Genomic DNA, 57,671 nt, shown 5'->3' with positions numbered 1-57,671 from the left:
GGGCCGGGTGCGGCACGAGTGCGGTGCCGAGCCGATGCCGGCCGCGTTCCTCTTCCTGCTGGAGCGCCTCAACGTGATCGAGCCGGAGGAGACCGGCGATGGCGACAGAACATGAGCACCCGCCGGCGGACGGCCCGGGACACCGCGCCGCACACCCGCCGGCCCACACCGAGTACCGCATAGCCCATCTGGAGGAGCGGCTCGCCCGGAGCGATCTGGCCGAGCTCGGGATGCGGATCGAGGCGCGCGGCGACGCGGTGCACATCACCGGCACGGCGTCCACCGTGGCCGATCGTGAGGTGATCCTGCGTCTGGCGGCGGAGGAGCTGCCGGGTGTGCCCGTGCGGGCGGACATCACGCTGGCCGACGTCACCGCGCCGGACCGTCCCGAGGAGCTGTCGTGATCCGGGTCGCGGCCGTCGGGGACATCCATCTGGGGCCGGACAGCCGAGGTCTGCTCCGCCCGGCGTTCGACACCCTGCCCGACCACGCCGACCTGCTGCTGCTCGCCGGGGACCTGACCCGGCACGGCACACCGGAGGAGGCGCGGGTCGTCGCCGACGAGCTGGCGGGGCTGCCGGTGCCGGTGGTCGCCGTCCTCGGCAACCACGACCACCACGCCGAGCGGCCCGAGGACGTGACGGCCGTGCTGCGGGACGCGGGGGTGACCGTGCTGGAGGGCGAGGGGACCGTCGTCCGGGTCGACGGGGTACGGGTCGGGGTGGCCGGCACGAAGGGGTTCGGCGGCGGCTTCGCCGGGCGGAGCGGCAGCGAGTTCGGCGAACCCGAGATGAAGGCGTTCGTCCGTCACACTCGGGGGCTCGCGGACGGACTGCGCCGGGCGCTGGACGAGTTGGCCGAGGACGGCTGCGTGGTCCGGATCGCGCTCACCCACTTCTCCCCCGTACCGGACACGCTCGTCGGTGAGCCGCTGGAGATCTATCCCTTCCTGGGCAGTTATCTGCTGGCCGAGGCGATGGACGAGTCCGGCGCCGATCTCGCCGTTCACGGCCACGCCCATCTGGGCACCGAGCACGGCATCACCAGCGGTGGGGTGCGGGTGCGCAATGTCGCCCAGCCGGTGATCCGGCGTGCCTTCGCCGTCTACCGGCTGCCGGTGGACGGGGACCGAGGCGCGGGCACGGGCGCGGGCTTGGAGGGGTCGTAGCGCCGGTTGCCCCGGCCGGGGGACGGCGGGCACGGCCTGCCGCGCGGCACCCGGGCGCGGTCCGGCGGCGTGGTTACCGTCCGTCGACATGTGCGCGGACGACCCGACGGGAGGCCCCGGATGCCCTGGCGGTGGCGAGGCGCGGTCGCGGCGGGTGCCGTCCTGCTGCTGACGACCGGCTGCGGATCGGTCGAGGAGCGGCGGATGGGAGCCCGGGACGCGGCCCTCGACTTCGAGCGGGCGCTGGGCGCGGAGGACGGGGCCGCCGTGTGCGCGGTGCTGGCGCCGGGCGTCCGGGACGAGGTCGAACAGTCCTCGGGGACACCGTGCGAGGAGGCCGTCCTGGAGGAGGACGTTCCGTTCGTCGCGGCGGCGGACGACGAGGTCGGGGGCGTCGATGTCGCCGGACGCCGGGCCCGGGTGGAGTTCCCGGCCGACACCTTGTTCCTGTCGCGTTTCTCCGACGGCTGGAAGGTGGTCGCGGCCGGGTGCACCCCGCGTCCGGAGCGGCCCTACCGGTGTCTGCTGAAGGGCGGGTGAGAACGTCGTGCGCGTGATGTTCGTCCTGTGCCTGCTGGTGATCGCGGGCGGTCTGGCCTACTGCGTCACACTGGGGGTGCTGCACCGATGACCGGGTCCGTACGGCGGTTCGCGCGGGACAACGGTCTGGGGCTCGTCTTCCTGACGCTGTTCGTCCTCGCCCTGGTCGGTCAGGCGATCGCCGGTCACGCCGACTTCGACAACCAGCTCGCGGCGGAGGACCTCCAGCGGGTCTCGCTCGGCGAGTACGTGACCTCGTCGGACTTCGCGGTCGACGTGACGGAGAACTGGCAGTCCGAGTACCTGCAGTTCTTCCTGTACGTCTTCCTGACGGTCTGGCTGGTGCAGCGCGGATCGCCCGAGTCGAAGCACCCGGACGTCAGCGGGGTGGAATCGGACGAGGATCAGCGGGTGGGCCCGCACGCCCGCCCGGACTCACCCCGCTGGGCGGCGGCCGGCGGCCTGCGGCTCAAGGTGTACGCGAGTTCGCTGGGCTGTGTCATGGGGACCGTGTTCGTGCTGTCGTGGCTGGCGCAGTCGATCACGGGCGTGGCGGCGTACAACGAGGAACAGCTGCGGCAGCTCCAGGCTCCCGACAGCTGGTCCACGTATGTCGCCTCGGCCGACTTCTGGAACCGTACGCTGCAGAACTGGCAGTCCGAGTTCCTCGCCATCGCCTCCATGGCGATCCTCTCGATCTATCTGCGCCAGCGCGGTTCCCCGGAGTCCAAACCGGTCGGGGCCGCCCACACGAGCACCGGCGTCGAGGGCTGACCCGCCGGGGACGGCACGGTCACCGGGCCGCCGCCACCGCTGTCTCCGCCCCGGGTTCGTGGGCCTTCGCCCTCTCGAACTGGGTCCGGTACAGCTCCGCGTACCGTCCGTCCGCCGCGAGCAGTTCCTCGTGCCGGCCGCGTTCCACGATCCGGCCCGCCTCGACGACGAGGATCTGGTCGGCGGTCCGTACGGTCGACAGGCGGTGGGCGATGACCACGGCGGTCCTGCCCTCCAGCGCCTCCGCGAGGGCCTCCTGGACGGCGGCCTCCGAGGTGTTGTCGAGGTGGGCGGTGGCCTCGTCGAGGATGACGACGCGCTGGCGGGCCAGGAGCAGCCGGGCGATCGTCATGCGCTGGCGTTCGCCGCCGGAGAGCCGGTAGCCGCGTTCGCCGACGACGGTGTCGAGCTCGTCGGGCAGGGCGCGTACGAGGTCGTCGAGGCGGGCCCGGCGCAGGACGTCCCACAGGTCGTCGTCGCCGGCGTCGGGGCGGGCGAGGAGCAGGTTGGCGCGGACGGTGTCGTGGAAGAGGTGGCCGTCCTGGGTGACCATGCCGAGGGTGCCGCGCAGCGAGGCCGCGCTGAGGTCGCGTACGTCGACGCCGCCGATCCGGACCGTGCCCGCGTCCGCGTCGTAGAGCCGGGGCAGCAGTTGGGCGACGGTGGACTTGCCGGCGCCCGAGGAGCCGACGAGGGCGACGGTCTGGCCGGGTTCGGCACGGAAGGAGACGCCGTGCAGGACCTCGGTGCCGCCCCGGGTGTCGAGGGAGGCCACCTCCTCCAGTGAGGCGAGGGAGACCTTGTCGGCGGACGGGTAGCCGAAGCGGACGTCGTCGAACTCGACGGCCACCGGGCCCTCGGGGACCTCGCGGGCGTCGGGCTTCTCCTCGATGAGCGGCTTGAGGTCCAGTACCTCGAAGACGCGCTCGAAGCTCACCAGGGCGCTCATGACCTCGACGCGCGCCCCGGCCAGCGCCGTCAGCGGCGCGTACAGCCGGGTCAGCAGCAACGCCAGGGACACGATCGCGCCGGCTTCCAGGGTGCCGCGCAGCGCGAACCAGCCGCCGAGGCCGTACACCAGGGCGAGCGCGAGGGCCGAGACGAGGGTGAGGGCGGTGATGAACGCCGACTGCGCCATCGCGGTACGGATGCCGATGTCCCGTACCCGGCGGGCCCGTTCGGCGAACTCGGCGGACTCGTCGTCGGGCCGGCCGAAGAGCTTGACGAGGGTGGCGCCGGGCGCGGAGAAGCGCTCGGTCATCCGAGTCCCCATGGCCGCGTTGAGATCGGCCGCCTCCCGCTGAAGCCGGGCCATGCGCCGGCCCATGCGCCGGGCGGGGACCACGAAGACGGGCAGCAGGACGAGGGAGAGCAGGGTGATCTGCCAGGAGAGGGTGAGCATCACGGCGAGGGTCAGCAGCAGCGTGACCAGGTTGCCGACGACTCCGGACAGGGTGTTGCTGAAGGCGCGTTGGGCGCCGATGACGTCGTTGTTGAGACGACTGACGAGCGCTCCCGTACGAGTACGTGTGAAGAACGCGACCGGCATGCGCTGCACATGATCGAAGACGGCGGTTCGCAGATCGAGGATGAGCCCCTCGCCGAGCGTCGCCGAGAGGCGTCGCGCCACGAGGCCGAGCGCCGCCTCGGCGACGGCGATGACGGCGATGAGCACGGCAAGGCGGACGACGAGGTTCTCGTCCCCGTCCGAGACGATCACGTCCACGACGTTCCCCGCGAGCACGGGCGTCGCCACGGCGAGCAGCGCGGTCACGACGCTGAGGCCGACGAACCACGCGATACGGCGACGATGTGGACGGGCGAAGGCGCCGATACGCCGTAGCGTGGTCCGGGCGAGGGGGCGGCTGTGCTGCTGGGCGGTCATCATGCCCTGCAGCTGGGTCCAGGCGGTGGTCTCCATACTCATGCGGACGACGCTAGGACCTCGACCAAACTTGAGGTCAAGCGCTTTTCGGCGCACGCCGGAGCGCGATGGAAGTCCGCCACCGGTCAACGGCCGTCCCCGTGCCCGCAACCCGCTGTTGGCCGGGTGCGGAGAGCCTCTTCCGGTGTGACAGCGACACAGCTTCCCCGACCACTCACCAGGCGCGTTCCGGTACGGCGGATCCTCTGTCTGCTCCCCCTCGCGCTGGTCCTGGTGGTGGCCGTGCGACACCGTTCCGTGCTCGTCGAGGGCTTCACCCATCTGGCCACCGCGCGGTGGCCGTGGCTGGTCGCGGCGGTCGGTGTGACGTGTCTGACCTGGGTCGCGGCGGCTGTGACCCGGCAGGGGGCGCTCGTCGAGCGGCTGCCCGTGCGGCGGTTGCTGGCCACCCAGTTCGCGGCGGGCGCGGCGAATCATCTGCTGCCGACGGGGCTGGGCGCGAGTGCGGTGAACCTGCGGTTCATGATGGTGTGCGGGGTGTCGGCGGCCAGTGCGTCGGCGGCGCTCGCGCTGTATCTGTTGGCTGAGTCCGTCGCACGGGTCGGTCTGCTGCTGGCCCTGCTGATGGCGTTCCCCCGGGCGCTGCGTCTCGGCCCGCTCCTGCCCGTCGGCACCTCGACTCCCCTGCTCGTCACGGCCGTCGTCGTGGGGTGCGGCGCCGTGGCCGTGGTGTTCCTGATACGACGGCTGCGTGCGGCCGTGTTCGGTTTCGTACGCACCGCGCTGGGCGAGGCCCGAGCGGTGCACGCGCGCCCGGCGCGGGTGCTGGCGCTGTGGGGTGGCTCGCTGGCGTTCCCGGCGCTCCAAGCGGGTGTCCTGGTCACCGTGGGGCTGGCGTTGGGGCTCGACATCCCCGTGACGCACATGGCGCTCGCCTATCTCGCCGCCACGGTGGCGGTCGCCCTCGTCCCGACGCCGGGCGGCCTCGGGTCGGTCGAGGCCGCGCTCGTGGTCGCCCTGGTGGCGGCCGGTGGCCCGGCGGCCGTGGCGACCGCGGTGGTGCTGGCGTTCCGCGTGATCACGGTCTGGCTGCCGTTGCTGCCGGGGGCGTTGACGCTCGGTGCGCTGGTCCGGCTGAAGGTGATCTGAGGAGGCCGGCGTACCGCCGAGCACATCCGGACATTCCCCCGGGCGCGGAGCCTGTCGTCGGCCGATCCGCGCAGGTGCGGTGCCGATCAGGCGTGCGGATACGGCAGGATGAGCGGTCGCGCCGGGCGTCGTACACGCGTCCGGGCAGGCGAGTACACGCACTCCGGATTCGAGCAGGTGGCAAGGTGACGACACATCACATACGGCCCTCGGGACACGACATACGGTTCCCCGGCCGCTCCCCGCGTCCCTCGGGAGGCGAGCGATGACCCGGACCCTCACCCTCGACGACTGCCTCGTGGCCGGAATCATCCTGGTCGCGGGGCTGTTGGCCGCGTTCCTGCTGCGGCTGCTGCTGCGCTGGCTCGGCGGTCACGCGACGAAGACCCGCTGGGGCGGTGACGACGTCATCGTCGACACGCTGCGCTCGCTGGTGCCCTGGGGCGCGTTCGTCGGCGGCGCGGCGGCCTCGGCGGCGGTGCTGCCGCTGACGAAGACCGTGCAGCACAACGTGAACCAGTCCCTGACGGTGCTGTTCATCCTGGTCGCCACGGTCACGTCGGCCCGGGTGATCGCCGGTCTGGTGCGCACGCTCGCCCAGTCCCGGGCCGGGGTCGCGGGCTCGGTGACGATCTTCGTGAACATCACCCGGGTCACGGTCCTGGCGATCGGCTGTCTGGTGATCCTCCAGACCCTCGGCATCCCGATCGCCCCGCTGGTCACCGCCCTCGGCGTCGGCGGTCTCGCGGTGGCCCTGGCCCTCCAGGACACCCTCGCCAACCTCTTCGCGGGCATCCACATCCTCGCGTCCAAGACCGTCCAGCCCGGCGACTACATCAAGCTGAGCAGCGGCGAGGAGGGCTATGTCGTCGACATCAACTGGCGTCAGACGACGATCAAGTCGCTCTCCAACAACCTGGTGATCATCCCCAACGGTCAGCTCGCCGGCACGAACATGACCAACTTCAACCAGCCCGAGCAGGACATGACGCTGCTGGTGCAGGTGGGCGTGGGCTACGACAGCGACCTGGAGCACGTGGAGCGGGTCACCAACGAGGTCATCGCCGAGACGATGAAGGAGGTCGAGGGCGCGGTCCCCGACCACGAGCCGGCCGTCCGCTTCCACACCTTCGGCGACTCGCGCATCGGGATGACCGTGATCCTCGGGGTCGGGGAGTTCAGCGACCAGTACCGGATCAAGCACGAGTTCATCAAGCGCCTGCACAAGCGGTACCGGGCGGAGGGCATCAGCGTGCCGGTACCGCGCCGGGCGATCACGCTCCAGACAGGCGGGGGGAGCGTGGAGATCCCCCACCAGCGCGAGGCTTCGATCGAGGTCACCCCGTAGCTTCGCGCTTCCCGCGCCCCCATGAAATGGCCACAGGCCTTTCAGGGGCGCGGGGAACTGCGCGAGAAGCCCCACCGGACCCGCGGCTGGGGGTCGAAGGGGCGCAGCCCCTGGGGAGGGACGGGTAGGGGCGGCGGGGGCGAGAAGAATCCGTGGCGCGCCCCACACGCACCGACCCCTGTCGAGTCCGCCCCCCGCACGAGATATCTTGATGTCGAGCAATGTTGCAGACGTGGAGCGGAGCACCCGGTGACTGACTCGACCATCATCTACACGCACACAGACGAGGCGCCCGCCCTGGCGACCCACTCGTTCCTGCCCGTGATCAAGGCGTACGCCTCGCAGGCCGGCGTCTCCGTCGAGACCCGCGACATCTCGCTGGCCGGACGCATCATCGCGGTCTTCCCGGAGTACCTGGAGGAGGGCCAGCGCATCCCCGACGCCCTCTCCGAGCTGGGCGAGCTGGCCAAGACGCCCGCGGCGAACATCATCAAGCTGCCGAACATCTCGGCGTCGATCCCCCAGCTGAAGGCCGCCGTCGCGGAGCTGCAGAGCCAGGGCTACGCGCTGCCGGACTACCCGGACGACCCGAAGACGGACGAGGAGCGCGAGATCCGCGCCCGCTACGACAAGATCAAGGGTTCCGCCGTGAACCCGGTCCTGCGTGAGGGCAACTCCGACCGCCGCGCCCCCGCCTCGGTGAAGAACTACGCCAAGACCCACCCGCACCGCATGGGCGCCTGGTCCGCCGACTCCAAGACGAACGTCGCGACCATGGGCGAGAACGACTTCCGCTCCACCGAGAAGTCCGCGGTGATCTCCGAGGCCGGCTCCCTGAAGATCGAGCTGGTCGGCGACGACGGCTCCACCACCGTGCTGCGCGAGTCCGTACCCGTCCTCGCCGGCGAGGTCGTCGACGCCTCCGTGATGCGCGTCGCCGCGCTGCGCGAGTTCCTGACCGCGCAGGTCGCCCGCGCCAAGGCCGAGGGCGTGCTGTTCTCGGTGCACCTCAAGGCCACGATGATGAAGGTCTCCGACCCGATCGTCTTCGGTCACGTGGTGCGCGCCTTCTTCCCGAAGACCTTCGCGAAGTACGGCGAGACGCTGGCCGCGGCCGGTCTCTCCCCGAACGACGGTCTGGGCGGCATCTACAAGGGCCTGGAGGCCCTGCCGGAGGGCGCCGAGATCAAGGCCTCCTTCGACGCCGAGCTGGCCGAGGGCCCGGCGCTGGCGATGGTCGACTCCGACAAGGGCATCACCAACCTGCACGTTCCGTCGGACGTCATCGTCGACGCCTCGATGCCGGCCATGATCCGCACCTCCGGTCACATGTGGGGCCCGGACGGCCAGGAGGCCGACACCCTCGCGGTGCTCCCGGACTCCTCCTACTCCGGTGTCTACCAGGTCGTCGTCGACGACTGCCGCGCCAACGGCGCCTACGACCCCTCGACCATGGGCTCCGTCCCGAACGTCGGCCTCATGGCGCAGAAGGCCGAGGAGTACGGCTCCCACGACAAGACCTTCGAGATCCCGACCACCGGCACGGTCCGCCTCGTCGACCAGGCCGGCAACGTGGTGATCGAGCAGACGGTCTCCGCCGGCGACATCTTCCGCGCCTGCCAGACCAAGGACGACCCGATCCGCGACTGGGTCAAGCTGGCCGTCACCCGCGCCCGCGCCACCGGCGACCCGGCCGTGTTCTGGCTGGACGAGACCCGCGCCCACGACGCCAACCTGATCGCCAAGGTCAACGCCTACCTGCCGGAGCACGACACGGAGGGCCTGGACATCCGTATCCTCGCCCCGGTCGAGGCCACCAAGCTGTCGGTGGAGCGCATCCGCCGCGGTGAGAACACCATCTCGGTGACCGGCAACGTGCTGCGTGACTACCTCACCGACCTCTTCCCGATCCTGGAGCTGGGCACCAGCGCCAAGATGCTGTCGGTCGTCCCGCTGATGGCGGGCGGCGGCCTCTTCGAGACGGGCGCCGGCGGCTCCGCCCCGAAGCACGTCCAGCAGCTGGTCAAGGAGGACTACCTGCGCTGGGACTCCCTCGGTGAGTTCTTCGCCCTGGTGCCGTCCCTGGAGCAGTACGCGACGGCCACCGGCAACAACAAGGCCAAGGTCCTCGCCGACACCCTGGACCGCGCCACGGCGACCTTCCTCAACGAGGACAAGTCCCCCTCGCGTCGCGTCGGCGGCATCGACAACCGCGGCAGCCACTTCTACCTGTCCCTGTACTGGGCCCAGGAGCTGGCCGCCCAGACCGAGGACGCCGACCTCGCCAAGGCCTTCGCGCCCCTCGCCGAGACCCTCACGGCGAACGAGCAGAAGATCGTGGACGAGCTGATCGCCGTCCAGGGCAAGCCGGCCGACATCGGCGGCTACTACCAGCCCGACCCGGCCAAGGCCGCCGCGGTCATGCGCCCGTCGGCCACCTGGAACGAGGCGCTGGCGAACTTCGCCTGAGCCCTCGCATCCGCATGACGCCGACCCCGGCCGGGACCACTCCCGGCCGGGGTCGGCCGCTTTCCCCCGCCATCCGCTCAGTCGGTGCCGAGCGCCGTGCGCAGGGTGGCGACCGCCTGCCCGATGGCGGCCTCGGCGGCCTGTGTCCCGCGCAGGGCGTCGAGCATCACGAAGTCGTGGATGATGCCCTGGTAGCGCACGGCGGTGACCGGCACCCCGGCCTCGCGCAGCTTGTCCGCGTACGCCTCGCCCTCGTCGCGCAGGACGTCGGCCTCGGCGGTGATCACGAGGGCCGGCGGGAGCCCCTTGAGCTGCTCGGTGGTGGCGCGCAGCGGTGAGGCGGTGATCTCGGCGCGGTCCTTCTCGCTGGTCGTGTACTGGTCCCAGAACCACCGCATGGCGTCGCGCCGCAGGAAGTAGCCCTCGGCGAACCGGAGGTAGGAGCCCGTGTCGAACGCGGCGTCGGTCACCGGGTAGAACAACACCTGCTGGACCAGCGGGACATCGCCCCGCTCCTTGGCCATCAGGGTCAGCGCGGCGGTCATGTTGCCGCCGACGGAGTCACCGGCCACGGCGATCCGGCCTGCGTCCAGGTCACGGTCGGCGCCCTCGGCGACGATCCAGCGGGCCACCGCGTAGTTCTGCTCGACGGCCACCGGGTAGCGGGCCTCGGGCGAGAGGTCGTACTCGGGGAAGACCACGGCGGCCCGCGCCCCCACGGCCAGCTCGCGCACCAGCCGGTCGTGGGTGTGGGCGTTGCCGAAGACCCAGCCCGCACCGTGGATGTAGAGGATCACCGGCAGCACGCCCCGGGCGCCCGCCGGGCGGACGACACGCGCCCTGACCTCGCCGGTGGGCCCGCCCGGCACGGTCACCCACTCCTCGTCCACGGCCGGCCTGTCGATGTCGCCCGACTGCACCTCGTCGACGACCTTGCGGCCCTCGACGGGACCGAGGTCGAAGAGGTACGGCGGGTTCGCGGTCGCCTCCGCGAAGGCCGCGGCGGCGGGTTCGAGGACGGGACGGCGGGGGGTGGTCTCGGTCATGACGGACTCCTCGAAACGGGTGCCGCGGGCGGGGGTCGGTCGGCGTTGTTCGCCGGTCGGCGGCACACCACGACAGTAGCGCGCAATTAAGTCGTGCACAACTAATATGAGCACGATTACTTCTTGCTCGATCATTTAGGGCCCGACATAATGGAGGGGTCCGCAGGTAGGGTGGGAGATCGTCATGCAGGGCACGGGACGGAGGAGCGACACCGTGAGCACAGCCGGCGAGATCGTGACCGCTGCCGGGGCGGAACCGGCACCGGGGCACACCCTGCTCCTGGACGACCAGCTCTGCTTCGCCCTGTACGCCGCCTCGCGCGCGGTCACCGCCCGCTACCGACCGCTGCTCGACGAGCTGGGCCTGACCTATCCGCAGTACCTCGTCATGCTGGCGCTCTGGGAGCAGGACTCGATCTCCGTGCGCGACCTGGGCGCGGCGCTACAGCTGGAGTCCAGCACCCTCTCCCCGCTCCTGAAGCGCCTGGAGGCCGGCGGCCTGCTGCGCCGCGAGCGCCGCACGGACGACGAGCGCTCCGTCGCCATCCGCCTCACCGACGCCGGCGCCCGGCTGGAGGAGCGGGCCCGGACCGTCCCCGTGGACATCGGCGAGGCCATGGGGCTGTCCCCCGAACAGCACACCATGACCAAGCAGTTGCTGCGGCTGCTCACGTCCAACGTCACCCGGACGTGACCGGGCGCGGGTTCCCGCGCCTCAGTTCGCGGCGTCGAGCCTGACCCGCTGCTCGGGCGTCAGCTCCAGCTCCAGCGCGCCCAGGTTCTCCTCCAATTGCGCCACCGACGACACCCCGGTCAACGGAACGATCGGGAACCGGCCTCCCAACTGCCAGGCGAGCACGACCTGGTTGACGGTCGCGCCGGTCTCCCGCGCCACCTCGCCGAGCACCTTCGTCCGGGCGGGGGTGCCCGGGTGGTCGTAGTCCGCCGGCAGGGTCTCCGGCCGTACGTAACCGCCCTTGAGCAGCGGCGAGTAGGCGACCAGGGTGAGGCCGGGTTCGGCCTCCAGATAGCTCAGCAGTTCGGCGGTGGCCGCGCCGAGGGTGCCGTCCGGCCAGAGGTCGCCCGGGACGTCGGTCCGCGGCCGCAGATAGCTGTGGTGGTACTGGAGCACCTCGTAGCCGGGCAGGCCGGCCGCGGCGGCGAGGGCCCGCGCCCGTTCCACCCGCCACACGGCGTGGTTGCTCACGCCGAGCAGCCCGACCGTGCCCTCCGCGACGAGGGCCGCGAACCCCTCGACGGTCTCCCGCGCCGACACCGTACGGTCCTCGATGTGCGCGTAGAGCAGGTCGAGCCGCTCCACGCCGAGCCGTTCCCGGCTGCGCTGCGCCGACTCCCGGATCACCTCGGCCGACAGACCCTCGGCGTTGTCGACATAGCCGGTGCCGGGCGCCAGGGGCCGGGCGCCGAGCTTGGTGGCGATGACGATCTCGTCGCCGACGCCCCGGCTGCGCCGCCACCGGCCGAGCAGTTCCTCGCTCTGCCCGCCCTGCCCGCCGTCGATCCAGAAGGCGTAGTTGTCGGAGGTGTCGATGAAGTTCCCGCCCGCCTCGACAAAGCGGTCGAGTATCGCGAACGACGTCTTCTCGTCCGTCCGCGAGCCGAACAGCATCGCGCCCAACGCGAGCACACTGACCTCGCGACGGGTCCCGGGGTCGCTTCCGATCGTGCGGTACCTCATGCCGTTGCCTCCCGTTCCGCCCGGCTCTCGGGCTCGCACAGGAGTCTGCGACTTGAAGCGCACGCGAAGTCAACGCCCTTCGCGGCCACTATTCTTCAGCCGTGACCTCGACCGAACCGACGCACCGTCCCGAGCTGCGGCTTCCCGACATGCCGCTGCACGATCCGTTCGTGGTCGCCGACGAGGGGACCCGCACGTACCACCTCTACACGTCCAACGACTCGAGCGTCTCGGGCGTGGACGGCACCGGCACGATGGTCTACCGCAGCACCGACCTGCTGCACTGGAGCCACCCCGTGGTGGTCTTCCGGACGGCCGACCAGGAGGGGATCTGGGCGACCGAGGGCGCGTGGGCGCCGGAGGTGCACGCCTGGGACGGCCGGTACTACCTGTTCACCACGCTGCACGACGAGAAGAAGCCGCTGAAGGTGCCGCCGGCCAACCGCTGGGGCACGCCCTTCTCGCTGCCGAACCACATGCGCGGCACCGTCACGGCCGTCTCCGACTCCCTGACGGGCCCCTTCACCGTCGTGGACCCCACGCGCCCCACCCCGCCCGAGGACCTGATGACCCTCGACGGCACGCTCTACGTCGACCCGTCCGGGCAGCCCTGGATGGTGTACGCGCACGAGTGGCTGCAGACCGTCGACGGCACCATGGAGGCGATCCGGCTGGCGCCGGACCTGACCCGGACCATCGGGGATCCGGTCTTCCTCTTCAAGGCCTCCGACGCGTCCTGGCTCACCGAGCAGATCCCGGCCGGAATGCCGCACCAGCTCGCGCCGTACATCACCGACGGCCCCCAGCTGTACCGGGCGCCCGACGACTCGCTGCTGATGCTGTGGTCGACGTACGAGAAGAACGTGGCCGGCGACGACGGCACCATCAGCGGCGGCTACGTCCAGACCTACGCGGTCTCCCGTTCGGGCGACCTCACGGGGCCGTGGGACCAAAGACGGCCGCTGGTGCGGGAGGACAGCGGCCACGGGATGCTGTTCCGCACGTTCGAGGGGCAGTTGATGATGATCGTCCACCGCCCGTTCGAGAACGCCCGGGGCAAGCTCTACGAGATGCGCCTCGTCGGCGGCGAGTTGGAGGTGCTGCGCAGGCGCGCCGATCTCGACGGCGGCGGCTGACCCGGCCCGCGCCGAGCCCCACGCGTGCCCCTTCCCCCGGCGAGGGGCACGCGTGACTCGGCCGCGGGCCGGGTCGGGTGAGGTGGGGCCGGGTGGAATCAGGTGCAGGTCAGGTAGTTGTAGCCGGCGAGCCGCGTGTTGCCGTCGCCGTCGGGGAAGCTGTAGTTGCCGTCCGCGTTGCGGCTGAGGTTGAAGTCGCGCACGATCCCGTCGTAGCGCAAGTTCGCGGTCTGGCCGTCGGCGGTGCTGCCGGAGACGAAGTACAGCCACTTGTCCATGTGCCCGAAGGTCTCCTGGCCGACCGAACCGTCGACGCCGAGGGTGAAGTACCGCTGGAGGGCCTCGGTCGCGGCCTTCGTGTCCGAGCCGAACTTGCCGTCGATGTCCGAGGCGGAGTCCAGGAAGCCGTCCGCCCAGAGGATCTTCTGCCAGAGGCAGGTGGCGTTGGAGTTGGTGTTGGTGCCGGTCGACAGGATGCCCTCGTTGCCCCAGTCGTCGGTGTAGGTGTCGGCCCCGTAGACGTAGGCGAGCCCGCTGTACGTCCCGCTCGCGGCGGCCGGCGTGGTCCCGAGCGCGAGGGTGGCCGCGGCCACGGCGCCGACGGTGCAGGCGGCCAGCTTGAATCGCGTGCGCAAGCTCATGGGAGTCCTCTCTTCGAGCCACCGGACCGGTGCCCGGTGAGCACCGCAGACTCTGGCGACGGGGCACTCGGCCCGGCAAGGAATCCGCAGGTCACGGGAGAGTGGGATGCCGTCCCCCGCGCTGCCTGGGCTTTTCCCCGAGCGCTGGGACGCCGGTGGGACGTCGATGGGCTGTGCACCGAACAAGCACACGGCGAACACAAGATGCGCACGAGGTGGAAATGGTCTAGGGTCCCGAATCCGACCGACCGATTACTAGGGGTAACTTGTGACAGCCACCGTCGATCCGGAGCGATTCGCGGCGTTCCTGCGGTCGTTGAAGGAGCGGTCCGGCCTGAGTTACGAGGCACTCGCCCAGCGCACCGGCAGCAGCAGATCGTCCCTGCACCGCTACTGCTCGGGGTCGTACGTGCCCCCGGACTACGGCCCCGTCCACCGCTTCGCGCTGATCTGCGGAGCCTCCCCGACCGAACTGCGCGAGCTGCACCGGCTCTGGGCCGTGGCCGACATGAGCCGGATGACCGACGAGGGCGCAGGCGGGGGGAAGGGAACCGCGCAAGAGAAGGCAAAGGGGGAAGCGGAGGGGGAAGCAGAAGGGGGAGAGGAAGCGGCAGCGGTGGGGGCAGCGGAGGGGCAGGCTCCGAAAGCCGCTGAGCCCACCACCGCGAGTCCGGACGGCGCGGAACCCGTGCCTACGGCGGTGGCGGCGACGGCGACGGAACCCGTGCCGTCGGCGGCCGGGACCATGGCCGTGGCCGTGGCGGCGGGCAACCCCTGGCGTCGACGGGCGCTGCCCCTCCTCGGCTTGTGTCTTCTGCTTGTGGTGGCCGGCGGGATCTGGATGACGCTGGCGCCCCGTCAGCAGGCCGCGGCCGAGGGCGCGGACGACGGGCGGCTGCTGTTCTCCGCCGCGTGCGCGGAGCCGGTCGGGATGGGGCAGCACGACACCTGTGTGAAGGAGGTGCAGCGACTGCTCGCCAAGGCCGGCGCGGACATCTCCGTGGACAGTTCCTTCGGACCGCAGACCCTGCGCCGCGTCACCGCCTTCCAGGTGCTGCACGGGCTCGATCCGGACGGCGTGGTCGGCAACGAGACGAAGCGGGCGCTCTACGAGCCGAAGGAACGGATACGGAGCTGGTCGCCGGGCAAGGTGCGACAGCGCGTCCGCCAGGTGTTCGCGGAGGATCCCGACCACGCGGTCGCGATCGCCGACTGCCAGTCCTTCCTCGACCCTCTCCACATCCTGCCGAACACCAACGGCACCAGGAACTGGGGTGTCTTCCAGATCTCCGACACCCGGCTGCGCGAACTCGGCGGCACCCCGCGCAAGGCCCTGGAACCGGAGTGGAACATCCAGGCGGCCCACCGTCTGTGGAAGCGCGCGGGGAACTTCGACGACTGGCCGTACTGCGAGCGCGCGTACAGGAAGTCGAAGTCGTCCTGAACGGAGAAAGCCGTACCGGTTCACACCGGTACGGCTTCGACCTGCTGTTCAGCAAGTCGGGACGACAGGATTTGAACCTGCGACCCCTTGACCCCCAGTCAAGTGCGCTACCAAGCTGCGCCACGTCCCGTCGCGCTCGCACGGAATGTCGTGTGAACGCGCAGGTAAACCCTACCCTACGTGCCCCTGACGTCGAGTTCGGGCAGGCGCCGCGGTGTCCCGGCGAGGTCGGCCCGGACACGGGCCCGGATGTGCAGGATCAGGGCGGCCAGGTCGGCGCAGTACACGGACGGGTTGCGGAAGCCGCTGCCGGGGGCGTACCGGTGGGCGAAGAGGCCGCCTCCGCACACGGCGAGCAGGGGGCACCGTCCGCAGGTGGGTCCGAGCCCGTCGGCGCCCGACTGCCGCTGACGGACCAGCGGCTCGTCCAGGACGTCGTCGAAGCTGTGGTGGAACACGTCGAGCCCGGTCTCCGGCGCCCCTTCGTAGGCGACCTTGAGGGAGTCGGACTGCTCGATGGAGCCGTCGGTCTCGATCACGGCCAGTGTCGCCGGGGCCAGGCCGACGGATTCGGTGCGCATCGAGCCCCCGAGGACGCCGGCCATCAGCTCTTCGAAGAGCCGGATGCCGGTCTCCCGTACGGGTGCGTCGTACCAGCGGTCGAACACGCGCCGCAACCAGTCGGCGTAGGGAGTGTCGCCCGTGGGGGCCGTCGCGTCCCGGTCGGCCGACGGCGGGACGGCGGGCATGCGCCGTCGACGATCGGCGAGCCCGGGGGGCGGGGTCTCCCAAGTGCCGTGCGGCAGAAGGAGATCGATGCGCGCGGGGCGCGAGGCGAGGAGGGCCTCGTAGGTCTCGACCGGGTCGTTGGCCAGGTCGATCGTGCACAGCAGACCGGCGTACAGGTGCCGGTACTCGGGAGCGGCCAGCCGAGCGAGTCCCACCAGCACCCGCCCGTGACTCCCCCGGCCCTCCCTCACCCGCCCGCGGCTCCCCCGGCCGCCGGGGAACCGCCGATGCCGGTCGTGGCCGGCGCGCGTGCCGTCGAGGCTGACGCTGACACCGACCCGGTGCCGCCGCAGCACGTCCAGGATGTCGGGGGTGAGCAGCACGCCGTTGGTCTGCAAGGAGAAGCGGACGGGCACCTCGGCCTCCGCCAGTCCCCGCTCGAAGACCCCGAGCAGTTCCCCGAGTCGTCCGGCCCCGAGCAAGAGCGGTTCCCCACCGTGCAGCACGACCCGCACGTCGGGCAGCCGATGAGCCACGGCGTGCTCGGCGATTCGCCGCGCCACCTGCCGGGCGACGGCCAGGTCCATCACCCGGGGTTTGACCTGCCAGCTGGTGTCGGCGGAGTGGTAGACGTAGCAGTAGTCGCAGTCCAGGTTGCAGCGGCTGTGCACCTTGAGGATGAACTGGCGCAGGGACACGGGAGTCGGCTGGACCGGCGGCAAGGTCACTACATCGGCGTTTCGCACTCGAGCGAGGACTCGAACTCGGCCAGGTGCGGGAGTTCCGGATGCGCGGCCTCCCGTGCGAGGCGGCGCAACACGTGACCGAGGGCGCTGCTCTCGGGAACGGTATCGGGACAGTCCTCGGCGGGCCCGATCGGGCCCGCGCTGGAAGAGGCGCGGCCCGCGGACAGCTCCGGCGGGGACAAGAAGGGTGACACCGCACTCCTAGGGGCCATGCTGAGACGGGGGCGTCCGCCCGGTGGGAGACACCTGCGGCGGTGAGCGGAGAATAGCAGCGAAACAAAGGAAAACGGCAAGAATCATCACAAAGTGCCGTAAAGAGAACCTCGCCCCTCCGGTAAGGGCACACACTGCTCTCCGAGCGCGGAATCAGAAAGTGAAGGGTGGCTCGATGTCCGCGTCCAGCCGCACCCCGCTGTCCACCGCCTCGTAGGTCGGGTGGTCCACACCCAGGGTCTGGGCGGCGAGTTGCAGGGCCCCACTGTAGTGCTCCTCCGATTCCTCCGTCACGCCCACCCCCGCGAGATCGACCGACAGGTTGGAACGCAGGGTGATGACGTCGTAGTGATCGGCTCCCAAGGTCTCCAACACCCCGGTGAGCGCCTCACGTTCGAGGGCGATGGCCGCCTCCGTCTCGCCCGTGTCGACCAGACAGTTGGCGTAGTTGATCATCGCGTCCAGGGTGTAGGGGTGCCGTTCGCCGAGGGTGTCCGTCAGTGCCCGGAGAGCGCGTTCCGAGGTGGCGCGGGCGGCTGCGGCGTGACCGCCGAGCCTCAGATAGATCGCCAGGTTGTTCTGGCAGCCCAGCGTGTAGGGGTGCGACTCCCCCAGCGTCTGCCGCTGGCGGGCCAGAATGTGATCGGCGTGGTCACGGGCTCTGTCGACCTCGCCGAGCGCCGCGAGCACATTGGCCAGGTCGGCCCGGGCGGCCAGGGTGTCCGGGTGGTCGGGTCCGCGGTCCTCCGCATACATCAGATGGACGGACGCGACGAGTTCGCGGGCCTCCTCGTAGCGGCCGGACCTGCGCAGCGCCACCGCGTGGTTGCGCTGGGTCGACAGGGTCTGGGCGTGCCGGGGGCCGAGCCGTTCCCACAGCAACTGGCAGGTCTCCTCCAGGAGGACGAGGGCCGCTCGGAGGTCGCCGGTCTCGCGGAGGTCGCGTGCGTAGTTGGAGGCCGCGCTGAGGGTGTAGATGTCCGTGGGGCCCTTGAGGTCCAACCGGTCGCGGTAGACGCGCCGGTGGATCTCCAGGGCCGCACGCCGGTCTCCGCACAGATATTCGGAGACGCCGAGATTGCTCGCGTGCATGGACAGGCGCAGATCGTCGGGGGGCCAGGCCGCCTTGCTCGCCCGGTAGGTGGCGCGGTCCCATTCCCGTGCCTCCGCGTACCGGCCCAGGGCGTTGAGATCGGCGGCCACATTGGCGGCGGCGATGAGCGTACGGCGGCGGTCCGGGCCCACGAGGGCCGCCAGCCGTCGGTGGACGTCGAGATCGTTGCGCCAGGCATCGCGGGAGGCGCCCTGCGAGCGCAGGATGTTGCCGAGTTGGGTGCGCAGACTCAGCACCTGGATGCTGTCCGGGCCCAGTCGCTCGGTCCACTCGGCCAGGACGCGCTCGGCGGTGTCCCGTCCGGGGCCGAGCAGATTGCGGCGCCAGAGACACCGGACCGTGTCGATGATCCACTGCTGCACCGCGGGATCGTCGCTGCGTGCCGCCCGGCTGGGCCACAGATGAGGCAGGAGTTGCGCATAGCGCGCCCAACTCTCCGGGGCGCCCGGGGATTTGGGGTTTCCCGCCGCCAGCACGGCGTGCACCACCGAGCGCAGTTCCAGCCGCCGCTCCAGGGGCATCGAATGACGGATCTCGGCCTGCACGAGGCGGTGGACGACGAGGGTGCCCTCCTCCTGGTCGGCCTGGGCCAGCCCGAAACGGTTGATCTCCTGGAAGACCTCGCTGATGGTCACCTCGTCCCGGGGTTCGTCCTCACCGAGCGTGAGAGCGTCCATCAGGGAACGGGTGTAGAGCAGATCCATCGGTATGGGATCGGCGCCGAAGAAGGAACAGATCTCCAACAGGTCCGCCGCCGCAGGGCTGTTGGCGCGTATCTCCTCCAACGACACCAGCCAGCCGGCCAGTTCCAGCGAGCGTTTCTCCGTGCGTTTGAGCAGCTCCGTCGCATGCGTGCGCAGCAGTCGCAGATACCGGTCGGCGGGCATGGACGTGGCGCTCAGCCACACGGCGGCCTGGTGGACGGCGAGCGGGAGATCGCCGAGTTCGTGGGCGATCTGCTGAGTGCTGTCCGGGTCGAGGCCCGGATTGTGCCGCCCCAGGAGCGTCACGCTCTCGGACCGGCTGAACACCTCGACCGGCAGTACGTTGCCCGCCTCCTCCCAGGTGCGGTCGCGGGAGGTGACGATCACATGGCCGCCCTGCGAGGTCTCGGCGGGCAGCCACTCTGCCGTCTCCGCCGGTGAGCCCGCACTGTCGAAGACGATCAGCCAGTTGCGGTACGGGGTCCCGCCGGCCAGGGCCCTGAGGACGCGTTGGGCGGTGAGCGCGGTGTCCTCGCCCTGCTCGATGCCGAGTCCGGGCGCGAGCCGCGCCAACTCACTGGCGATGACCGTGGGTTCCGCGGCCGGGACCCACCAGACCACGTCGTAGGAGCCACGGAATCGGTACGTGTACTCCAGTGCCGTCTGCGTCTTGCCGACCCCGCCGAGGCCGACGAGGACCTGCGGCGTGCAGTTCTCCGCCGAGGTGAGCCGGTCGCGCACCTCGTGCAGCAAGGCGTTCCGGCCGGTGAAGCCGCCGTTGCGCGGCGGCAGCGACTCGACGGAGGGGTTCGTGCCCGGGTAGCGCGGGGGTTCCGGAGTCAGCAGCGTGGGTGCGCCGCGCGCCGGGGTGGGCGCCGAGGGCGGCGGGCCGACGCTCTGCCGCAGGCGTCGTACGGCGTTCACCGGGGTGAGGTGGGCGATGCTGGGAGCGGCGGCGAGGTCGAAGGGCGGCTCCAGGGCCCGTTCGCCACCATGGATCCGGACGGCGATCAGCTCGGGGGCCAGGGCGCGTTCCCTGCCGGTCAGTGCCCGCCAGAGCGCGGCCGACTGCGGCACCGCCGCGTACTCCTCGGACAGCAGTGCGAGGACTCTGCCCTCCTCCGCCAGGGCGAGCACCACCTCCGGGGCGGTCTCGCCGGGCCGGGTGGCGGTGACGTCGTGCAGTGTGACGCGGAACCCGGCGGATTCCAGATGCCAGGCGGCCCACTCCGCCCAGATCCGGTCCTCGGGCGCGTAACTGACGAAGAGACAGGCGCTGATGGCCCTGCTCTTGTTCATATAGGCGGTGAGCAGCCGCTGTCGCTCCTCATCGGGCAGTGGAACGCCCCGCCGGACCTCGCCGTCGGTGAGCCAGTCCGTGAGCCGTTCACAGGCCTTGAGGACCGTGCCCTCCTGCAAGGGCCGGTCGCCCACGGGCGCGACGATCTCCTCGTACGCGTAGAACGTCTTGTACGGGATCTCCACGTCGCCCCAGTAGCGTTCGACGCTCCCCTCGTCCAGCCACGTCAGATGGCCGCCGAAGACCTCCCGGGCGCGGTCGCGGCTGATCTCCAGTCGCTCCCGCTCCGCGTCCTCGACCCGCATGGGCACCGGCAGCAGCCGGATCGGCCGGCGCGAGCCCCTCGTCACGGCGCGGGCGACGTGCGCGGAGCCGCGCATGTTCTGCACGTTGTAGACGAAGCCGAGGACGAGGGTGTCGGGGAGCAGGACCGTACAGATGCCCGAGCTGTCGGTGACACCGGTGCGGCTGTCGATCAGGACGTAGTCGTAGCGGGCGGCCATCTCCTCGCGCATCTCCAGCAGGAACGATCCGCCGCCGAGTCGTTCGTAGAACGCGTGCCAGTCGAAGGAGGTCACCGAGTCCGAATAGGCGGCGTTCTGCCGCCCTGCGGGCATGAAGTCCAGCCGTCCGCCGCTCGCGAACTTGAGGTCGAGCCCGACGACGTACGGCCTGAGGTCCAGTGTCCTGCGGAACCAGCCGTCGTCCTCCGGGGCCTCCTCACGGCCGGGCAGGAGCACCGCCTGCTGGTAGGCGCGCAGCAGGTCGATGAGCCCGTCGGTGTCGCGCAGTTCGGGGTCGGTGAGCAGGGGGTGGAAGTAGCTGTGCAGGCCCGGGGCCTCCAGGTCCCAGTCGACGGCGAGGACGCGCTTGCCCCGGCTGGCCAGGATCCAGGCCACGTTCGCCAGGGCCATCGTGCGGCCGACGCCGCCCTTGAACGAGTAGAAGGTGACGACCTGACCTCGGCCGTCCGACGCGCTGGAGGTGCTCATCCGGTCTCCTGGGCAGTCGTGGTCGGGCGGGTCGGAGGCGGGTCAGAGGCGGGGCATCGTCGGCGGCGGTGCGCCCGGCGGCAGGCGCCGGACCCGGCCGCTGGCGGCGATGCGGTTCTGGGTCACCGTCACGGCCCGGGCCAGCATCTCGTCGAACTCGTGCTGGTCGACAGGGGCCCAGAACACGGGGTCGTGGGGGTCGTTGCGACGTAGCCAGTTCCGTTGGAAGACGTTCTTGACCGCGTCCCACAGCGCCTCGTTGTCCGTGCCCGACTCCCTGTCGTGCTCGTGGCAGGGCACGAGCACCGCGGTCGTCGGGTGGTGCAGTTCGTCGTAGCGCAGGAGCGCCCCCCGGTACGGTGCCTCGCGTGCCGACCAGGCGTCCACGAGCAGGACACACGCCTGGTTGAGGTTGCGGGCCCGGTTGAGATGGCGGATCAGTTGGGGCCCCACCGCCTCGACGCTGGTGGTGTGTCCGTCGCCGCTGATGACCCGCCTGGCCCGTTCCACCACGGTGGGGGCGCGCGGCGGGCTGTAGGGCGCCCACAACCACGGCGCCTCCCCGTAGTACGTGGTGTGCGAACGGCCCACCGGCAGCCGTTCCTTGGTGCAGGCGGCGACGAATATCCTGACGTGGCCGGTGAGTTCCGGCGCCTCATTGACCGGGAAGCAGCCCTGTACCGTCGACAGGTCGAAGGCCGGGGGCTCGTCGATCGGCAGGTTGAAGGGGTCCGCCGCGCTGCGGACCCGGCGGGCCAACTCCTCGACCACGTGCCGGTACGCGGGTCCGCCGGGGTCCGACTGCATCAGTTGCAGCAGCCCGTGTCTGAGGTAGTCCTCGCCGAGGCCGGGCTCGGTGTACTGGACCGCCCTGACCTCGGCGGGCATCCTGCGCTGCGGCACCGGTTCCCAGAGCACCGGGACCAGCGCGCGCGGCTGCACGGAGGTCATGTCCTGGTAGCGCTTCACCCGTGCGGCGAAGTGGGTCCACTCCTTGCCGCAGTACTCGCTGCGGAAGTACGCCGGCGAGTAGAGCGCGACCATCGCCTTGCACGCACCGACCGCACGGCTCAGCTCCAGCAGCCAGTCGTCGCCGAGCATGATGTTCTCGACGTCACGGAAGGTGGGTTGCCGGGCCGACAACGTGCCCGGGAGGCCGAGGGCGTGCAGCAGGTCGTTGTAGAACCGCCCCACATAGGCCGCCCGGTCGTCCCGCCTGGCGTAACTGAGAAAGAAATACGGCTGATCCAAGGCGCCCCCCAGCGTGCCGCACCGCATCGACGGCATCGTGCTTCTACCCTGCCCCCGCCGTCCTCAGACATATGGGCGACCACCGAGTGAACGCCCGACGACCGGCCCGGGGCGGCGGGCGGCGACCCTGCGGGCGGGTCGCCGCCCGCAGGGCCACGGTCGCCGTTGTCCTCGATCCTTTTCGTGCCGTCGGCCGTCAGGTGACGGGCGGCTCGATGTCCGCGTCGATGGGCTGCCAGCGGGTGACCGCCCGGGTCATCGGGTGGTCACCGCCGAGTTCCCCGCTCTCGCGGGCCCGCCGCTCCGCCTCGTCGTGGAGGCGGGCGGCTTCCTCGTGCAACCGCTCGGCCTCGTCCGAGTCGTCGCGGCGCAGTTCCGCCGCCAGGTTCGAGGCACCCGCGACGGCGAGGTAGTGGTCGGGTCCGAGCACCGCGTTGAGTCCTTCGTGCGCTTCGCGGCCCACCCTGATCGCCTTCGTGTGCTCGCCGTTCTCGGACAGGTCCGTGGCGTGGTTCAGCATGCAGGTGAGGGTGTAGGGGTGGCGCGGCCCGAGGAGTCGGCGGAATCGGTCGAGGGTGCGGGTCGACAGTTCCAGCGCCGCCTCCGGCTCACCGGTCAGCCGCAGCAGTACGGCCAGGTTCGTGGCGCAGGCGAGCGTGAAGACATGGTCCGGGCCGAAGCGGCGCTGGTAACGGTCGAGGGTGTCCTTGGCCAGCTCTCGGCCCCGAACCGATTCCCCCCGGTCGTACAGGTCGGCGCTGAGGTTGGTGGCGACGGCCAGGGTGTCGGGGTGGTCGTGCCCCAGCTGTTTGAGGGCCTGCTCGTAGGTGTCGCTGGTCGCCGAGTACGCCTTCTCGTACTCACCCTGCCTGCGGTAGAGGATCGCGGCGCCGAGGGAGGCCCGGAAGGTGATCAGGTGGTCCGGGCCCAGCGCGCGCCGGCTGCGCTTCAGGGTGTCCTCGATGAGCTTGAGCGCGTCCCGGAACAACCCGGCGGCACGGAGGTCGCGCGCGTAGTTCGTCGCGGAGTTGAGGGTGGAGCGCTGGTCGGGTCCGAAGATCTCCCGGCGCTGTTTGAGGATCTCCCGGTTGGTGTCACGGGCTGCCTGCCGATTGCCGGACAGGAACTCGGACACGGCGAGGTTGTTGGCCGCCTGGAGAGTGCGCTGGTGGCTGTCGCCGAAGATGCGCCGGGTCCGCCGCAGGGTCTCCCGGTCGCTCTCCATGGCGTCGGCGTACCTGCCGACACCGCGCAGGTCGGAGCCGAGGCTCATGGCCGCGCCGAGGGTGTAGGGGTGGTCGCCGCCGAGGATCCGGCTGCCGCGCTCGTAGACGTCACGGGTGACGTCGTACGCCTCGGGCAGGCGGCCCTGGTCACGGAGCGCGTTGCCCAGTTCGGTGCGCAGCCGCAGGACGAGCGCGTCGTCCTCGCCGAAGCGGGGCAGCCAGCTGACGAGGACGCGTTCGGCGGTGCTGTCGGCGGTGTCGGCGTCGCCGCTGCGCCACAGGTACCGGACGGTGTCGCAGATCCACTGCCGCACCGGGAGGTTGTCGCTCTCCTGGGCCTTCGTGGGCCACAGGTGCGGAAGCAGGGTGGCGTAGCGCCGCCAGTTGTCGGACTCGTCGGGGTCCTTGGGGTTGGCCTGGCCCAGCACTGCCTGGGCCCGTTCCCGCATGGCGTTCTGCTCGTCGGTGGTGAGCTGGTCCCGCAGCACACGTTGGATCAGGCGGTGCAGGGTCAGCGTGTCGGTCCGCTGGTCGACCTGGGCGAGTCCGTTGCGGACGATCTCTCCGTAGAGCCTGCTCATCAGCAGGGGGTCGGAGAGGCTGGGGTCGTGGCCTTCGAGCAGTTCGAGTGCCGGGCGGCTGCTGAGCATGTCCCGTGGGATCGGATCCGGTCCGAAGAAGGCACACAGCTGGAGCAGGGCGGCCGCCGCGGGGGTCCGGGTCTTCAGTCGATCGAGTGACCAGCTGGCCGCGGCCGACGTGGGGTAGTCGGGGGCGGACTGGCTGCGCAGGATGTCGGTCATCTGGGTACGGAGCATCTCCACATAGGTGTCCACGGGCATCGCCGACTCCTGGAGCGAGGCGGCGGCGAGGCTCACGGCCAGCGGGAAGTCCCCGAGTTCCTCAGCCACCCGAGCGGCCTCCACGGGCTCGAGTGCCTGGTTGTAGCGGCGCAGCAGTGCGACGCTCTCCTCACGGGTGAAGAGGTCCACCTCGATGCGCGCGGCGCGTTCGGCCCAGGCGGGATTCCGCGAGGTGATGAGGATGTGGTGACCGGGCCCACTGACCGGAACCAGGCCGTCCAGGTCGGCCGGCTTCTCGGCGTTGTCGTACACGAGCAGCCAACGCGCGTGGGGGGTGCCGCGACGCAGCTTGTCCAAGACCTCGTTGCATACGGCCGTCAAGTCCTTGCCACCAAGGGGCACACCGAGATGCCCGGCCAGCGTGTTCAGGTCCTGGCGGATCTGCGTCGGCTCTGCGGCGTTGATCCACCAGACGAGATCGTAGTCCGACTCGAAGCGGTACGCGTACTCCAGCGCGAGCTGCGTCTTGCCCACGCCGCCCAGTCCGTAGAGTGCCTGCGGCAGGACGGCGGTGGTGCCCGAGAGCAGGCTGTCGCGCAGTCGTTCGATGAGTGCCCGGCGGCCGGTGAAGACGGCGTTGCGCTGCGGTCGCCCCCCGATGACCTGCGGCGGAGTGCCGGGAAGGCGGGCCGCGGCAGCCAGTCCGACGGCGGCGGGACGGGACCCCGGCTCGACCGAGCCGGCACGGTCCACGGTGGTCAGCAGACGGGCCACGGCCTCCTCGGCGGTGACACCCGCAAGGCTGACCGCCGAAAGAGGCGCGAATTCCGCCGGTGGTGGTGAATCGTCGACCCGGAGGGGGACCATCATGCCGATCTGTCCGGACGGGTCCCTGCGGCTGGTCCGCTGCCAGATCTCCCGTGCGTGCGGCAGGGCGGTGTACTGCGGGGAGAGCAGCACGACCATGCGTCCCTCGCCGGCGAGCGTGCGGTCGAGGCCCGTGGGCGTGGCGGGGGCGCCCGTGACGTCGTCCGCCTCTATCGGGGCGAGCGTCGCCTCGTAGCCGGCCGCGCGCAGCACGGTGACGGTCCAGTCGGCCCACAGCCGGTCGGTGGCGGCGTAGCTGACGTAGAAGTCCTTGCGCATGATCGGGGAGGTCCGCTCGTACTCCGCGCGCAGGGTCTGGCGGTACGGCTCCGGCATGTTGCTCAACCGGGTCACCCGGTTGTCGGTGAGCCGGGCGGTCAGCCGTTCGAACGCGGCCAGCAGGGTGCCGTCCTGGCGGCGCTCTCCGACGGTCGCGGGGATCTCCTCGTACGCGTAGCTGGGTTTGTACGGGATCTCGACACTGCTCCAGTACTGGTCCTGCTCCTCGGGCGGCACCCAGTCCAAGAAGGGCGCGAAGAGGCTGCGTGCCTGGTAGCGGCCGGCCTCCAGACGGTCGCGGCCGGCGTCCTCGACACGCATGGGGACGGGGACGATGCGGATGTCGCGCTGGGTGTGCGAGACCCGGCGGATCGAGCGGGCGACGTGGGCCGCGCCGTTGACGCCCTGACGGCTGAGGGTGAAGCAGTCCACCACGATGTCCGGCATGACGACCGTGCAGATGCTCGCGGTGTCGCTGAGGCCGGTCCGGCTGTCGATCAGGACGTAGTCGTATCGGGCGGCCATGTCCTCGCGGAGCGCGGTGAGGAAGTCGGCGCCGCCCATGCGGTAGAACGTGCCCCAGTCGAAGGTGCTGACGGTGACCGCGTAGGTGTCGGGGTCCTGCACACCCGCGGGCAGCAGGTCCAGTTTTCCGCCCGGTGGCAGCCGTAGTTCCGTGCCGACGGCATACCGGTCGACACGGGCTCGTTCCCGGTGGTCCGGCTCCTCGGAGAGGCCGCCGCCGTTCGGACGGGCCGGTCCGGCCGGTCCGCCGTCCACACCCGAGCCCACCCTCGGTGCCACCGCGTGCCGGGCGAAGTCGCTGACCATCTCGATCACGCCGGCGCTCTCGGTGAGTTCGGGGTCGGCCAGCAGGGGCTGGAGGTAGGTGTGCAGTCCCGGGGCCTCCAGGTCCCAGTCCACGACGAGTACCCGCAGGCCGTTGCTGGCCAGGATCCAGGCGGTGTTGACCAACGCCATGGTGCGGCCCGTGCCGCCCTTGAAGGAGTAGAAGGTGATGATGGTGCCCTGGCCGCGGTCGTCATGGGTCATCTTCCTGCTCCTTCTCAAAGGGCATCGGTGTGGAGGAGTCGCGCGCGGCGAGCGGGGGCGCCAGCCCGGTACGGCGGCGCGGTGCGGCCACGGTGGTCAGGAGGGGGAGCGAGACGGATGGGACCTGGGACATCTCCAGAGAGTTGATCTTGAGGATTTCGAGGAAGGAGACCAGATGGTTCTGCGCCTTCGCGACCACCGCGTGGAGCGCGCCGTCGAACTGGTCCGAACCGATCCCCGACTGGAGCAGGGGCAGGGGATCTCCCGCCCCCTTCGCCCAGTTGAACGGAAGGGCGCCCCGGACCGCCTCCCAATAGGTTTTGCTCCGAGGTCCGTCACCCGCTTCGTCCGGATCGCACGGAACGATGGCCGCGCTGCCCGGATGATTGCCGCGGTCGTAGGCGCGCAGCGCTCTGCCGAACGGTTCGTCCGCGGCGGCCGAGGCCTCCACCAGGAGGACCGCGACCTGCCCCTGTCCGCGCGCCTCGTCCAGGGTGGCGCCCAGCGCGTCCGAGACGATCTCGGTGCGTACCGTGTAACCACGCTCCTCCAGCAGCAGGCTCGCTCTCTCGGCCAGCGGTTCCGGGGATTCGGCGTGGTAGGGGTTCCAGTCCGTCGGGCTCTCCCCGTGGCACCCCGGGTCGGTGCCCCTGTCGTGGGCCTTCGCCGAGGTCCGGGCGGCGACGAGCAGCAGGGCGTGGCTGCCCGGTTCCGCGCGTTCGGTGGCGGAGGGGAAAGGGCCGGCGGATTCCGGGCCGTTGAGGTCCAGGCCGCTGACGGGCCGTATGCGGAAGTGTTCGGCGGCGACCAGGATCTGACGCGCGATGAGGTTGACGATGCGGCGGTACTCCTCGCCGCCCGGGTCCGCGATCAGAATGCGGCGCAGGCCCCATTGGGCGTAGTTCTCGCCGAAGTCGAGGTTGTCGTACTGGATGTGGGCCGCGCCCGACGGAATGCTCGGCACCGGTTCCCACAGCACGGGGATGAGCGCCTTGGCGTCCACTCCCGTGACTTCTCTGTGGCTGCGCTGCCGGTCCTCGAATGCCTTCCACTCGCGGCCGCAGAAGTCGCTTCGGAAGTAGTCGGGTGTGTACAGGGCGAGCATGGTGCGGCAGTGCCCCAGGGCTTCGCCGAGGGCCGCGTTCCAGTCCTGCCCCACCTGGATCGACTGCACGTCGAGAAACGGGCGATCGAAGGGCACGGCATTGCCCTTGTGTAATCGCCGTAGTTCTTGGCGCAATTCGGCGCACAGGTCGTCGTAAAAGCGCTTGACGAGGACCCTGGGTCCGCGCCTGCGCGCATAGCTCAGGAAGAAATACGGTTCCAAGGAGCCCCCGACGTGCCGCGTTCGCGGGGTCCCTATCGTGGGGTGGATGGATTCTCGCGCCTCGGAAGGTGGCCGACACCGGCGGAAGTGCACGCGGTTCGGTCGCCTCCCACACCTCCTCACCCCCCAACCGGTACCCCTCAGCCATAGCCTTGGTTGAGTCGTGCCGAGACAGTGAACGATACCCCTGTCCGGCCGGACAGGCCCCTTTCCGGCAGGACCCGAATCCATGCTTCCCCCGATGTCCGCGTCCAACTCCCGTTCACTGTGTGCTTGTTCGCGGAATGCTGCACGGCCGTCGCGCGTGCGCCCTGAGTCGCGCTCCGGCTCAGGGGAGGGCTGACGGACGCTCGGGGGGAATGTCCGCGAGCTGTGCCAGCTCGGCGCGGACCCGGGAGCCGACGTGCGTGATGAAGGCGGCGAGGTCGAAGCAGTAGACCGACGGGGTGTCGAAGCCCGTGACGGGGTGGTGTCGGTGCGCGTACAGGCCCCCGCCGCAGATCCGGGCCAGCTCGCAGGCGCGGCAGACGGGGCCGAGGCCGAGGAGGCCGGCCTGTCTGCTGCGCAGGGTCGGCGTCGCCAGCGCGTCGGAGAAGGAGTTCCGGAAGACGTCGAAGCCGGTGGCGGGGGCGCCCTCCGCGACCACCTTCAGCGAGTCGGAGTGCTCCAGCGTCCCGTCGGCTTCGACGACCACTAGGTCCACGGGCGCGAGCCCCAGCGCCTCCGCGTTCACGGCACCGCCCAGAACTCCGGACATGACCTCCTCGAACATCCGCACCCGGGTCTCCTTGCGCGGGGCGTCGAACCAACGATCGAACGCGGAGACGAGCCACGTCGCATACGGTGTCGGCTCGTCCGACGGCGGGAGGAGCGGAGGGCCGGCCGGCGGGGCGTGCCGGTGTTCCAGTCCCGGCGGTGGATGCTCCCAGGTGCCGTGCGGCAGCAGGAAGTCGACACGGGGGGTGTCGAATTCCAGCAGCGCCTCGTACGTCTCGACAGGATCCTTGGCCAGGTCGACGGTGCACAAAAGCCCTCTGAACAGTTCTCTGTTGCGAGGCTGGTTCAGCAGACGCAGCGCGGCGGCGACCCGAGCGTGGCTGGGGCGGCCGTTCACGGACCGGCGGTGCCGGTCGTGCGCCGCGGGCGAACCGTCGAGGCTGACGGCCACGCCCACCCGGTGACGGCGCAGCAGCGCGAGGAAGTCCTCGTCCAGGAGGGTGCCGTTCGACTGCATCGAGCAGCGCACCTCCACCACTCCGGCCAGCCGCTCGGCGATGACGGCGAGCATCTCTGCGAGATGCGCCTTGCCGACGAGCAGCGGTTCTCCCCCGTGAAGAATGATCCGCACCATGGGAAGCCGGTGCTCCCGGGCGTGTTCGGCTATCCGGTCCACGGTCCGCCGCACGATGTCGAGGGACATCGCCGCGGGCCGTCCGCGCCAGCTCTGGTCGGCCGCGAAATACACATAGCAGTAGTCGCAGGCCAGATTGCACAAACTGTGTATCTTCAGCAGGAACTGCCGAAAAGGGACTGCGGGTAAGCCCCCGGACTCGGCCTCCGGCATCATCACAGCGCACTGTCGAAGACGATGTCGGTCGTCCTCGGCACACCGTCCCGTTCCTCGAGGTGGCGGCGCACGGTGTGCCCCAGCACCGTGTCCTTCCGGGCCACTGCCTTCAGCCGACGGGACGGCATCGCGGAGATGTCGACCAGTCGTGTGCTGTCGTGGCTGTTCCGAGGCGCGTCCATGCCTTGCTGCCTCCCTGAGAGCCGCTGGGTGCGGAGAAGTGCCCCGCCCGGATGTATTCCCTGTCCATGCTCTGTCAGTGCTCTTCGCACGTCCACAAGACAGTTCGTGTCAACCGGCCCCCGCATACGGCGGCAGCGGGACGGGATGAGCCTCCTTCTTTGCCATCCTGGCCGAATTACCGTGCATGGCCGCCGTGTTTTCCACCGCGGGTGACACCGAATGGCTCTCCGCAACCGGAAAGTGGAATGCGGCCCCTCGTTGGTTCGAAATGTGGACAGATATCGCGCGGACGGCGATGCCCCGGGCGGGCATGGAGCGCCCGGTTCGGGGTGCAGTCCTCGCGGTCGAGTTCGGACGTGACGAGGGCGGGGCAGCGGAGTCCTCGCCATAGCCGCCGTCGACGGTGCCGAGGTGGGTGGTGTGGCTGGTTCACGGGGTCCAGCGCCTCGTGCAGGACGGCACCCGCGCCGTCCGGTACCGGGAACACGGCGCCCGCTCGTCGTGGGTCGCGTCGTGCGTTCCTGTCGTACGACCGCGTCGGTGGTCGTGCCGGGTCACGCGGGAGGCGTCAGGTCCACACCGGTGGTCGGGCGCCGGTGTGTGCCGCTCTCAGGATTTCCAGGGCGTCCGCCGTGGTGATCGGGCGCGGGTTGGCGTACGCCTGTGCTGTCACCTGGGCCGCCGCCGTCGCCAAGTCGGCTTCGTTCAGGCCGAGTTCCGCCAGGGAGCGGGGGGCTCCGAGGCGGCCCGAGAGGTCCCACAGGGCCCGGGCGGCGTCGTCGGTGGTGAGTGCTCGGGCGAGCGCCGCCATGGCCTCGGGCGCGGCCGGGGCGTTGTAGGCGAGGGCGTACGGGAGGACGACCGTGTGGGTCTCGGCGTGCGGGAGGCCGAAGGCGCCGCCCAGGACGTGGCACAGCTTGTGGTGCAGGCCCATCGTGGTCGCGCCGAGCGCGGTGCCGCAGAGCCAGGCGCCGTAGAGGGCGCGGCCGCGCGCCTCCAGGTCCCCGGGGTCGGCCACCACATCGGGGAGCGCGTCGGCCATCGCCCGGGCGCCCTCCTGCGCCGTGAGCGACACCAGCGGCGAGGCGTCCGGCGCGTACAGTGCCTCGGCGGCGTGGGCGACGGCGTTGATGCCGCTGGTCACGGAGAGGGGCGCCGGGAGAGTGAGGGTGAGTTCGGGGTCGTAGACGACGCTGCGCGGCAGGACCGACGGGGCGCGGCCGGTGCGCTTGACGCCGTGCTCGGTCAGGCCCCAGACCGGCGTCATCTCGGAGCCGGAGTAGGTGGACGGCACGGCGATCAGCGGCAGTTCGGTGCGCAGCGCGATCGCCTTGCCCAGTCCGACGGCCGAGCCGCCGCCGACCGCCACGCAGCCGTCCGCGCCGGCGGCCCGTGCCGCCCGGACGGCCTCGTCGGCCACCTCCACGGGCACATGCTGGCGAGCCTGCGCGAACACTCCGGCGCACGCGCCGCCGAGCGCGCCCGCGACCGCCCGCGCGGTCTCCGCGCCCCTCGGCCCGCAGACCACCAACACGCGCCGCAGCTCCAGCCGTTCGGCCTCCCCCGGCACCGCCGTCACCGATGCGCCGGGGCGCATCACGACTCGCACGGGCTGTGCCTCGTATACGAACTCCATCGCTGTCACGACCCCTCCGGGGCGCGCGCGCCGGGCGCGTCCGAGGTGGTGAGCACGAGGTCGAAGCGGGCGTGGCGGAACGGGTTCGGGATGCCGAACCGCCGTGCCAGCGACGGGTCGTCGGTCTCCGCGAAGTCCTGGACGAGGCTCTCCTTCACCGCGAAGACCGCGTCCGAGTCGAGGTGCTCGCTGCCGGCCACGAAGATGTGCGTGGTAACCGGGGTGTGCCCCTCGGCCGAGGCGATGAAGTGGATGTGCGCCGGGCGGTAGGGGTGCCGGGCGGTGGCCCGCAGGAGGTCGCCAACCGGGCCGTCCGTGGGGATGGGGTACGGGCTCGGCACACAGGTGCGGAACCAGAAGCGGCCCTCGTCGTCCGCCGTGAACAGTCCGCGGCCGTTGCCCGCCGGCTGGACATCGGGCTGCTGGACGTCGTAGTAGCCCTCGGCGTTCGCCTGCCAGACGTCGAGGATCGCGCCGGGCAGCGGGGTGCCGTCGCCGGAGAGCACCCGTCCGCTGATCACGCACGGTTCGCCGCCGCCGACCAGGTCGATGTCGGCGCCGAGCGCGCGGGCCGGGGACTCGGTCATGTGGAACGGGCCGAGGACCGTCGACTCCGTCGCGCCCGCGCGGTCGTCGCTGTTGATCGTCTCGACGAGCATCGAGACACCGAGGACGTCCGACAGGAGGACGAACTCCTGCCGAGTGTCCGTGCACGCCTGCCCGGTCGCCGTGAGGAAGGCGATCGCCCGCTCCCACTCCGCCGTCGTGGGCTCGGTCTCGCGGACGAAGGCGTGGAGGTGACGGGTGAGGGCGCTCAGCAGCTCGCGCAGGCGCGGATCGGCCGTGCCGTCGAGGCTGGCGACGACCGCCTCGGTGATGCGGGTGGTGAATTCGGTGGTCATGCCCGTGGTCATACCACTGTCGGCGCCCTCGCTCGCGCCGGAGCCGGCGTCACGGCTCGCGTCGGTACCGGCGTCGACACGGCTCGCTTCGGTACTGGTCATGTCTCGGTCTCTTCGGTCGGTCGTGTCCGAGGGTCCGTCGCACCGCGCCGGTCAGCAGTCGTTCGGTGTCCTTGGGGGACGCGGGCGCCGTCGCGTGGCGGAAGGCGACGTAGCCGTCCGGCCGGACGAGGAGCGCTCCCCCGTCGGCGGCCTCCCTGAGCCGTGCCCGGTCGCCGTACGGGTCCTCGTACCTGGCCGGGGCCGATGACGGCGGTGGCGATCTCCAGGCCGAGAGGACATCAGGCAGTTGGCCGGCGGCCGGCTCCCAAGCCGACGCCCGGGCACCCCCCCGCTCAGGAGCCTGGACGCCCTGCGCGCCCTGGAACGGCGTCCCTGGCCCGGCAACGTCACCGAACTCGCCCATGTCGTACGGGCGTTGGCCGAGCAGCGGTGTGCGACGGGCCCGTCCGCCGGGCCGAGCTGCCGGACCACGTCCGCCAGGGGCGTCGCTGGGCATCGCCCGCGCCACGCCGTATCGGAAACTGCGGGGCCACCGGAGCTGAGTGTCGTCGTGCGGTGGCTCTCCCCCGGTCGTGTGGCGATCAACGGGCGGCCGCACGACCATGGGAATGCTGGTTGCCCCTCGGCAGGAGGTGATGGGTCGATGTGCCGGTGGCTCGCCTACTCCGGAACACCCGTCCTGCTCGACACGATTCTCTACAGGCCGGCGCACTCCCTCATCGACCAGAGTCTGCACTCACGGCTGGGCGTGGAGACGACGAACGGTGACGGGTTCGGCGTCGGCTGGTACTCGCCGGATCTGCAGACCCCCGCCGTCTTCCGTGACATCGGTCCGGCCTGGAGCAACCGCAACCTGCGGGAGATCGCCGACCACGTCAGCTCCCCGCTGTTCTTCGCCCACATCCGGGCCTCGACCGGTACGGCGGTGCAGCAGACCAACAGCCATCCGTTCCGGCACGGCCGCTGGATGTGGATGCACAACGGGGCGATCGCCGACTTCCATCTGGTCCGACGGGATCTCTCGCTGGCCGTGGACCCGGAGCTGTTCGCCGTCATCGAGGGGTCCACGGACTCCGAGCTGATGTTCCACCTGGCGCTGACCTTCGGTCTGGAGCAGGACCCTCCGGGTGCCGTCGCGCGGATGGCGGGTCTGGTGGAGCAGGTCGGGCACGAGCACGGGGTGGAGTACCCGCTGCAGATGACCGTGGCCGTCACGGACGGACAGTCGCTGTGGGCCTTCCGTTACTCCAGCCAGAAGAAGTCGCGCTCGCTGTTCTACAGCACCCGGGTGGAGACGCTGCGCTCGCTCCACCCCGATCTGACCTTCCTGCGGGAGGTCTCCGACGAGACCCGTCTCATCGTCTCCGAGCCGCTCGGTGATCTGCCCGGTGCCTGGAACGAGGTGCCCGAGGGCAGCTACGGCATGGTCCGGCCGGGCGCCGACCTGCTGCGTCCCTTCGCCCCGCAGCCCGTGGCGGGCAGAGCCCGGGTGTGACCGGACCGCCCCCGAGGTGCCCCGCGCCGTCAGTCGAAGCGCAGGACGCGCGGTGCGAACGTGCCCTCGGGGCCGTCGGCGCGGCCGACCGACCACACCGTCCCGGTGCCCGGCACCGGCGCCAGCCGCAGCAGCGAGGAGGCGCCCTCCCCGGCCACCGTCGGCTCGTCGTACGCGGTGAAGGTCCGACCGTCCCAGGCGAGGAAGTCCGGCCCGGAGACGAACGGCGGGTTGCTGCCCGGCGGGCCCCACCTCTGGGACCGGGACACCGCGACCCAGCCCAGGGCGCCGGACGCGGTCGGGGTCAGGGAGGTGATCCCGCCGAAGTCGGTGGGGATCGTCACCCGGTTCCATGTCTGGCCGTCGAAGCGGACCAGCAGCGGCGGGATCGGCCGGCCCACCGGGCCGCCGACGAATCCGGCCGTGCCGCCCGCCCACACCTCCGTCGGCGAGACCGCCAGCACACTGCCGACGGCCGAGCGCGGGAACCCGTCGACGATCGTCTGCTGCCATGTCTGTCCGTCCCAGTGCGCCACGGCCGCGCCCGAGTCGGTGGCGCCCGCGGCCCAGACGTCGTCGGCCGCGAGGATGTGCAGGCCGTACACCGCTCCCGGCGGCACCGGGACGTCGCGCCAGCCGTGCCCGTCCCACCGCAGCAGGACCTGTGCGCCCTCCCGGGAACCGATCAGCCAGGTCTCCCCGCCACCGGCGACGGCCCTGGTCAGGACGACACCGCTCGGCGGGCGGCTCTCGCGCCAGCCGGTGCCGTCGTGGCGGAGCAGCCGGGCGCCGCCCGCCGCGTCGCGGCCGACCGCCCAGACCTCGGTCGGTGAGGTCGCCGCGACGGACAGCAGCTCTCCCTGCCAGCCGATCCCGGTCAGCGCGTGGCGCTGCCAGGCGGTTCCGTCCCAGCGCAGGACCAGCGGGAAGCCCGGCGCCTCGCGGCCGACGGCGTCGGTGCCCACCGCCCACGCCCGGTCCGGCCCGAACGCCACGGCCTCGTTCAGCCCGGCCTGGGGGCGTACCTGGGCGGGGACCGGCATGTGGCGCCAGGACAGGGTGTCCGCCGTGGCCGCGGTCATGAGGGCCAGGAAGGTCAGGGTGGCGGCGAGCGCGGTGACGAGTAGTCGGCGTGCCATGGTCAGCCTCCCAGCCGCTCGCTCATGAGGTTCGGTTTGGAGCCGTAGATCTCGACGGTCCCGAACGCCAGCAGCGAGGGCCCGGCCTTCGCCAGGACGCGTGGTCTGACGTCGATCGCGTTGGTGCGCTCGGGGCCGTAGGAGAAGGTGGTGCGCCGGCCCTGCACCCGCGCGTACTTCGACTGGAACGCGCGGTCGCTGCGCACCGGCAGCCACAGCGCGCCGTCCGGGCCGCGGACCATGCCCTCGGTGTAGGTGTCGCCCAGCGGTGGCTGGGTGGTGCGCCAGGTGTGCCCGTCGAAGGTCATCAGGTAGGTGGCGGCGGCGCCGTCGGTGTACCGGCTGCCGCCGATGGTGACCCGCCCCGAGGGTTCGAGCAGGATGGTGTGCACGTTGCTGTCCGGCGGCAGGGGCACGTGCGCGTCCCGCCACGCCGTGCCGTCCCAGTGCAGGACGGCGGTGCCGGTGGTGGTGTCCGCCCAGGCCCAGGCGTCGTCGGCGGTCCGCGCGGTGATGCCCATCAGGTACAGCACGCCCTCCGGGGTGGGCTGTGCGGTCCAGCCGGAGCCGTCGTGACGCAGCACCTTCAGTCCCGTGTCGTCCTCACCGACCACCCATGCCGCGCCCGGTACGGCGGTGAAGTCCTGATGGACGCGCAGTGCCCGCGGCAGCGGTACGGCGCTCCACGCGCCCGCCGACCGGCGCAGGATCTCGCCCGCCCCGTCGCGTTCGTGGAAGATCCACACCTCGTCGTCGACGAACCGCACCTTGCCGAGCCGGCCGGGCGCGTCGGCGCCGGGGAAGGTGGTGTCACGGCTCCATGCCGTGCCGTCCCACCGGTACAACGTGGGCCGCGGCCCGTCGGCGGTGTGCTCGGAACCGGTGGCCCATGCCTCGCGCGGCCCCCGGGCGGCGAGATCGGCCACGGTCACCGGCGGGGCCGCCGCCGGGACCGCCAGCGCCGACCAGCTCGGCCTGGCGGCCGTGGGCGCGGTGGTGTCCCCGGTCGCGGCCGACGTCAGGGCCACGGCGGGTGACACGGCGGCGGGTGACACGGCGGCGGCCGGTGGCGTCACCGCGGCACAGGTGATCACAAGACAGACGAGGACCGCACGGCGACCGTTCACGAGACCCCCCAGGACGCGACGGTCGCACAAACTACTGCGGTTCGCCCCACCACGCACAGACCGCATCCGGCCGAACACGGGCCTCTGTGAAGGCCCGCCGTCCCGTCAGACGGACGCTGTCGGGGCTTTGCGGGCGAGCAGGTGGACCTCCTGGAACTGCCGCCGGTCGGTGGGCTCCGGCTCGCGCACCAGCCGGGCCGTCTCGGCCAGCCCGGCCGCGCGGAGCATCGCGGCGAGGTGATCGGGCGACCACCGGTGGGCCGGCGCGACGGCGTGGTCGAAGACCTGCGTCGGGTGGTCGGGGCCGTCGGTGGCCGAGAAGCCGATCAGCAGGTGGCCGCCGGGGGTGAGCACCCGATGGAACTCGGCCAGGACGACGGGGAGTTCGCGGGGCGGGGTGTGGATGACGGACCAGCGCGCGAGGACGCCGTCCAGCGCGCCGTCGGGGAGGTCCGTCGCGGTCATCGAGCCCACGTGGAACCGCAGCCCCGGATGGGCCCGCCGAGCCAGCTCGATCATCGCGGGAGAGACGTCGATCCCGAACGGATCCAGCCCCAACTCCCGCAGATGGGCCGTGACATGGCCGGGCCCGCAGCCGAGGTCCGCGACCCGGCCGCCCCCGGCCGTCCGGACCACCTCGGCGAAGGCGCTCAACATCGCGCGGTCCAGGGGGCGTTCACGCAGCGAGTCGTGGAAGAGCTGGGCGTAGGTGGTGGCAGCGGCGTCGTAGGCCTCGCGGGTGGCACGGAGATCATCGTGTTCGACCATGCGCGCGACAGTAACCCGTGGGGCCGACAGGAACTGAGCGCTCCGGTCCGCTCCAGCGAACGTCCATCCGCCGGGGCCCCTCCCCCGCTCCGAACCATTGCCTGGCAGTGACCGGGGGATGGCCCGCGCCCGCCTACGGTGACCGCACATCTCACCGAAACGGAGTGGTTCTGCCATGCCAGAGACCGACGACGCGCTCACCGCGGCCGTTCTGGAACACGCCACGACCTATGTACGCACCTTCAACTCGGGCGACGCCGCGGCCGTCGACCGTCTCTACACGGACGACGCGATCAGCGTGTGGGAGAAGGGACACGCCGTCAGCGGCGAGGAACGGCGCACGGGGCTGGCCGAGTTCCTCGCGGCCGGTCCCGTGCTGACGAACAAGGTGCTCGAGTCGTACGTGACGTCCGACACCGCCCTGCTGGTCACGGAATGGGCCATCGAGGTCCCCGCGACGGCGGACGGCGCGGCGGAGAGCCACTCCGGCATCGGCCTCGACGTGCTGCGTCTGGGTGCCGACGGCCGGTGGCGCTTCGCGATCGACAACCCGTACGGCAAGGAACTCTGAGCGCCCCCCACCCGAAAGGACCCCCTCCTCATGAGCGAGACCCTCGACCTGACCCTGACCGACGACCCGGACCAGCAGAACGACGTGTTCGTGGCCGCGTTCAACAGTGGACAGGGCGCGATCTTCGACCAGTTGTACCGCGCGGACGCGATCTCCAGCCTGACCGGGACGCCGCGCACCGGGGCGGACCGCAGGCAGAGCATCACCGAGTTCCTGGCCACCGGGCCGAAGCTGAACTCCAAGGTGCTCCGCACGTTCAGCACCGGTGACACCTCTCTGCTGATCGTCGAGTTCCATCTGGAGGTCACCGGCGAGGACGGTGAACCCCAGCAGATCGACGGCACCTGCACCGATGTCCTCGTCCGTGGCGAGGACGGCAAGTGGATCATGGCCGTCGACCGCCCCGTGGCTGACCAGCCCAGCGTCTGACCATCCCCTTCGCCACGCGACCGGGCCCCGTTCCGTACCCCCCGTGGCTCGGTGCGGGGCCTGTCACTTCACGAGACTGGAGCATGATGGATTCCCTGACCGAGGCCGTGCTCGCGGGGGCACGCGCGGAAGTGCTGGAACGGGAGCCGGTGCCGGAGCGGTACACGGCGGCTCACCTGCGGGCCGAGGACGTCGGCATGTTCGACGGGGACGGCGACAAGGACGTGCGCCGGTCCATCCACGTCGGCAGTGTGCCCATGCCGGAACTGGCCCCGGACGAGGTGCTGGTCGCGGTGATGGCCGGCGCGATCAACTACAACACCGTCTGGTCCGCGACCTTCGAGCCGGTGCCCACCTTCGGCTTCCTGAAGCGTTTCGGGCGCCAGGACGGCCTCGCCGCCCGTCACGACCTGCCGCACCACGTCATCGGCTCCGACGGGGCCGGCGTGGTGGTGCGCGTGGGCAGCGCCGTACGGAACTGGCGCGCCGGCCATCACGTCGTCGTCAGCTGCGTCCAGGTCGACGACCAGGAACCGGCCACGCACGCGGACGCCATGCTCGGCGCGGGCCAGCGCATCTGGGGCTACGAGACCAACTTCGGCGGCCTGGCGCACTACACCGTGGTCAAGGCCAGCCAGCTCCTGCCCAAGCCGGCCCATCTGACCTGGGAGGAGGCCGCGAGCGTGCTGCTCACGGCGGCCACCTCCTATCGGATGCTGATCAGCGACAAGGGCGCGCGGATCAAGCTCGGCGACATCGTCCTCATCTGGGGCGCGACCGGCGGCCTGGGCGCGTTCGCCGTGCAGCTGGTCAAGGCGGCAGGAGGCATCCCGATCGGTGTCGTCAGCTCGGAGAGCAAGGCCAAGGTGCTCCGGGCGCTCGGCTGCGACGTGATCATCAACCGCGCCGAGACGGGCCTCGGCCGTGCCGACACGCCCGAGGAGACCATCGAGCAGGGCAAGCGGCTCGGCCGGATCATCCGCCAGGAGGTCGGCGAGGACCCGCACGTGGCCTTCGACTACATCGGCCGCGCCACCTTCGGGATCTCCACGTTCGTCGTCCGGCGCGGCGGCACGGTGGTGACCTGCGGCTCCAGCACCGGCTACCAGCACACGTACGACAACCGCTACCTGTGGATGAACTCCAAGCGGATCATCGGCAGCCACGCCGCCAACCTCCAGGAGCAGGCCGAGCTGAACCGGCTGGTGAGCCAGGGCAGGATCGCTCCCGTGCTGTCCACCGTGTACTCCCTCGACGAGGTCGGGGAGGCCGCCCGCCTGGTGCAGAACAACGAGCACATCGGCAAGGTCGGCGTGCTCTGCCTCGCTCCGCGGGAGGGGCTCGGGGTCACCGACCCGGCGCTGCGCGAACGGATCGGCGCGGCCGCGCTGAATCCGGTGCGGAGCGTCTGACGCCATGACCGAGCGCCCCATCGGCATTCTGAGCACGGGTTCCTACGTCCCCAAGGAGGAGGTCACCAACGCCGAGATCGCCGCGCGTGTCGGTGTCCCGACGGAGTGGATCGAGGAACGGACCCATATTCGCGAGCGCCGCTACGCCGCTCCCGACGAGGCCACCTCGGATCTCGGCATCCGCGCGGCGGCACATGCCCTGGAAGCGGCCGGACTGGAGGCGGACGAGGTCGACTACCTCATCGTCTCCACCTCGACGCCCGACTCCCCCCAACCGCCCACCGCTTTCCACGTCCAGCGCGGGCTCGGCGCGCACGCGGCGGTCTGCTTCGACGTCAACGTCGTCTGCAGCGGCTTCGTCTACGCGCTCGCGATCGCCCGCAGCCTGATCCGGGAACGCCCCGGCAGCCGGGCCCTCGTCGTGGGCGCCGACATCTATTCACGGATCCTGGACTTCACCGACCGCCGTACGGCTGTCCTGATGGCCGACGGCGCCGGCGCGGCCGTCGTCGGCGAGGTCGACGGGCCGTACGGGATCACCGGCTTCGAACTGGCGTCGCGCGGCGACGCGCACCAGCTCATCCGTGTCGAGGCCGGGGGCAGCAGACTGCCCGCGTCCGAGCGGACCGTCCAGGACGGCGACCACTACTTCCGCATGGAGGGGCGTGCGGTCCGGGACTTCGTCCTGGACCACTTCCCTCCCCTGCTCGACGCGTTGTGCGCCCGTACGGGCGTCTCCCGCGAGGACATCGCGCACTTCGTTCCGCACCAGCCCAACGGGGTCATGCTGGCGCAGCTCGTCGAGCGCGCGGGCCTCACCGCGGCGCACACCCACCGCACGCTCGAACGCTATGGGAACGCGGGCAACGCCGCCGTCGCGATCACCCTCGACGAGGCCCACCGTCAGGGCCACCTCCACCCCGGTGACCTCGTGCTGCTCGGCGGCTTCGGCGGCGGCATGTCCATGGGCGCCGGTCTCATCCGCTGGGGAGTGAAAGCATGAACACGACGTTACCGAGCACACCGTCCATCAACCGGGTGGGCATCGTCGGCTGCGGACTGATGGGTTCGGGCATCGCCGAGGTGTGCGCCCGGGCCGGGCTGGACGTGACGGTCGCCGTCTCCAGGCCGGAGTCCGTGGAGCCGGGCCTGAACCGCATCCGGAACTCGCTCGGCAAGGCGGTGGCCAAGGGCAGGCTGACCGAGACGGAGCGCGACGCGGCGCTCGACCGGATCGAGCTGGTGCCGGACCTCAAGGCGATGGCCGACCGGCAGTTCGTCGTCGAGTCCGTCCGGGAGGACGAGAAGACCAAGGTGGAGCTGTTCGCCGCCCTGGACGCCATCGTGGAGGACCCGGACGCCATCCTGGCGACCAACACCTCCTCGCTGCCCGTGATGCGTCTGGCCCGTTCCACGGGACGGCCCGGCCGGGTGGTCGGCGTCCACTTCTTCAGCCCGGTGCCCATGCTTCCGCTGGTCGAACTCACCAGCTCCCTGCTCACCGAGGGGCCGGTGGCGGACCGGGCCGAGCGGTTCGTCTCCGAGGTGCTCGGCAAGGAAGTGATCCGCACCCCCGACCGGGCCGGATTCGTCGTCAACTCGCTGCTGTTCCCTTACCTGGTCTCGGCGATCCGCATGGCCGAGTCGGGCTTCGCGACGCCCGAGGTCATCGACCGCGGCATGCGGCTGGGCTGCTCGCACCCCCTGGGGCCGCTGCAACTGTGCGACCTCATCGGCCTCGACGTCGTCGCGTCCATCGCCGGGTCACTGTACGAGGAGTACAAGGAGCCGCTGTACGCCCCGCCGTCCCTGCTGATCCGCATGGTCGAGGGCGGCCTGCTGGGGCGGAAGACGGGGCGCGGCTTCTACACGTACGACCGCTGAGGCAGGCGCGGCGACGGTGCGCGGACCATCGCGCACTCTCTCCCCCCGGGCGCCCGGCCCGGTTCCTCCGCCATTACCGGAGGATGGATTGTCCGAATTCCCTCTGGACTAGCCTCGGTCGAGGGGATCAGGCGGCGCACACCGGTGGCCGGCGTCGGCCACCGTGACTCGCGATGCCACGCAGGTGCGCCGATTCCCCAGGGGGGAGCAAGGACGACGGAGTTGCCGGACGGCGACGCTGTCCCGCGCACCGCACGCGCGCTCTGTCGTCCGGCCATTCCGGGCCGGGGTTCTCGGGATCGATTCCGGAACGCGGCTGCTGCCTGACCCCGCGGCGTCTCACGGGGGACGTCCGCGCACCACCGCCGTCGCTCGTGTCGGCCCAACCGGCCCGCACGAGCGGTCGGTTCAGGACAGTCACTTCGAGGAAGACTTATGACCATCGAGAACACTTCGTCCCAGTCCCGGCCCGCCGAGGACCCGCCCGCCGGCGGCTCGCGCCGGCTCTCACGCCGGTTCCTGCTGAAGGCGGCGGGTACCACCGCGCTGACCGCCTCGGTCGCGGGAGCCACGTCCGGTACGGCGCGGGCCGCGGCCCGCGCCGACTACGACGTCATCGTCATAGGCGCCGGCTTCGCGGGGGCCAGCGCCGCCCGCAGCCTCACGGCCAAGGGCCTGAGCGTCCTGGTGCTGGAGGCCCGCAATCGCATCGGCGGCCGGGTGTGGACGTCCACCTTCGCCGGTGAGCAGGTCGAGATGGGCGGCACCTGGGTCGACGAGAAGCAGCCGCTCGTGTGGCAGGAGGTCCAGAAGCACAAGCTGGCCCTGACCGCCGACGCCCCGCCCGCCCGCAGCTACTTCCCGACCACCACGACCGGTGGCTGGCAGGCCTTCGACCCCTTCGACCTGTTCGCCCGTCAGTCGCAGGTGGTCACGCCCCTGTTCGAGGGGTCGAGGGAGTGGTTCCCCGACCCCTACAAGCCGTTCCAGCGGGAGGACCTGCTCCGCGACCTGGACAAGCTCTCCATGCGCGACCGGCTCAACCAGATGCGCTACAGCCCCGCGGACGAGCTGCTGGCCGACCCGGCCACCTCCTATCTGACCGGCTCCGCCTCGACCATGGGGCTCACGGAGCTGGCCCACTGGTGGGCGCTGACCGGCCACAGCTACGAGGGCTACGGCAGCATCAACACCTACCGTCCCACGGTGGGTTCGACCGCGCTCGTGCAATCCATCCTCAACGAGTCCAAGGCCACGGTGAAGCTCAGCTCGCCGGTGACCAGTGTGTCGGTCAGCGCCAAGCAGGTCACGGTGACGGCGAAGGGAACGAACTACACCGCCGGCGGCGTGGTGGTCGCGGTTCCGGTGAACGTGTGGAACAGCATCAAGTTCGCGCCCGGCCTGCCCACCGAGTACACCGCCCTGTCCACCCGGGGCCTCGGCGTGCGCACGGCCCAGAAGTTCATGATGCACGTCCGGGGTTCCGGCCTGGTCCGGTTCTCCGCGGAGTCGCCGGCCGCCTCCTCCTCGAAGATCACCGCGGTGTTCCCGTTCAAGGAGCGCTCCGACGGCAACATCGTGATCGGCTTCAGCAACGCCTCGTCGTTCAACGCCGGCGACCGGGCGACCGTGCAGACCGAGCTGCGGAAGATCATCCCGGGGATCGAGGTGGTCGCTGTCTCCGCCCAGCATTGGGGCCAGGACCCGTACTCCCAGGGCGGCTGGGCGGTGCGCGGTCCCGGTGTCCTGATGGGCTCCCTGCGGACGGTCCAGCAGCCGGTGGGCCCACTCGCGTTCGCCACCAGCGACATCGCCAGCGGCTGGAACGGCTACATGGACGGCGCCATCGAGAGCGGCAACACCGCCGCAGGCCAGATCGCCGGCATCCTCGGCGCCTGACGGCGGCTCTCCCGGCCGCGGCCCCTGCGTTCGCGCGGCGCACGCAGGGGCCGCGCCGGCATTCGTTCTTCGTGATCACGGCCCGCGCTCATATCACCGGGCCGGCCCCAGCGAATAGCAAGAAATCCATAGTTTGTCATTTTCGCGCGGCTGAATTATTTCTTCCGCAGAGCCGGGTGCATCGCCACCGTACGCACTTGATTTCCGCTGGCGCACCGGTAACACTCATCCCCGGCACCCGATTGATTTCAAGTGAGAGGGAACACGAAATGGCGGGCAATACCGCAGTTACTGTCATCGGTCTGGGAGAGATGGGGGCGGCGCTCGCCGGCGCGTTTCTGAAGGCCGGTCACTCGACGACCGTCTGGAACCGTACGGCCGCCAAGGCCGACGCCCTGGTGGAGCAGGGGGCCGAGCGTGCCGCCACGGCCGCCGAGGCCGCGCAGGCGAGCCCCGTGGTCATCCTCTGTCTCCTCGACTACGCCTCCGTCCGCGAGGTCCTGGACCCGATGGGCGACGCTCTGAAGGGCCGTACGGTCTACAACCTCACCAACGGCACCCCCGAGCAGGCCCGGGAGACCGCGAAGTGGGCGGCCGACCTTGGTTACGACTACATCGACGGCGGCATCATGGCCGTGCCGCAGATCATCGGCACCGACCACGCCTACGTGCTGTACAGCGGCGCCGGCACCGAGTCCTTCGAGCGCGACAAGCCGGTCCTCAGCGCCATGGGGGACGCCCGTTTCGCGGGTACCGACCCGGGCATGGCGTCCCTGCTCGACCTGTCCCTGCTGGCCGGCATGTACGGCATGCTCGGCGGCGCGGTGCAGGCCATCGCCATGGTGCGCTCCGAGGGCGTCAACGCCCAGAAGTTCTCCACCGAGCTGCTGATCCCGTACGTGACCTCGATCGCCGGGATCGTCGCGAACCTGGCGCGCCAGATCGACAACGACGAGTACGGCGTCGGCATCTCGGCGGCGCTCAGCATGCAGCAGGTGGGCTTCCGCAACATCGTCGAGGCCAGCCGGAGCCAGGGCGTCAGCTCGGAGCTGCTGGACCCGATCCAGTCGCTGATGGACCGCCGGGTCGCCGACGGCTTCGGGGGCGACGACTTCTCCGGCGTGATCGAGTTGCTCAAGCAGAACAAGAAGTGACGGTGCGGGGGCATTGACCCCGCCGCCCGCCGGGTGAACATTTTCGGCCTCCAGGATTCATTCCTGGAGGCCGAAAACATTTCTCCGGCCTGCCCACTCCACGGTAATCGAGAGACAGCAGGGACTCTCTTCCCGGCTATTTTCCGACCGCTGACATGCGTTTTTGAGAGCGCTTTGAGCGCGCTTTGACCGACGACTCTTGTGACGACGCAGACAATGGAATCGGACATCCGGAAACTGCCGGTCACCGTGCTCTCCGCACCGCTTCGAGTACCGCCATCCGGTGCGTGTCGGCGGCAGCGGACCGCTCATGCGGAGGGCTGTCCGAGGAGTTCGACGATGCTGGTGGCGCTGTCCTCGGCCCGGCCCGCCGCGAAGCCCCGCCGCAGGAGTTCCCGCACCGCGGCCGGCAGCGAGGAGTCGACACCGCTGTCGAGGCCGGTCTCCACGACGTGCTCGATGCTCGCCAGTCCCATGGAGAGCCGCTCCACGTCGCCCGCGAAGTTCCCCTCGTCCAGCCGGGGCGTGTAGAAGCCCAGGAAGTCCGGCATCGAGGCGAGGGTGCCGGAGGCGTAGGGCAGGAGGTCGGAGGCCGAGATGCCGTTGGCCTTGGCGACCGCGACGGCGTGCAGCCAGGAGGACAGGGACGTCCAGAAGATGTCGAGCTGGAGCTGGTAGTAGAGGGCGGCCAGTCCCTGGTCCTCACCCCGGTGGTCGGCGGCGGAGATCACTTCGAGCGTGGCGCGGTGCTCCTCGAAGACGTCACGGGGCCCGCTGTAGAAGGTGAGGGCGCCCGGGCCGGCGATGCGGTGGGGCGGCACCGTCACCCCGCCCGTCAGGTACGCCGCACCGTGCAGGTTCACCCACTCGGCCGCCTCGCGCGACCTGGCCGGGGTGTCCGAGCTGAGGTTGACGACGGTCCTGCCCTCCAGTGCCTCGGTGGCCTGGCCGAGGATGGCGTACATCGCCTGATGGTCCGTCAGGCTGAGCAGGACGAGTTCGTCGGCGGCCAGGGCGTCGGCGACCGTGGGTGCGAGGACGGCTCCCTTGGCCACGAGGGGCTCGGCCTTGCTCGCCGTCCTGTTCCACACGGTCACCCGGTAGCCCTTGGCGAGATACGCGTCGGCCATCGCACTGCCCATCGGGCCGAGTCCGACAAGGGTGAGCGACTGCTTGGACATGGGTGTCCTGCCCTCTCGTGGTGGGGGGGTGGCGCCCCGGCGCCACAACTGGCGTCACCGCTCGGGTGATTCGGTCCGGCTGGACGAAGGAGCCGGCCGAACGGGGCACCCTCACACGCCTCTTGCGTGGCTTGCGAATCTATCCGGGGGGCGTGCGGCGGCAGTAACGGCCGAGTAACCGCCCCTCTGCCGTGCCGGTGCTCACTGGTTGACGAAGCCGCCGTCCACCGGCAGGACCGTGCCGGTCAGAAAGGGGCAGCGGTCGCTGAGCAGCCAGGCCGCGGCCGCGGCTATCTCCTCCGGCTCGGCCGTACGGCCCTGCGGGGTCATGGAGTTGACCATGTCCTCCAGGCCGGGGTTGCGGGCGAACCAGTCCGTGGTGATCTCGCTGCGGGTGGTGCCGGGGGCCACGGCGTTGACCCTGATGCCCCGCTGCGCGTACTCGTCGGCGGCTGCCCGGGTGAGCCCCACGACGGCGTGCTTGGAGGCCACGTACGGCGCGGCGGCGGGGATGGCGACGAGACCGCCGACGCTGCTGTTGTTGACGATCGCGCCGCCGTGCTCCAGCATCGCGGCGATCTCCGCGCGCAGACAGTTGAAGACACCGCGCACATTGATGTCCATGATGGCGTCGTAGGTCTCGTCGTCCATCTGGTGCAGGGGGGTGCGGTCACCGCCGACGCCGGCGTTGTTGAACGCGCCGTCGAGCCGCCCGAACGTACCGACGGCCGACTTCACCGCGAGGGCGGCCTCCTCGGGCGAGGTGACGTCGGCGACCGTGTACGCCGCCCGGGCCCCCGCGGCGCGCAGTTCGTCGGCGAGGGCGGCCAGCCGCTCCTGTCTACGGGCGACCAATAAGACCGCCGCGCCCTCCTGTGCGAACACTCTGGCCGCCGCCGCTCCGATGCCGCTGCTCGCGCCGGTGACGAGGACGACTTTTCCCGCAAGAAGATGTTTGTTCATAAGAAGATCCTGTCAGGACTTGATGTGCCTGCTGTGAACTTCTTTTGAAATGCGTGATCGCGGCGTGTCTCGGCGGGTCCGGGCCGGTCCGGGTGCCCGGCGGACCGAGGTGCCCAGGTTCCTGATGAGATCGGCGGCCCGGGAGCCCGGTCGCGGCGTCCCGTCGCCGAGCAGGACGAGCGCGGCGCACTCCATGAGCAACGTCCCCGTCTCCGCCGCCAGTTCGGGTTCCAGCGGCCGCTCCTGGGGACACGCGCCGCCGTCCCGCGTCCGGCATTCCCGGCCGGACGCCTCCGCGAGGGTGTGCGCCCCGTGGCGCAGCAACGCCCGCCGCAGCCGGGCGTCTTCGCGTTCGGCGCGGCTGAGCACGGTGTCGAGTGCCTCCGTGTACGCGGTCATCACCGCGGCGGTGAAGGGATCGCCGAAGGCGTGCCGGTCGGTGAAGCAGGTGCCCCGCGGATCGGGGAGTCCCCGGGCGGCTTCGGGGCCCTCGAGGGTGCCGTACGGGTCCGGGGCCCCCTGCCGCCGGGCGGGCGCGGGCCGGGTGAGACGCGGCACCGACCGGGCGAGACCCTCGTTCAGCGCCTCGATGAACCAGGGGCCGACCATGGGATCCACGGGCCAGGCCGGCCGCTGTGTGCTCGTTCCTGCGGACATGGTCACCCCTGTCACTCGGGGGCGGCTCCGAGCTGTCGGAAACCGCCGTTGAAGAAGAGCAGACCGGACGTGTCCGGTGCGGTGACGGCGTGGACCACGTCACCGATGAAGATCGAGTGGTCGCCCACGTCGTACGCCTCGGACAGCTCGCACTCCAGCCAGCCGACCGCGCCGTGCAGCAGCGGGGCCCCTGTGCGGGGACCGGGCTCGTGGCCGATCCCACGGAACTGCGCAGGGCCCAGCGGCCTGGCCTTGTCGGCGAAGTGGCGGGCGGCGGACTCCTGTCCGGCGCCGAGGATCGAGATGCCGAACCCGTGTGCCGAGGTGATCGCCCGGTGCATGACGGCGCTGTGGGCGACGCAGCACAGGATCTTCGGTGGATCCAGGGAGACGGAACTGAACGCGTTGGCGGTCATTCCGTGCAGGTTCTCGCCACCGACGCTCAACACGATGACGCCGGTCGCGAAGCGCGCCATTGCCGACCGCATCGACACCGGTTCCACCGGAATTCGGTGAAGGACCTCGTTGACTGACACAGGACTCATTCCGAAACCCTCCGAAGAATCATGGGAAAAGCGTAGGCGGCCGTCTTCCGCTGTCTCCCACCACGGAGTAACCGCCGTGGCGGGGCGGCTCGTTGCCTGTCGATGACCGGCAGATGGCAGGCTCACGACCGGGAACTCCGGGGCTCCCGGGGCCCTTTCGCGCGTATTCCCGACCGGCCCGGACGACCTGGGAGTGATCCAGGAGCGCTCTAGCCATGACGGCTCTCGACAAAGACCTGGACCAACAGGTCCCGGCACGGGCGGAACTCGCCGTCCGGGCGTTCAAGAGTAATGATGTCGCCACTCTCGACCGGCTTTTCGCCGCCGACGCCATATCCGTCCAGGAGGCCGGCAGTGTCCTTTCCGGTGCGGGTGTCGGAGTCCTACGTGACGTCCGACACCGCGCTGCTCGTCGTGGACCGGTCGATCGAGGTGGCCGGGACGCGACGGCGTCCCGGCCGCGGCGCTGTGCTCACCGGGCGGCGCCCGCCCCGGCTCCGCTCTCCCGCGGGGCGGGGAAGTAGCCCGCGTCCGCGAAGAACTCGACGTACGTCCGGAACAGTTCGCCGGTGACCGGCGGGCACTCGATGCCGGTCCCGTCGAGCGCGGCGACGGTCTCGGTGGTGGCGATGGCCGGGTAGAAGGACTCGCTGTCCGCCACGAGCAGCTCCACCGCGTCGAGCAGCGGTGCGGCGGCGTTCTCCGGGTCGGCCCGCACCAGCTCGAACCAGGTCTTCCGGTCGAGCTCGTCCAACGGGTAGCCGTACGCACGCAGTTGGGCCACCACGTCGGCGAACGTCACATGGCTGTCGTTGCACAGGTGGTAGGTGCCACCCCCGGCGGACCGGCGCCGGGAGACGGCCACCAGGGCGGCGCTCGCGTAGTCGACCGGCATCAGTCGGAAGACACCGGGCAGTTCGGCCGGCGCCGCGCCGGCCTGGAGCATCCCCTTGATGGTCAGCCACACGAAGTCACGGGTCTGGCAGGCCCCGTTGACCTGGTCGCCGGCGATCTGGTCGACCCGGTAGACGTTCACCGGCAGGCCGCGTTCGCGGGCGATGTCGATGATCTGCTCCGTGACCCACTTGCTCTGGGTGTAGCCGTTGGGCAGCAGTTCGCCCGGCCCCGCCGGATCGGTGACCCGCAGCGGCACGCCCCGGGTCACCGGGCCGGCGAAGACACCCGTGGTCGACACGTGGTGCAACGGGACGGTCCGGTGCCGGGCGGCGAGCCGCAGCAGTTCCTCGGTGCCGAGGACGTTGGCGGCCCGCACCGTCGCGTACGGGTGGATCCAGTTGACCGAGGCGCCGGCGTGGTAGACCACGTCGACGGTACGGGCCAGCGCGTCGAACTCCTCCTCGGTCAGCCCGAGCCGGGGCGCGGCGAGGTCACCGACGACGACCCGCAGACGGCCGGGGTCGATGTCGTCCCGGATGCGGTACCACTCCAGGTTGGCCCGGACCCGCTCCAGGGCCTCGGCCTCGTCGGCCGCGCGCACCAGGACGTGCACCCGGGCCCGTGTCGTACGCATCAGCTCGCGCAGCACGAACGCGCCGAGGAAGCCCGTGACGCCGGTGAGCAGCGCGTCCCCGGGGTCCTCCGCCACCAGGTGGACCTCGTCGGCCGGCCGGATGTCGTCGGCGAGCCGGATCTCGGCGGCGAAGTCCACTCCCGGCCCGGCCCGGCCCGCCACTCCGCCGACGATCTCGGCGTGCAGGTACGCGGCGAGCGCGGCGGGCGACGGGTGGTCGAAGACGAGACCGGCGGGGAGCCTGGTGCCGGCCGCCGCGCCGAGCCGGTTGCGCAGTTCTACGGAGGTCAGGGAGTCGAAGCCGAGCTCGGGGAAAGCCTGGTCGGGCCGGATGCCGGAGGGGTCGAAGTGGCCGAGGACGGCCGCCACCTCGGCCCGGACCACGTCGAGGACGATGCGGAGCTGTTCCGCCTCCTCCTTGCCGTCGAGCAGGGCGCCCAGGCTCTCGGTGCCGAGCGCCGACTCGCTGACCGTGCGGCGCGCCGGTGTGCGGGCCAGGGACTCGAAGACCAGCGGCGCCGAGGTCCGCTGCTCGCGCAGGGCCTCCACGTCGACGGGCACGCCCACCAGGGCGGGGGCGCCCAGGGCCATGGCGGTGTCGAGGATGCCCGGTCCCGCGTCGGACGCGACGAGCCGGAAGCCGGCCCGCACGATGCGGTCGATGTCGGCGGCGTCGAGATCGGCGGCCATCGCGCCGAGCTGCTCCCACAGGCCCCAGGCGACGGACGTCGCGGGCAGGCCGTGGGCGGCGCGGTGCTGGGCCAGGGCGTCCAGGTAGGAGTTGGCGGCGGCGTAGGTGGACTGGCCGGCGCCGCCGATCACGCCGGCGAGCGACGAGAAGAGGACGAACGCGGACAGGTCCATGTCGCGGGTGAGTTCGTGCAGATGCCAGGCGGCGTCGGCCTTGGGCCGCAGGACCGCGTCGAGCCGCTCCGGGGTCTGTGCGGTGACGAGGCCGTCGTCGAGGACACCGGCGGCGTGGACCACACCGGTCAGCGGCCGGTCGGCGGGCAGACCGGCCAGCAGGTCCTCCAGTGCGGCGCGGTCGGCGGTGTCGCAGGCGGCGACGGTCACCTCGGCGCCGAGTGCCGTGAGGGACTCCCGCAGTTCGTCGGCGCCGGGCGCGGCGGGGCCGCTGCGGCTGACGAGCAGCAGATGGCGCACCCCGTGCACGGCCGCCAGGTGGTGGGCGAAGAGCGCGCCGAGGGTGCCGGTGCCGCCGGTGACGAGGACGGTGCCGTCGGGGTTCCAGGTGCCGCCGGGTGTGGTGCCCGGTGCCGGGGCGTCCACCCGCGTGACCCGGGGGACGAAGGCCCGGCCCTGCCGGAGCGCGGCCTGGGCCTGGCCGGAGCGCACCAGGGCGGGCAGGGCGGCGAGGGAGGCCGGGTCGTCGTCGAGGTCGACGAGCACGAACCGGCCCGGCGACTCCGACTGCGCGGTCCGCAGCAGTCCCCAGACGGCGGCCGCGCCGAGGTCGGTGACGTCCTCGGCGCCTACCGCGACGGCGCCGAGCGTGACCATGACGAGGGGGACGTCCTCCACGCGGTCGTCGGCCAGCCACTCCTGGACGGTACCGAGGGCGTGGTGGGTCGCCGCGTACACGGAGGCGATGTCCTGCCCCTCGCGGGCCGGGGTGTGTCGGCTGAGGACGGCGTCGAAGACGGCGCCCGCGTCCACGGCCTTGGCCGCCGCGGCCACGTCGGCGAGCTGGACGGCGTCGAACAGGTCGGTGCCCAGCTGCGCCAGGGCGGCGGGCCGGTCGGGCGTCGTGGTGAGGCCGAGGGGCCGCCAGTCCACGCGGAGCAGGGAGTCGTGGCTGCGGGCGCCGACGGCTCCGACGGCCGTCGCGCCGACGGGCCGCGTCGTCAACGAGGCGATCGTGGCGATCGGCCGTCCCGTCCGGTCGGCGATGTCGACACGGACGGCGGCCTCGCCGACCGGGGTGAACCGGACGCGCAGGGAGGTCGCCCCGCCGACGTAGAGCTGGTAGCCGCTCCAGTGTGTGGCGAGGCGGGCCCCGCCGCCCTCCGCAGTGCCGAGTGCGAGCGGCAGCGTGTGCAGGGCCGCCTCCAGCAGGGCCGGGTGCAGTGCGAACTCGGCCGCCTGTGCGCGGAGTTGGTCGGGGGCGCGGACCTCGGCGAGGAGGGTGTCGCCGTCCCGCCACAGGCCGGTCAGGCCGTGGAAGGCGGGGCCGGGGGTGATGCCGTCCGCCGCGAGCCTGTCCCGGACCTCCGCCTGGTCGAGGGCCGTGGCGCCCGGGGGCGGCCACTGGGCGAGGTCGGCGGTGTCCCCCGGGGCGCGCAGGCTGAGGCGGCCGGTGGCGACCTGGGTCCAGGGCACGTCTCCGCTGTCCGGGCGGGCGTGCACGGCGAACGGGCGCGCTGCCGTGGTGTCGTCGGGGTCGGCGGCGTCCACGACGACCTGGATCTGAGTGCCGTCGCCGGTGGCGAGGACCAGGGGCTCGTGCAGCGTCAGCTCGTCGACGGCGGTCAGGCCGACCTCGTCGCCGGCGCGCACGGCCAGTTCGGCGAGGGCCGACGGCGGCAGCACGGCGGCACCGTGGACGGTGCTGTCGGTGAGCCAGGAGTGGGTGTGGGCGGAGATACGGCTGGTGAACAGGGTCTGCCCGGCTCCGGCCACGGTGACGGCCGCGCCGAGCAGCGGGTGCTCCGCGGGGGCGAGGCCGAGCCTGGTGACGTCGACGCCGGTCGCGGCGTACCAGTGGCGCTCGCGCTGGAAGGCGTACGTGGGCAGCCGGACCGCGCGGACCCGGTGGCCGGCGAAGACCGTCCGCCAGTCGACGTGACCGCCGCGGGTGTGGAGCGCGCCGAGCGAGGTCAGGAACCGGTCCAGGCCGCCGTCGTCGCGGCGGAGCGTGCCGACCACGACGGCGCGCTCGTGGCTCTCCTCCAGGACCGGGCCGAGCACCGGGTGCGGGCCGACCTCGACGAAGGAGTGGTAGCCGCTGTCGACGAGGGCGCGGGCGGTGGCCTCGAACTCCACCGGGCGGCGCAGGTTCTGGTACCAGTACTCGGCGTCCAGGGTGGCGGTGTCGAGCGGGCCGGCGGTCACCGTCGAGTAGAACCGCGCGGTGCCCGTACGGGGGCGGATGGGAGCCAGGGCCTCGATGAGGCGGTCGCGGATCTCCTCCACCTGGGCCGAGTGGGAGGCGAAGGCGGTGGAGAAGCTCTTGGCCCGGATGCCGTCCTCCTTGCACCGGGCGATGAACTCCGCGAGGGCCTCGCCGTCCCCGGACACCACGGTCGAGCGGGGCCCGTTGACGACAGCTATGGACAGCCGCTCGCCCCAGCCCTCCGCTTCGAGGCGGGCGGCGAGCCGTTCGCGGGAGAGGGCCACGGAGGCGATGCTGCCGCGGCCGTGCAGCACGCGTGCCACCCGGCTGCGCAGGGCGGCCACGCGGGCCGCGTCGTCCAGGGTGAGCGCCCCGGCGACGTAGGCGGCGGCGACCTCGCCCTGCGAGGAGCCCACGACGGCGTCCGGCTCCACGCCGTAGGAGCGCCACAGCGCGGCCAGGGAGACGGCCACGGCGAAGGAGGCGGGCTGTAGGACGTCGACGCGGTCGAGGGACGGCGCGCCGTCGGCGTGCCGCAGGACGTCTTCCAGGGACCAGTCGACGTACGGGGCGAGGGCCTGCTCGCAGGCGCGGATCGAAGCGGCGAACACCTCGGAGGTGTCGAGGAGTTCGACGGCCATGCGGTCCCACTGGCCGCCCTGCCCGGGGAAGACGAAGACCGTTTTGCCGCCGTCGACGGCGGTGCCCTGCACGACGTGCGGCGAGGTCTCGCCGTCGCGCAGCGCGCGCAGGCCCTCGCGCAGTTCACCGAGGTCCGCCCCGATGACGCCGGCCCGGTGGGGGAACGTCGAACGGGTGGTGGCCAGGGAGTACGCGATGTCCAGCGGGTCGGTCGCGGGGTGCCGTTCCGTGTGCGCGAGGAGCCGTCCGGCCTGGGCGCGCAGCGCCTCGGGGGTCTTCGCCGACAGGACCCACGGCACGGCCGGGGTGGGGGTGACGTCGGCGGCGGGCGTGCCGTCGCTGTCCTTCCCGGCGGGCTCGGCCGGCTCGGCGGGCGGCGCCTGCTCCAGGATGACGTGGGCGTTGGTGCCGCTCGCACCGAAGGCGGAGACACCGGCGCGGCGCGGGCGTCCGGTCTCGGGCCAGGGGCGTGCCTCGGTGAGCAGGCGTACGGCGCCGGCCGACCAGTCGACGACCGGGGTGGGGTTCTCGGAGTGGAGCGACCTCGGCAGAATGCCGTGGCGCAGGGCCTGGACGGTCTTGATGATGCCGCCGACGCCGGCGGCGGCCTGGGCGTGCCCGATGTTGGACTTCAACGAGCCCAGCCACAGCGGGCGTTCGTCGGTGTGCTCCTGCCCGTAGGTGGTGAGGAGCGCCTGGGCCTCGATCGGGTCGCCGAGCGTGGTGCCGGTGCCGTGCGCCTCGACGGCGTCGACCTCGGTGGCGTTCAGCCGGGCGTTCCGCAGGGCTTGGCGGATGACCCGTTCCTGCGAGGGCCCGTTGGGCGCGGTGAGGCCGTTGCTCGCGCCGTCCTGGTTGACGGCGACGCCCCGGACCACGGCGAGGACGTCGTGGCCGTTGCGCCGGGCGTCGGACAGCCGCTCGACGACGAGCAGGCCGACCCCCTCGGACCAGCCGATGCCGTCCGCGGCGGCGGCGAACGGCTTGCACCGGCCGTCCTGGGCCAGTCCGCGCTGCTGGGAGAAGTCGATGTGCCCGCCGGGTGTCGCGGCGACGTACGAGGCTCCCGCGAGCGCCAGGGTGGACTCCCCCGAGCGCAGCGACTGGACGGCGAGGTGCAGGGCGACGAGCGAGGAGGAGCAGGCGGTGTCGATGGAGACCGCGGGCCCTTCGAGGCCGAGGGTGTACGCGATGCGGCCCGACCCCATGCTGCTGAGCTTGCTGGTCATCAGGTAGCCGTCGAACTCGCCGGGGGTGTCGAGGCCGAGGTAGCTCTGTTCGACGAGGCCGGTGAAGACGCCTGTGCGGGACCCCTTCAGGGTGGCCGGGTCGATGCCCGCGTCCTCCAGTGCCTCCCACGCGGTCTCCAGCAGGAGCCGCTGCTGCGGGTCCATCGCCAGGGCCTCGCGGGGGGAGATGCCGAAGAACGAGGCGTCGAAACGGGTGGCGTCGTCGACGAAGCCCGCCTGTCTGACGTAGGTCCGGCCGGGCTTGGCGGGGTCGGGGTCGTAGAGGTTGTCGAGGTCCCAGCCCCGGTCGGCGGGGAAGTCGGTGATGGTGTCCCGCTCGTCCATGACGAGCTGCCACAGCTCGTCCGGGGAGGAGACGCCCGGGTAGCGGCAGGCCATGCCGACGATCGCGATGGGCTCGTCCCTGCCGGACTCGAGCTCGGTCACGCGCCGACGGGCCTTCTGGAGGTCGCCGGTGACCTTCTTGAGGTAGGCGAGCAGCTTCTCTTCGTTGGACATGTCGTTGGACATGCGAACCTCGGATCTCCTTGGATCGTCCGGCGGATGGGGGAAGCGCGCTGCGGTTCGGGGCCGGGCCGGGCGGTTCGGGTCCGCCCGGGCCGGCCCGGACTCAGTGGGTGGGGTCGCCGATGCCGTCGAGCTCGGTGTCGATCATGGCGAAGATCTCCTCGGCGGAGGCCGCCTCGATGCGGCTCGTCATGTCCTCCGCCGGGTCCGCGCCGACGGTCAGGCGGGACACGAGCGTCTGGAGGCGTACGAGGAGTTCCGCACGGCCCGGGTCGTCCGCCGGGCCGTCGACGAGCGCGGCCTCCAGGGAGTCCAGCGCGGTGAGGACCGGGGGCCGGCCGTCGACGCCCTCGGGGGTGAGGAGTTCGAGGAGGTGCTCGGTGAGCGCGGCGGGCGAGGGGTGGTCGAAGGCAAGCGTGGCCGGCAGCCGTACGCCCGCCCGTTCGCCGAGCCGGTTCCGCAGCTCGACGGCGGTCATGGAGTCGAAGCCCATCTCCTGGAAGGCGCGGTCGGCCTCGACGGCGCCGGGGTCGGCGTGTCCGAGGACGGCGGCCACCTCGGTCCGCACGAGCGCGAGGACGGCCTCCCGGCGCTCCTCGGCGCCGAGGCCGGCGAGCCGGGCGGCCGGCCCCGCGTCCGCGGTGCCGGCGGTGGCACCGCGCCGGTTGACCACTCCGGCGAGTGTGGCCAGGACGGCGGGCACCGGGCCGCCCGCCCGCAGGACCGCGGGCTCCACGGGCAGGGCCAGGGGTGCGGGAGCGTCCAGACGCAGCGCGGCGTCCAGGAACCGCATGCCCTCGTCCGGTGTCACCTGCCGGAAGCCCTCGCGCAGGAACCGGTCGCGGTCCCTGTCGTCGAGGCCCGCATTGATGCCGCCGTCGATGTCCCACAGCCCCCATGCCACTGAGGTGGCGGGCAGTCCGAGGGCCGCCCGGTGGTGTGCGAGGCCGTCGAGGAACGCCCCGGCCGCCGCGAGGTTGGCCTGGCCGGGTCCGCCGACGACACCGGTGTGGGACGAGAAGAGCACGAACGCGGTCAGGTCCCGGTCGCGGGTCAGTTCGTGGAGGTGCCAGGCGGCGTCCGCGCCGTCCCGCAGCACGGCCGTCAGCCCGTCCGGGGTCAGCGTGGGCAGCAGGGCGTTGCGCACGCTCCCGGCGAGGTGAACGACCGCCGTCGGCGGGTGCTCCTCGGGGACGCCGGCCAGGACGGCCGCGAGGGCCTCCCGGTCGGCCGCGTCGCACCGGGCCACGGTGACGTCCGCGCCCGACTCCCGCAGCACGGCGGGGAGTCGGGGGTCGTGCCAGGACTCCTCGTCGCGCCGGTCGAGCAGGAGCAGCCGCGTCACCCCGTGCCCGGTCACCAGGTGCCGGGTGACGTGTGCGGCCAGGGCGCCGCCCGCGCCGGTGACGAGGACGGTGCCCTGCCCGCCGAAGGCGGGGGCGCCACCGGTGGTGGTGTCCGCCGGGGCGTGCCCCGCGGTCGGTGTCTCCGGGTGCCGGGGCATGGCGCGGTGCAGCCGGGGCAGCAGGACCGTGCCGTCGCGCAGCGCCGCCTGCGGCTCGCCGGAGGCGAGGACCGCGTCCAGCGCAGCACCTGACGGTGTGTCGTCCACGGCGGCGTCGACGAGGACGATCCGCTCGGGTGCCTCCGCCTGGGCGGAGCGCACCAGGCCCCACACCGCGGCGACGGCGGGATCGACGGGTTCCCCGGGGACGGCGGCGACCCCGCCTCGGGTGAGCACGACCAGCCGGGTGTCCGTGAGCCGTTCGTCCGCGAGCCACGTCCGCACCAGGTCGAGGGTCTCCAGCACACCGCCATGCGTCGACGCGACGACGTCCCCGGTGTCCCCGGTCCGGTCCGCGAACGGTTCGGCGAGTACGGCGTCCACGGACGCGCCCGCCGCGACGGCGTCGCCGAGGCCGGTGAGCGACGCGTACCGCTCGGCGTCCAGGTCGGTCCGCGTCGCGCCGACCACGGCCCAGCGCACCGGGGCGCCGGGGGCGGCGGCGGTGAGCGGGGGCCAGCGGAGGTGCAGGAGCGGCTGCCGCGCGCCGTCGGCCGACGCGAACCGGTCCTCCGGCACGTCCTCGAAGACCAGCCGGTCGACGGTGAGGACCGGCTGCCCGTCCGCGTCCGTCAACTGCACGCGGACGCCGTCGCCGTGGGCCGGCGCGACCCGGACGCGTACCACCGAGGCACCCGTCGCGTGCAGCCGGACACCCTGCCAGGCGGCCGGGACCCGGACGCCGCCGACAGGGGGTTCGCCCGTGAGGCCGCGTACGGCGCGCTCCAGCAGGGCGGGGTGCAGACCGTGGGCCGCGGCGTCCGGCAGGAGGCCCTCGTCCAGGTGTGCTTCGCCGGCGTCCGACAGGCCGTCGGGCACGGTCGCGGGTTCCGGGTCCGTGGCGGTGCCCAGTACGCCCTCGGCGTGCGGGGCCCGGTCGGGCTCCGTTCCGTCGGCCACGAGGTGGACGGTGAAGGGGCGCCGACCGGTCTCGTCGGGCGCGCCGACGACGGTCTGGAGCCGGGCGGTTCCGTGGTCGGGCAGGATCAGCGGCCGGTGCACGGTGAGGCTCTCCAGGTGTTCCGCGCCGACCTCGTCGGCCGCTCTGACCGCGGCCTCGACGAGGGCGGAGGCGGGCAGCACCGGGGTGCCGAGGACCGAGTGGTCGTCGAGCCATCCGTGGGTGCGCCGGGAGAGGCGGCTGGTGAACACCGTCTGACCGGTGCCCGCGACCGCTACGGCGGTACCGAGCAGCGGGTGCCCGGTGGCGTCCGGGCCGGCTCCCCCGTCCTCCGGCGCGGTGGGCTGCAACCAGTACCGGTCGCGCTGGAAGGCGTAGGTCGGCAGGGGGACGCGCCGGGCGCCGGTGCCCTCGAAGAATGCCTCCCAGTCGACGCGGACGCCCCGGCTGTGCAGGGCGGCGAGTGCCTTGACGAGGGTGTCGGTCTCGGCGCGGTCGCGTCGGAGCAGGGTGAGGGCCTGGGCGTCGTCGCGGCCCTCGGCTTCGAGGGTCTCCTGCGCCATCGCGGCCAGCACCCCGTCGGGGCCCAGCTCCAGGAACGTGGTCACGCCCGACTCGACGAGGTGGCGTACGCCGTCGTGGAAGCGGACGGCCTGACGGATGTGACGGGCCCAGTACTCGGGCGAGGTCAGCTCCTCCTCCGTCGCCAGCACCCCCGTCACGTT

At 71.6% G+C, this 57,671-nt stretch carries 41 protein-coding genes, 1 tRNA gene and 1 pseudogene (1 of these 43 running past the window's edge); 19 read left to right on the top strand and 24 right to left on the bottom strand.

The window, feature by feature from the left end; all coding sequences use genetic code 11:
- The 5 genes from ACZ52C_RS25215 to ACZ52C_RS25195 all read left to right on the top strand — a co-directional run.
- Positions 1 to 115 carry the 3' end of a nucleotidyltransferase family protein gene (locus ACZ52C_RS25215; protein WP_469076872.1) on the top strand. The gene continues 503 nt to the left of window position 1, outside the view, so 115 of the gene's 618 nt are visible here — the last part of the coding sequence; its start codon lies beyond the left edge, outside the window; it ends in the stop codon at positions 113 to 115.
- The gene (locus ACZ52C_RS25210) at positions 99 to 404 is read left to right on the top strand and encodes a hypothetical protein (RefSeq protein WP_469076871.1); all 306 of its coding nucleotides are present in this window, start codon (positions 99 to 101) and stop codon (positions 402 to 404) included. Before ACZ52C_RS25215 ends, ACZ52C_RS25210 begins: the two co-directional genes overlap by 17 nt.
- Entirely contained in the window at positions 401 to 1,168 is a 768-nt protein-coding gene (locus ACZ52C_RS25205) for a metallophosphoesterase family protein (protein WP_469076870.1), read from the top strand. The genes ACZ52C_RS25210 and ACZ52C_RS25205 overlap by 4 nt, the downstream gene beginning before the upstream one ends.
- A 120-nt stretch (positions 1,169 to 1,288) precedes the next feature.
- Positions 1,289 to 1,708 (top strand): hypothetical protein, encoded by a 420-nt coding sequence (locus ACZ52C_RS25200; protein WP_469076869.1) that lies wholly within the window; start codon positions 1,289 to 1,291, stop codon positions 1,706 to 1,708.
- A gap of 87 nt (positions 1,709 to 1,795) precedes the next feature.
- Complete coding sequence (locus tag ACZ52C_RS25195) at positions 1,796 to 2,482, top strand: DUF6766 family protein (protein ID WP_469076868.1); 687 nt, start codon at positions 1,796 to 1,798, stop codon at positions 2,480 to 2,482.
- A gap of 19 nt (positions 2,483 to 2,501) precedes the next feature.
- Here the strand turns inward: ACZ52C_RS25195 and ACZ52C_RS25190 are convergent, their stop codons facing one another.
- Positions 2,502 to 4,403, bottom strand: coding sequence for an ABC transporter ATP-binding protein (locus ACZ52C_RS25190; RefSeq protein ID WP_469077163.1), 1,902 nt, complete (start codon positions 4,401 to 4,403; stop codon positions 2,502 to 2,504).
- 150 nt (positions 4,404 to 4,553) lie between these two features.
- On the opposite strand from ACZ52C_RS25190, the gene ACZ52C_RS25185 reads away from it, so the two are divergent.
- The 3 genes from ACZ52C_RS25185 to ACZ52C_RS25175 all read left to right on the top strand — a co-directional run bounded on the left by ACZ52C_RS25185 (position 4,554) and on the right by ACZ52C_RS25175 (position 9,333).
- On the top strand, positions 4,554 to 5,516 hold the full coding sequence (locus ACZ52C_RS25185) for a lysylphosphatidylglycerol synthase transmembrane domain-containing protein (protein WP_469076867.1): 963 nt from the start codon (positions 4,554 to 4,556) through the stop codon (positions 5,514 to 5,516).
- Between the two features lie 265 nt (positions 5,517 to 5,781).
- Complete coding sequence (locus tag ACZ52C_RS25180) at positions 5,782 to 6,864, top strand: mechanosensitive ion channel family protein (RefSeq protein ID WP_469076866.1); 1,083 nt, start codon at positions 5,782 to 5,784, stop codon at positions 6,862 to 6,864.
- Between the two features lie 249 nt (positions 6,865 to 7,113).
- On the top strand, positions 7,114 to 9,333 hold the full coding sequence (locus ACZ52C_RS25175) for an NADP-dependent isocitrate dehydrogenase (RefSeq protein ID WP_469076865.1): 2,220 nt from the start codon (positions 7,114 to 7,116) through the stop codon (positions 9,331 to 9,333).
- Between the two features lie 77 nt (positions 9,334 to 9,410).
- Here the strand turns inward: ACZ52C_RS25175 and ACZ52C_RS25170 are convergent, their stop codons facing one another.
- A complete protein-coding gene (locus ACZ52C_RS25170; protein ID WP_469076864.1) occupies positions 9,411 to 10,379 on the bottom strand; it encodes an alpha/beta hydrolase in 969 nt (322 codons plus the stop codon).
- Between the two features lie 274 nt (positions 10,380 to 10,653).
- Between ACZ52C_RS25170 and ACZ52C_RS25165 the strand changes: the two genes are divergently transcribed.
- Complete coding sequence (locus tag ACZ52C_RS25165) at positions 10,654 to 11,073, top strand: MarR family winged helix-turn-helix transcriptional regulator (RefSeq protein WP_469077162.1); 420 nt, start codon at positions 10,654 to 10,656, stop codon at positions 11,071 to 11,073.
- Between the two features lie 21 nt (positions 11,074 to 11,094).
- Here the strand turns inward: ACZ52C_RS25165 and ACZ52C_RS25160 are convergent, their stop codons facing one another.
- A complete protein-coding gene (locus ACZ52C_RS25160) occupies positions 11,095 to 12,078 on the bottom strand; it encodes an aldo/keto reductase (protein ID WP_469076863.1) in 984 nt (327 codons plus the stop codon).
- 149 nt (positions 12,079 to 12,227) lie between these two features.
- On the opposite strand from ACZ52C_RS25160, the gene ACZ52C_RS25155 reads away from it, so the two are divergent.
- Positions 12,228 to 13,214: a glycoside hydrolase family 43 protein gene (locus ACZ52C_RS25155; RefSeq protein ID WP_469077161.1), complete on the top strand. Its 987-nt coding sequence runs from the start codon at positions 12,228 to 12,230 to the stop codon at positions 13,212 to 13,214.
- Between the two features lie 98 nt (positions 13,215 to 13,312).
- On the opposite strand, the gene ACZ52C_RS25150 is transcribed toward ACZ52C_RS25155, so the two are convergent.
- Positions 13,313 to 13,855 carry a peptidoglycan-binding domain-containing protein gene (locus ACZ52C_RS25150; protein WP_469076862.1) on the bottom strand — a complete coding sequence of 181 codons (543 nt, stop codon included), beginning with the start codon at positions 13,853 to 13,855 and terminating at the stop codon, positions 13,313 to 13,315.
- A gap of 268 nt (positions 13,856 to 14,123) precedes the next feature.
- Here ACZ52C_RS25150 and ACZ52C_RS25145 point away from each other — a divergent pair, with 268 nt between their 5' ends.
- The gene (locus tag ACZ52C_RS25145; RefSeq protein WP_469076861.1) at positions 14,124 to 15,299 is read left to right on the top strand and encodes a helix-turn-helix domain-containing protein; all 1,176 of its coding nucleotides are present in this window, start codon (positions 14,124 to 14,126) and stop codon (positions 15,297 to 15,299) included.
- 56 nt (positions 15,300 to 15,355) lie between these two features.
- Here the strand turns inward: ACZ52C_RS25145 and ACZ52C_RS25140 are convergent.
- From ACZ52C_RS25140 to ACZ52C_RS25090, 11 genes and pseudogenes are all read right to left on the bottom strand, one after another.
- Positions 15,356 to 15,429: transfer RNA gene (locus ACZ52C_RS25140), tRNA-Pro, on the bottom strand.
- Positions 15,430 to 15,475: 46 nt separating this feature from the next.
- A complete protein-coding gene (locus tag ACZ52C_RS25135; protein WP_469076860.1) occupies positions 15,476 to 16,726 on the bottom strand; it encodes an FxsB family cyclophane-forming radical SAM/SPASM peptide maturase in 1,251 nt (416 codons plus the stop codon).
- A gap of 414 nt (positions 16,727 to 17,140) precedes the next feature.
- A complete protein-coding gene (gene fxsT, locus ACZ52C_RS25130) occupies positions 17,141 to 21,097 on the bottom strand; it encodes an FxSxx-COOH system tetratricopeptide repeat protein (RefSeq protein ID WP_469076859.1) in 3,957 nt (1,318 codons plus the stop codon).
- A gap of 42 nt (positions 21,098 to 21,139) precedes the next feature.
- A complete protein-coding gene (locus tag ACZ52C_RS25125; protein WP_469076858.1) occupies positions 21,140 to 22,348 on the bottom strand; it encodes a TIR-like protein FxsC in 1,209 nt (402 codons plus the stop codon).
- Between the two features lie 196 nt (positions 22,349 to 22,544).
- Positions 22,545 to 26,576, bottom strand: coding sequence for an FxSxx-COOH system tetratricopeptide repeat protein (gene fxsT / locus ACZ52C_RS25120; protein WP_469076857.1), 4,032 nt, complete (start codon positions 26,574 to 26,576; stop codon positions 22,545 to 22,547).
- Positions 26,566 to 27,903, bottom strand: a complete 1,338-nt coding sequence (locus tag ACZ52C_RS25115) for a TIR-like protein FxsC (RefSeq protein ID WP_469076856.1) — start codon at positions 27,901 to 27,903, stop codon at positions 26,566 to 26,568. The genes fxsT (ACZ52C_RS25120) and ACZ52C_RS25115 overlap by 11 nt, the downstream gene beginning before the upstream one ends.
- Before the next feature lie 328 nt (positions 27,904 to 28,231).
- Positions 28,232 to 29,398 (bottom strand): FxsB family cyclophane-forming radical SAM/SPASM peptide maturase, encoded by a 1,167-nt coding sequence (locus tag ACZ52C_RS25110; RefSeq protein WP_469076855.1) that lies wholly within the window; start codon positions 29,396 to 29,398, stop codon positions 28,232 to 28,234.
- A 71-nt stretch (positions 29,399 to 29,469) separates the two neighbouring features.
- Positions 29,470 to 29,652, bottom strand: a complete 183-nt coding sequence (fxsA, locus tag ACZ52C_RS25105; protein WP_469076854.1) for an FxSxx-COOH cyclophane-containing RiPP peptide — start codon at positions 29,650 to 29,652, stop codon at positions 29,470 to 29,472.
- Positions 29,653 to 30,221: 569 nt separating this feature from the next.
- Positions 30,222 to 31,289, bottom strand: a complete 1,068-nt coding sequence (locus ACZ52C_RS25100) for a maleylacetate reductase (protein ID WP_469076853.1) — start codon at positions 31,287 to 31,289, stop codon at positions 30,222 to 30,224.
- Between the two features lie 5 nt (positions 31,290 to 31,294).
- Positions 31,295 to 32,191 (bottom strand): intradiol ring-cleavage dioxygenase, encoded by an 897-nt coding sequence (locus ACZ52C_RS25095; RefSeq protein ID WP_469077160.1) that lies wholly within the window; start codon positions 32,189 to 32,191, stop codon positions 31,295 to 31,297.
- Between the two features lie 127 nt (positions 32,192 to 32,318).
- A pseudogene (locus ACZ52C_RS25090) lies at positions 32,319 to 32,520 on the bottom strand (aromatic-ring hydroxylase C-terminal domain-containing protein); the annotation flags it as partial.
- A 377-nt stretch (positions 32,521 to 32,897) separates the two neighbouring features.
- Between ACZ52C_RS25090 and ACZ52C_RS25085 the strand changes: the two are divergent.
- A complete protein-coding gene (locus ACZ52C_RS25085; protein ID WP_469076852.1) occupies positions 32,898 to 33,749 on the top strand; it encodes a class II glutamine amidotransferase in 852 nt (283 codons plus the stop codon).
- Between the two features lie 29 nt (positions 33,750 to 33,778).
- Here the strand turns inward: ACZ52C_RS25085 and ACZ52C_RS25080 are convergent, their stop codons facing one another.
- The 3 genes from ACZ52C_RS25080 to ACZ52C_RS25070 form a co-directional block, all read right to left on the bottom strand.
- Positions 33,779 to 34,888, bottom strand: a complete 1,110-nt coding sequence (locus ACZ52C_RS25080; protein ID WP_469076851.1) for a beta propeller repeat protein — start codon at positions 34,886 to 34,888, stop codon at positions 33,779 to 33,781.
- A gap of 2 nt (positions 34,889 to 34,890) precedes the next feature.
- Complete coding sequence (locus ACZ52C_RS25075; RefSeq protein ID WP_469076850.1) at positions 34,891 to 36,015, bottom strand: hypothetical protein; 1,125 nt, start codon at positions 36,013 to 36,015, stop codon at positions 34,891 to 34,893.
- A gap of 105 nt (positions 36,016 to 36,120) precedes the next feature.
- A complete protein-coding gene (locus tag ACZ52C_RS25070; RefSeq protein WP_469076849.1) occupies positions 36,121 to 36,783 on the bottom strand; it encodes a class I SAM-dependent methyltransferase in 663 nt (220 codons plus the stop codon).
- A 175-nt stretch (positions 36,784 to 36,958) separates the two neighbouring features.
- On the opposite strand from ACZ52C_RS25070, the gene ACZ52C_RS25065 reads away from it, so the two are divergent.
- The 7 genes from ACZ52C_RS25065 (at position 36,959) to ACZ52C_RS25035 (ending at position 44,132) form a co-directional block, all read left to right on the top strand.
- Positions 36,959 to 37,354, top strand: a complete 396-nt coding sequence (locus ACZ52C_RS25065) for a YybH family protein (RefSeq protein ID WP_469076848.1) — start codon at positions 36,959 to 36,961, stop codon at positions 37,352 to 37,354.
- A gap of 30 nt (positions 37,355 to 37,384) precedes the next feature.
- On the top strand, positions 37,385 to 37,783 hold the full coding sequence (locus ACZ52C_RS25060) for a YybH family protein (RefSeq protein ID WP_469076847.1): 399 nt from the start codon (positions 37,385 to 37,387) through the stop codon (positions 37,781 to 37,783).
- Positions 37,784 to 37,869: 86 nt separating this feature from the next.
- On the top strand, positions 37,870 to 39,195 hold the full coding sequence (ccrA, locus tag ACZ52C_RS25055) for a crotonyl-CoA carboxylase/reductase (RefSeq protein WP_469077159.1): 1,326 nt from the start codon (positions 37,870 to 37,872) through the stop codon (positions 39,193 to 39,195).
- A 4-nt stretch (positions 39,196 to 39,199) separates the two neighbouring features.
- Positions 39,200 to 40,198, top strand: coding sequence for a 3-oxoacyl-ACP synthase III family protein (locus ACZ52C_RS25050; protein WP_469076846.1), 999 nt, complete (start codon positions 39,200 to 39,202; stop codon positions 40,196 to 40,198).
- Positions 40,195 to 41,079 carry a 3-hydroxybutyryl-CoA dehydrogenase gene (locus ACZ52C_RS25045; protein ID WP_469076845.1) on the top strand — a complete coding sequence of 295 codons (885 nt, stop codon included), beginning with the start codon at positions 40,195 to 40,197 and terminating at the stop codon, positions 41,077 to 41,079. Before ACZ52C_RS25050 ends, ACZ52C_RS25045 begins: the two co-directional genes overlap by 4 nt.
- Positions 41,080 to 41,514: 435 nt before the next feature.
- Positions 41,515 to 42,978, top strand: coding sequence for a flavin monoamine oxidase family protein (locus ACZ52C_RS25040; RefSeq protein WP_469076844.1), 1,464 nt, complete (start codon positions 41,515 to 41,517; stop codon positions 42,976 to 42,978).
- Between the two features lie 269 nt (positions 42,979 to 43,247).
- A complete protein-coding gene (locus ACZ52C_RS25035) occupies positions 43,248 to 44,132 on the top strand; it encodes an NAD(P)-dependent oxidoreductase (RefSeq protein WP_469076843.1) in 885 nt (294 codons plus the stop codon).
- 308 nt (positions 44,133 to 44,440) lie between these two features.
- Here the strand turns inward: ACZ52C_RS25035 and ACZ52C_RS25030 are convergent, their stop codons facing one another.
- The 6 genes from ACZ52C_RS25030 to ACZ52C_RS25005 all read right to left on the bottom strand — a co-directional run.
- Complete coding sequence (locus ACZ52C_RS25030; protein WP_469076842.1) at positions 44,441 to 45,313, bottom strand: NAD(P)-dependent oxidoreductase; 873 nt, start codon at positions 45,311 to 45,313, stop codon at positions 44,441 to 44,443.
- A 201-nt stretch (positions 45,314 to 45,514) separates the two neighbouring features.
- A complete protein-coding gene (locus ACZ52C_RS25025; protein WP_469076841.1) occupies positions 45,515 to 46,276 on the bottom strand; it encodes an SDR family NAD(P)-dependent oxidoreductase in 762 nt (253 codons plus the stop codon).
- A 12-nt stretch (positions 46,277 to 46,288) separates the two neighbouring features.
- On the bottom strand, positions 46,289 to 46,933 hold the full coding sequence (locus tag ACZ52C_RS25020; protein ID WP_469076840.1) for a hypothetical protein: 645 nt from the start codon (positions 46,931 to 46,933) through the stop codon (positions 46,289 to 46,291).
- Between the two features lie 11 nt (positions 46,934 to 46,944).
- A complete protein-coding gene (locus ACZ52C_RS25015; RefSeq protein ID WP_469076839.1) occupies positions 46,945 to 47,409 on the bottom strand; it encodes a flavin reductase family protein in 465 nt (154 codons plus the stop codon).
- Between the two features lie 541 nt (positions 47,410 to 47,950).
- Positions 47,951 to 54,484, bottom strand: a complete 6,534-nt coding sequence (locus ACZ52C_RS25010; RefSeq protein ID WP_469076838.1) for a thioester reductase domain-containing protein — start codon at positions 54,482 to 54,484, stop codon at positions 47,951 to 47,953.
- A gap of 100 nt (positions 54,485 to 54,584) precedes the next feature.
- On the bottom strand, positions 54,585 to 57,671 hold a 3,087-nt coding region (locus tag ACZ52C_RS25005), incomplete at its 5' end, for a type I polyketide synthase (protein WP_469076837.1).

The sequence above is a fragment of the Streptomyces sp. NPDC034049 genome (genome assembly GCF_055575575.1).
This window is presented reverse-complemented; position numbering and strand designations above follow the sequence as displayed.

What these genes read in the sequence shown, in the direction of transcription:
- ACZ52C_RS25080 (WP_469076851.1), bottom strand. Translation starts at nt 34,888, where the DNA reads ATGGCACGCCGACTACTCGTCACCGCGCTCGCCGCCACCCTGACCTTC.
- ACZ52C_RS25190 (WP_469077163.1), bottom strand. Translation starts at nt 4,403, where the DNA reads ATGGAGACCACCGCCTGGACCCAGCTGCAGGGCATGATGACCGCCCAG.
- ACZ52C_RS25095 (WP_469077160.1), bottom strand. Translation starts at nt 32,191, where the DNA reads ATGACCACCGAATTCACCACCCGCATCACCGAGGCGGTCGTCGCCAGC.
- ACZ52C_RS25180 (WP_469076866.1), top strand. Translation starts at nt 5,782, where the DNA reads ATGACCCGGACCCTCACCCTCGACGACTGCCTCGTGGCCGGAATCATC.
- ACZ52C_RS25040 (WP_469076844.1), top strand. Translation starts at nt 41,515, where the DNA reads ATGACCATCGAGAACACTTCGTCCCAGTCCCGGCCCGCCGAGGACCCG.
- ACZ52C_RS25045 (WP_469076845.1), top strand. Translation starts at nt 40,195, where the DNA reads ATGAACACGACGTTACCGAGCACACCGTCCATCAACCGGGTGGGCATC.
- fxsA (WP_469076854.1), bottom strand. Translation starts at nt 29,652, where the DNA reads ATGGACGCGCCTCGGAACAGCCACGACAGCACACGACTGGTCGACATC.
- ACZ52C_RS25200 (WP_469076869.1), top strand. Translation starts at nt 1,289, where the DNA reads ATGCCCTGGCGGTGGCGAGGCGCGGTCGCGGCGGGTGCCGTCCTGCTG.
- ACZ52C_RS25100 (WP_469076853.1), bottom strand. Translation starts at nt 31,289, where the DNA reads ATGGAGTTCGTATACGAGGCACAGCCCGTGCGAGTCGTGATGCGCCCC.
- ACZ52C_RS25070 (WP_469076849.1), bottom strand. Translation starts at nt 36,783, where the DNA reads ATGGTCGAACACGATGATCTCCGTGCCACCCGCGAGGCCTACGACGCC.
- ACZ52C_RS25170 (WP_469076864.1), bottom strand. Translation starts at nt 10,379, where the DNA reads ATGACCGAGACCACCCCCCGCCGTCCCGTCCTCGAACCCGCCGCCGCG.
- fxsT (WP_469076857.1), bottom strand. Translation starts at nt 26,576, where the DNA reads ATGACCCATGACGACCGCGGCCAGGGCACCATCATCACCTTCTACTCC.
- ACZ52C_RS25085 (WP_469076852.1), top strand. Translation starts at nt 32,898, where the DNA reads ATGTGCCGGTGGCTCGCCTACTCCGGAACACCCGTCCTGCTCGACACG.
- ACZ52C_RS25035 (WP_469076843.1), top strand. Translation starts at nt 43,248, where the DNA reads ATGGCGGGCAATACCGCAGTTACTGTCATCGGTCTGGGAGAGATGGGG.
- fxsT (WP_469076859.1), bottom strand. Translation starts at nt 21,097, where the DNA reads ATGAGCACCTCCAGCGCGTCGGACGGCCGAGGTCAGGTCGTCACCTTC.
- ACZ52C_RS25195 (WP_469076868.1), top strand. Translation starts at nt 1,796, where the DNA reads ATGACCGGGTCCGTACGGCGGTTCGCGCGGGACAACGGTCTGGGGCTC.
- ACZ52C_RS25050 (WP_469076846.1), top strand. Translation starts at nt 39,200, where the DNA reads ATGACCGAGCGCCCCATCGGCATTCTGAGCACGGGTTCCTACGTCCCC.
- ACZ52C_RS25210 (WP_469076871.1), top strand. Translation starts at nt 99, where the DNA reads ATGGCGACAGAACATGAGCACCCGCCGGCGGACGGCCCGGGACACCGC.
- ACZ52C_RS25060 (WP_469076847.1), top strand. Translation starts at nt 37,385, where the DNA reads ATGAGCGAGACCCTCGACCTGACCCTGACCGACGACCCGGACCAGCAG.
- ACZ52C_RS25160 (WP_469076863.1), bottom strand. Translation starts at nt 12,078, where the DNA reads ATGAGGTACCGCACGATCGGAAGCGACCCCGGGACCCGTCGCGAGGTC.
- ACZ52C_RS25010 (WP_469076838.1), bottom strand. Translation starts at nt 54,484, where the DNA reads ATGTCCAACGACATGTCCAACGAAGAGAAGCTGCTCGCCTACCTCAAG.
- ACZ52C_RS25155 (WP_469077161.1), top strand. Translation starts at nt 12,228, where the DNA reads ATGCCGCTGCACGATCCGTTCGTGGTCGCCGACGAGGGGACCCGCACG.
- ACZ52C_RS25150 (WP_469076862.1), bottom strand. Translation starts at nt 13,855, where the DNA reads ATGAGCTTGCGCACGCGATTCAAGCTGGCCGCCTGCACCGTCGGCGCC.
- ACZ52C_RS25025 (WP_469076841.1), bottom strand. Translation starts at nt 46,276, where the DNA reads ATGAACAAACATCTTCTTGCGGGAAAAGTCGTCCTCGTCACCGGCGCG.
- ACZ52C_RS25065 (WP_469076848.1), top strand. Translation starts at nt 36,959, where the DNA reads ATGCCAGAGACCGACGACGCGCTCACCGCGGCCGTTCTGGAACACGCC.
- ccrA (WP_469077159.1), top strand. Translation starts at nt 37,870, where the DNA reads ATGGATTCCCTGACCGAGGCCGTGCTCGCGGGGGCACGCGCGGAAGTG.
- ACZ52C_RS25020 (WP_469076840.1), bottom strand. Translation starts at nt 46,933, where the DNA reads ATGTCCGCAGGAACGAGCACACAGCGGCCGGCCTGGCCCGTGGATCCC.
- ACZ52C_RS25015 (WP_469076839.1), bottom strand. Translation starts at nt 47,409, where the DNA reads ATGGCGCGCTTCGCGACCGGCGTCATCGTGTTGAGCGTCGGTGGCGAG.
- ACZ52C_RS25030 (WP_469076842.1), bottom strand. Translation starts at nt 45,313, where the DNA reads ATGTCCAAGCAGTCGCTCACCCTTGTCGGACTCGGCCCGATGGGCAGT.